The 57,671-nt window shown below is 70.3% G+C and carries 34 protein-coding genes (2 of these 34 running past the window's edge); 26 read left to right on the forward strand and 8 right to left on the reverse strand.

Features of this window, described 5'->3' with window-relative positions; all coding sequences use genetic code 11:
- A protein-coding gene (locus AB0M35_RS14845) for a hypothetical protein (RefSeq protein WP_363745473.1) crosses the window boundary here: on the reverse strand, nucleotides 1-60 show its beginning. It extends 108 nt beyond the left edge of the window; 60 of the gene's 168 nt are visible here — the first part of the coding sequence; its start codon is at nucleotides 58-60; the stop codon falls past the left edge of the window.
- 155 nt (nucleotides 61-215) lie between these two features.
- Nucleotides 216-539: a hypothetical protein gene (locus AB0M35_RS14850; RefSeq protein WP_363745474.1), complete on the reverse strand. Its 324-nt coding sequence runs from the start codon at nucleotides 537-539 to the stop codon at nucleotides 216-218.
- Between the two features lie 146 nt (nucleotides 540-685).
- Here AB0M35_RS14850 and AB0M35_RS14855 point away from each other — a divergent pair, with 146 nt between their 5' ends.
- On the forward strand, nucleotides 686-2,143 hold the full coding sequence (locus tag AB0M35_RS14855) for an SDR family NAD(P)-dependent oxidoreductase (protein ID WP_363745476.1): 1,458 nt from the start codon (nucleotides 686-688) through the stop codon (nucleotides 2,141-2,143).
- A gap of 26 nt (nucleotides 2,144-2,169) precedes the next feature.
- Here AB0M35_RS14855 and AB0M35_RS14860 read toward each other — a convergent pair whose 3' ends face one another.
- On the reverse strand, nucleotides 2,170-3,537 hold the full coding sequence (locus AB0M35_RS14860) for a serine hydrolase domain-containing protein (protein ID WP_363745478.1): 1,368 nt from the start codon (nucleotides 3,535-3,537) through the stop codon (nucleotides 2,170-2,172).
- A gap of 194 nt (nucleotides 3,538-3,731) precedes the next feature.
- On the opposite strand from AB0M35_RS14860, the gene AB0M35_RS14865 reads away from it, so the two are divergent.
- The gene (locus AB0M35_RS14865) at nucleotides 3,732-4,847 is read left to right on the forward strand and encodes a MerR family transcriptional regulator (RefSeq protein ID WP_363745480.1); all 1,116 of its coding nucleotides are present in this window, start codon (nucleotides 3,732-3,734) and stop codon (nucleotides 4,845-4,847) included.
- 104 nt (nucleotides 4,848-4,951) lie between these two features.
- The gene (locus AB0M35_RS14870; RefSeq protein WP_363745482.1) at nucleotides 4,952-5,539 is read left to right on the forward strand and encodes a GIY-YIG nuclease family protein; all 588 of its coding nucleotides are present in this window, start codon (nucleotides 4,952-4,954) and stop codon (nucleotides 5,537-5,539) included.
- Between the two features lie 133 nt (nucleotides 5,540-5,672).
- Here the strand turns inward: AB0M35_RS14870 and AB0M35_RS14875 are convergent, their stop codons facing one another.
- Nucleotides 5,673-6,275, reverse strand: a complete 603-nt coding sequence (locus tag AB0M35_RS14875) for a disulfide bond formation protein DsbA (protein WP_363745484.1) — start codon at nucleotides 6,273-6,275, stop codon at nucleotides 5,673-5,675.
- 67 nt (nucleotides 6,276-6,342) lie between these two features.
- On the opposite strand from AB0M35_RS14875, the gene AB0M35_RS14880 reads away from it, so the two are divergent.
- The 4 genes from AB0M35_RS14880 (at nucleotide 6,343) to AB0M35_RS14895 (ending at nucleotide 12,113) form a co-directional block, all read left to right on the forward strand.
- The gene (locus AB0M35_RS14880; protein ID WP_363745486.1) at nucleotides 6,343-7,173 is read left to right on the forward strand and encodes a hypothetical protein; all 831 of its coding nucleotides are present in this window, start codon (nucleotides 6,343-6,345) and stop codon (nucleotides 7,171-7,173) included.
- A gap of 179 nt (nucleotides 7,174-7,352) precedes the next feature.
- Entirely contained in the window at nucleotides 7,353-8,681 is a 1,329-nt protein-coding gene (locus AB0M35_RS14885) for a toll/interleukin-1 receptor domain-containing protein (RefSeq protein ID WP_363745488.1), read from the forward strand.
- Complete coding sequence (locus tag AB0M35_RS14890) at nucleotides 8,678-9,739, forward strand: hypothetical protein (protein ID WP_363745490.1); 1,062 nt, start codon at nucleotides 8,678-8,680, stop codon at nucleotides 9,737-9,739. Before AB0M35_RS14885 ends, AB0M35_RS14890 begins: the two co-directional genes overlap by 4 nt.
- 376 nt (nucleotides 9,740-10,115) lie before the next feature.
- A complete protein-coding gene (locus AB0M35_RS14895) occupies nucleotides 10,116-12,113 on the forward strand; it encodes a hypothetical protein (RefSeq protein ID WP_363745491.1) in 1,998 nt (665 codons plus the stop codon).
- Between the two features lie 311 nt (nucleotides 12,114-12,424).
- On the opposite strand, the gene AB0M35_RS14900 is transcribed toward AB0M35_RS14895, so the two are convergent.
- Nucleotides 12,425-13,297, reverse strand: coding sequence for a hypothetical protein (locus AB0M35_RS14900; RefSeq protein WP_363745493.1), 873 nt, complete (start codon nucleotides 13,295-13,297; stop codon nucleotides 12,425-12,427).
- A gap of 138 nt (nucleotides 13,298-13,435) precedes the next feature.
- Between AB0M35_RS14900 and AB0M35_RS14905 the strand changes: the two genes are divergently transcribed.
- Entirely contained in the window at nucleotides 13,436-15,181 is a 1,746-nt protein-coding gene (locus AB0M35_RS14905; protein ID WP_363745495.1) for a sigma-70 family RNA polymerase sigma factor, read from the forward strand.
- 32 nt (nucleotides 15,182-15,213) lie between these two features.
- Here AB0M35_RS14905 and AB0M35_RS14910 read toward each other — a convergent pair whose 3' ends face one another.
- The 3 genes from AB0M35_RS14910 to AB0M35_RS14920 all read right to left on the reverse strand — a co-directional run bounded on the left by AB0M35_RS14910 (nucleotide 15,214) and on the right by AB0M35_RS14920 (nucleotide 17,722).
- Complete coding sequence (locus AB0M35_RS14910) at nucleotides 15,214-16,566, reverse strand: aldehyde dehydrogenase family protein (protein ID WP_363745497.1); 1,353 nt, start codon at nucleotides 16,564-16,566, stop codon at nucleotides 15,214-15,216.
- A gap of 53 nt (nucleotides 16,567-16,619) precedes the next feature.
- Nucleotides 16,620-17,477, reverse strand: a complete 858-nt coding sequence (locus AB0M35_RS14915) for a hypothetical protein (protein WP_363745499.1) — start codon at nucleotides 17,475-17,477, stop codon at nucleotides 16,620-16,622.
- A gap of 71 nt (nucleotides 17,478-17,548) precedes the next feature.
- A complete protein-coding gene (locus AB0M35_RS14920) occupies nucleotides 17,549-17,722 on the reverse strand; it encodes a hypothetical protein (RefSeq protein ID WP_363745501.1) in 174 nt (57 codons plus the stop codon).
- A gap of 333 nt (nucleotides 17,723-18,055) precedes the next feature.
- Between AB0M35_RS14920 and AB0M35_RS14925 the strand changes: the two genes are divergently transcribed.
- The 18 genes from AB0M35_RS14925 to AB0M35_RS15010 form a co-directional block, all read left to right on the forward strand.
- Nucleotides 18,056-19,108, forward strand: coding sequence for a beta-ketoacyl-ACP synthase III (locus AB0M35_RS14925; protein WP_363745503.1), 1,053 nt, complete (start codon nucleotides 18,056-18,058; stop codon nucleotides 19,106-19,108).
- 101 nt (nucleotides 19,109-19,209) lie between these two features.
- Nucleotides 19,210-19,446 carry a phosphopantetheine-binding protein gene (locus AB0M35_RS14930; RefSeq protein WP_363745505.1) on the forward strand — a complete coding sequence of 79 codons (237 nt, stop codon included), beginning with the start codon at nucleotides 19,210-19,212 and terminating at the stop codon, nucleotides 19,444-19,446.
- Nucleotides 19,447-19,597: 151 nt separating this feature from the next.
- Nucleotides 19,598-25,927 (forward strand): amino acid adenylation domain-containing protein, encoded by a 6,330-nt coding sequence (locus AB0M35_RS14935; RefSeq protein ID WP_363745507.1) that lies wholly within the window; start codon nucleotides 19,598-19,600, stop codon nucleotides 25,925-25,927.
- A gap of 26 nt (nucleotides 25,928-25,953) precedes the next feature.
- Nucleotides 25,954-26,766, forward strand: coding sequence for an alpha/beta fold hydrolase (locus AB0M35_RS14940; protein WP_363745509.1), 813 nt, complete (start codon nucleotides 25,954-25,956; stop codon nucleotides 26,764-26,766).
- Nucleotides 26,767-26,795: 29 nt separating this feature from the next.
- A complete protein-coding gene (locus AB0M35_RS14945; RefSeq protein ID WP_363745511.1) occupies nucleotides 26,796-27,830 on the forward strand; it encodes a TauD/TfdA family dioxygenase in 1,035 nt (344 codons plus the stop codon).
- A gap of 7 nt (nucleotides 27,831-27,837) precedes the next feature.
- Nucleotides 27,838-29,661: a non-ribosomal peptide synthetase gene (locus AB0M35_RS14950; protein ID WP_363745513.1), complete on the forward strand. Its 1,824-nt coding sequence runs from the start codon at nucleotides 27,838-27,840 to the stop codon at nucleotides 29,659-29,661.
- A gap of 149 nt (nucleotides 29,662-29,810) precedes the next feature.
- On the forward strand, nucleotides 29,811-34,625 hold the full coding sequence (locus tag AB0M35_RS14955) for a condensation domain-containing protein (protein WP_363745713.1): 4,815 nt from the start codon (nucleotides 29,811-29,813) through the stop codon (nucleotides 34,623-34,625).
- Nucleotides 34,626-34,844: 219 nt separating this feature from the next.
- Complete coding sequence (locus AB0M35_RS14960; RefSeq protein ID WP_363745515.1) at nucleotides 34,845-48,398, forward strand: amino acid adenylation domain-containing protein; 13,554 nt, start codon at nucleotides 34,845-34,847, stop codon at nucleotides 48,396-48,398.
- 35 nt (nucleotides 48,399-48,433) lie between these two features.
- Entirely contained in the window at nucleotides 48,434-48,640 is a 207-nt protein-coding gene (locus tag AB0M35_RS14965; RefSeq protein WP_363745517.1) for an MbtH family protein, read from the forward strand.
- Between the two features lie 310 nt (nucleotides 48,641-48,950).
- Nucleotides 48,951-49,967 (forward strand): asparagine synthetase A, encoded by a 1,017-nt coding sequence (locus AB0M35_RS14970; RefSeq protein WP_363745519.1) that lies wholly within the window; start codon nucleotides 48,951-48,953, stop codon nucleotides 49,965-49,967.
- Between the two features lie 53 nt (nucleotides 49,968-50,020).
- On the forward strand, nucleotides 50,021-51,325 hold the full coding sequence (locus AB0M35_RS14975) for a glutamate synthase-related protein (protein ID WP_363745521.1): 1,305 nt from the start codon (nucleotides 50,021-50,023) through the stop codon (nucleotides 51,323-51,325).
- Complete coding sequence (locus tag AB0M35_RS14980; protein WP_363745523.1) at nucleotides 51,322-52,245, forward strand: 3-oxoacyl-[acyl-carrier-protein] synthase III C-terminal domain-containing protein; 924 nt, start codon at nucleotides 51,322-51,324, stop codon at nucleotides 52,243-52,245. Before AB0M35_RS14975 ends, AB0M35_RS14980 begins: the two co-directional genes overlap by 4 nt.
- 37 nt (nucleotides 52,246-52,282) lie before the next feature.
- Entirely contained in the window at nucleotides 52,283-53,665 is a 1,383-nt protein-coding gene (locus AB0M35_RS14985) for an ATP-grasp domain-containing protein (protein WP_363745525.1), read from the forward strand.
- The gene (locus tag AB0M35_RS14990) at nucleotides 53,658-54,926 is read left to right on the forward strand and encodes an alanine racemase (protein WP_363745527.1); all 1,269 of its coding nucleotides are present in this window, start codon (nucleotides 53,658-53,660) and stop codon (nucleotides 54,924-54,926) included. The genes AB0M35_RS14985 and AB0M35_RS14990 overlap by 8 nt, the downstream gene beginning before the upstream one ends.
- Before the next feature lie 89 nt (nucleotides 54,927-55,015).
- Entirely contained in the window at nucleotides 55,016-55,282 is a 267-nt protein-coding gene (locus AB0M35_RS14995) for an acyl carrier protein (RefSeq protein WP_363745529.1), read from the forward strand.
- Between the two features lie 2 nt (nucleotides 55,283-55,284).
- The gene (locus AB0M35_RS15000; RefSeq protein WP_363745531.1) at nucleotides 55,285-56,190 is read left to right on the forward strand and encodes a hypothetical protein; all 906 of its coding nucleotides are present in this window, start codon (nucleotides 55,285-55,287) and stop codon (nucleotides 56,188-56,190) included.
- Nucleotides 56,187-56,867: a hypothetical protein gene (locus tag AB0M35_RS15005; RefSeq protein WP_363745533.1), complete on the forward strand. Its 681-nt coding sequence runs from the start codon at nucleotides 56,187-56,189 to the stop codon at nucleotides 56,865-56,867. The genes AB0M35_RS15000 and AB0M35_RS15005 overlap by 4 nt, the downstream gene beginning before the upstream one ends.
- Nucleotides 56,864-57,671 carry the 5' portion of an acyl-CoA dehydrogenase gene (locus AB0M35_RS15010; RefSeq protein WP_363745535.1) on the forward strand. Its footprint extends 347 nt past the window's final position, so the window shows 808 of its 1,155 coding nt (coding positions 1-808); it begins with the start codon at nucleotides 56,864-56,866; its stop codon lies off the right edge, out of view. Before AB0M35_RS15005 ends, AB0M35_RS15010 begins: the two co-directional genes overlap by 4 nt.

Consider the following 57,671-nt stretch of genomic DNA (forward strand, 5'->3'; position numbering starts at 1 on the left):
GCCGCTGCCGGCCAGCCTCAGCAGCGCCACAACCACGGCACGTCGAGCTTCCACGTCCATACCCGTCATCATCGAGGACGTCCGTTCGCGTTCCCGCCCCGACTCCGACCTACCAACCGCACGGAACCGACTATCGATGTCCGATGGCGAGCACCAGCGGCAGATCAGGATGCCCGGCTCCGCGCTGCCCTGTCGTTCCCCCTTTGAAAGAGGGCTCAGGCGACCGGAAGGTCGATCCGTCGTCCGGTTCCGGCCGGAGCCCCGTCATCGGTGACCATGGCGAACGCGCCGGTCGGCACGCCGTCGAGAGTTGCCACCCGTGATGCGGCGGTCAGCAGGCTGGCCTCGGTCGCTCCGGTGATGAAGAAGACGTACGCGTCGTCAAGTTGCTCGCCGTCGTCGTACACCTCGATCGTGCCTTCGTCCTCCACCTCGACCAGGAAGTCCTCGACCTGGTCGATCCAGGGGAACGCATAGGCGCCCGGGTCAAGACCCGGAGTTGGTACCAACGGAACGTGGATCTCGACGATGCTGGCCATGCCAACATGATCTCCCAGGCGGAGGTGGGCGGCTCGAAGCGTGGCTGCCGGCATGCGTCGAAGGCCAAACGTTGCGTACAGTTCCTGGTCGGACTTGGGGTGGGTCGGCTAGTTCCGGCGCAGGAACGGGATGAGACAGCGGCAGCATGACGGCAGACAACATGACAGAAAACGGTCACCACGGTATCGACCGCAGCCAGTTGGAGACCTGTCTCAGCGTCTTTGAGGCGTTGGAGGATCTGCCTCCCGATCACCCCCACGTGGTGCGGGTGCAACGAGCCACCGCGAAGCTCTACAAAATGATCAAGCAACGGCGCCGTTCGGAACGGCGGGACGCCATCCTCGCGGCCGACCAGGCGGTGACGGCCGCCACTGCCACCGGCGCTCCGGGCCGGATCGACGACGAGACGCAGGGCATCCCGCTCGCCTCCCCCACCAACGGCGCCACAGCCGGTGTGCTGCACAATCCGCGTGGCTGCTACATCTGCAAGCAGCGCTACCGCGAGGTGGACGCCTTCTATCACCAACTCTGCCCGCCCTGCGCCGCGTTCAACCGGGAGCGCCGCGACGCGCGTACCGATCTGACCGGCCGGCGTGCGCTGCTGACCGGCGGCCGGGCGAAGATCGGCATGTACATCGCATTGCGGCTGCTCCGCGACGGCGCGCACACCACGGTGACCACGCGGTTTCCGCACGACGCGGTCCGCCGCTTCGCCGCCATGCCCGACAGCGCCGATTGGCTGCACCGCCTCCGGGTCGTCGGGATCGACCTGCGCGACCCGGCGCAGGTGATCGCCCTCGCTGACTCGGTCAGTGACCAGGGGCCACTCGACATTCTGATCAACAACGCGGCGCAGACCGTCCGCCGCACTCCAGAGGCGTACGCGCACCTCGTCGCCGCGGAGGCGGCCGCCCTACCGGACGGCCCGCTGCCGGAGATGATCACGTTCGCCAAACCGGCCGGTCACAGCGGACCGACAGGCGGTCTGACCGCCGGTCCGCAGGCGGCGATCACCCCGCAGGCGCTCACCGCGCTCGCGCTGACCAGCGGCTCCGCGTCACCGGAACGGATCGCGGCAGCCACCGCCATCGACGCCGGCGGTCTGGTGCCGGACCTCGGGGCCGTCAACAGTTGGGTGCAGCGGGTACACGAGGTGGACCCGGTCGAACTGCTCGAAGTGCAGCTGTGCAACGTGACCGCGCCATTCGTGCTGGTCAGCCGGCTGCGACCGGCAATGGCGGCGGCGACCGCGCGCCGCAAGTACGTGGTGAACGTGTCGGCGATGGAGGGCCAGTTCGCCCGCGGCTACAAGGGGCCGGGACACCCACACACCAACATGGCCAAGGCTGCGTTGAACATGCTGACCCGCACCAGCGCCCAGGAGATGCTGACCGACGGCATCCTCATGACCAGCGTCGATACCGGCTGGATCACCGACGAACGGCCCCACCCGACGAAGATGCGGCTCGCGGACGCCGGCTTCCACGCCCCGCTGGACCTGGTCGACGGTGCGGCCCGCGTCTACGACCCGATCGTCCGGGGCGAACAGGGCGAAGACCTGTACGGCTGTTTCCTCAAGGACTACGCACCAAGCCCTTGGTGATCGGCCCGGGGCCTGTGCTTCGTGGGTCAGCCGGCCTGCCAGCCTGCCGGGTCGACGCCGCCCGGCACTGGCGTCGCGGGATCGTAGGGCTGTCGGGTGAAGACGAAGGTGCCCAGGTCGAGGTGACTGACGGTGCCGCTCGCATCGCGTTGCACCCGCAGCCGTTCGCCAGCGAAGTAGCCGTTGATCCCCTCCCAGCCGCCGTCGCCGGTGGGGCGCAGCCGGGTGCCGTTCCCGCCGGACAACGGGGTCAACTCCATGAAGCCGTCAGCCTGTGGGCGTAGCAGGTAAGGGGCTGGTCCCCAGTACCACGGCCCGGCGAGATCCAGTAGCTGTGGGTCGATCGAGGGCAGCGGACGCCACGGGGCCGGGATCCGCGGCTCCCGCTCGGCAACCGTCTGCAGCAGGTCAGCGGCGAGACTACCGGCGGACAGGCCGGCGGTCACGTTACCCATCACGACCGCGCCCAGAGCGTCATCGGGGCTGACCCACACAGCCGCGACGAAGCCCGGCATCGAGCCGGTGTGCCCGGCCAGCAGCCGGCCGTCGCGGCGCAGCAGCTGCATGCCGAGCCCGTAGCCGATGTGCCAGTCCGTCGCCTCCGGTGGGCTCGTCAGGTTACGCATCTGCGCGACGGTGTCCGGATGCAGCACTCGGTCGTCGCCGTCGATGAGGAACGCGGCGAACCTGGCCAGATCCGTTGCGGTCGACCACAGCTGCCCGGCAGGTGCCATCAGGCCGGTGTCCACGGCGGGCTCCGCCAGGAGCACATCGGCCCAGGGGTGCACCGCCCAGCCCGTGGCGTGTGGCGCGGCCGGCAGCAGAGTGGTACGGGTCATCGCGAGCGGCTCCAGCACCTCACGCCGCAGCACCTCGTCCCACGCCTGGCCACGAACCCGCTGCACCAGCGCGCCGAGCAGCGCGTAGCCGGGATTGGAGTAGTGGTGGCGCTGTCCGGCCGGATGGACCAGCGGATCGCTGCCCAGGACGTCGGCCAGGTCGGGTCGCAGCGCGCCCGGGGTTCGTTCCCACCATGGGCCGGGCGCATCAGCGATCAGCCCGGCGGTGTGCGCCAGCAGGGCACCGATCGTGGCCTCACCCGCCGACGTGCCGGGCAGATGCTCATCCAGCGGATCGGTAAGCGCGAGTCGCCCCTCGTCGCGCAGGCGAAGCACCAGCACCGCCAGGAACGTCTTGGTGATCGAGCCGATCCGGTACTGGATACCGCCGTCGGGCACCCTGCCGTCCACCGCACCCCACCCGTCCTCCCAGACAGGACGGCCATCACGCACCACGGCAGCGACGACCGACGGTGCCCGACCCGCTACCTGCCCAACGGCCAACCGATGGACCAGCGCACGTCGAGTCTCAGGCAGCAACGGCATCGATGACATGCGGGCAAACCTACCGGCCGGCCCGTAACAATTTCGGCGTGCACGGCCTGCGCCGACCGGCCGAGTGGCCCATCGGGAGTCGTGAGGACACGCACCGTGCAGTTGATTGAGGAGCGAGCCGTCGGGGACAGTCGTCCGACCACCGAGTCGTAATGCTTGCCCCTCACGTGACGTGATGGCAGATAGTCGGTGGCGTGGAGGAGCACCTGACCGTGGGACGTGTGGCCGGGCTGACCGGCGTGAGCGTCCGTACGTTGCATCACTATGACGAGATTGGCCTCCTGCAGCCATCCGCGCGAACGGCCGCAGGTTACCGGGCCTACTCCGCGAGCGACGTGGAGCGACTGCGGGAAGTACTCGCATACCGGCGGCTGGGTTTCGGATTGCGCGAGATCACGGATCTGGTGGACGACCCGACCACCGACACGGTCGCCCATCTGCACCGGCTGCGCGGCCTGCTGCTGGAGCAGCGCGACCGCGCTGCTGCCATGGTGACGGCCATAGACAGGGAACTGGAGACGCGGGCAATGGGAATCAGGCCGACGCCAGAGGAACAACTGAAAGTATTCGGCGCCCAGTTGTACGAATCCATCGGCTCCGCCTACCCAGCGACGCGGCGCACCGAGCCGCGAATCGCAGCGAGGATCTGGGATGCCCTCGGCGAGGCTCGTACGGTTCTGAACGTCGGGGCAGGCACCGGCTCCTACGAACCTTCCGACCGCGAAGTCACGGCGGTGGAACCGTCGGCGGTCATGCGTGCACAACGTCCGGCGGGCGCGGCGCCTTGCGTAGCCGCCGCTGCGGAGAGCCTGCCGTTCGAAGACCAGTCATTCGACGCCGCAATGGCCTTCAGCACGATTCATCACTGGCACGACCCGATCGCCGGGCTGCGCGAGATGCGGCGCGTGGCCCGCCGCGTGGTGGTGTTCACACACGACGCCAGCGACACCGGCTGGCGTCACCGGTTCTGGCTCACCCGCGATTACCTGCCCGAGGTCGGCGGCCTGGTAGCCGGCCGCCCCTCGGTGGACCAACTTGCCCACGCGATCGGGGCTCGCATGGAGCCGGTGCTCATCCCGTGGGACTGCACTGACGGCTTCTTCGAGGCATACTGGCGCCGGCCCGAGGCGTACCTGGAGGAACATGTGCGCCGCGCGGTGTCGGTCTGGACCAGAGTCGGGCCAAAGGCGGAGCAGCGGGCAGTAAGCACACTCCACGAAGACCTTTCCTCAGGCCGGTGGGCCGAGCGTAACCGCGAACTCGCTGCCCTCGACGCGGCAGAACTCGGCCTCCGTCTCCTCGTAGCCTGAAGGCGCGAAGACGACGCCAACGCTTCGTGCTCCGGAGCTCCCAGTCGTCGAGCATCCCGTCTCCGCAGCCCGGCCGCGATCCGCCCGCCCCTAGGATGGTCTCGATGACCATCCCCGAAACACCACCCGACGACATCCCAACCTACGGCGACCGGGTCGAGGAGGCCCTGCGACTGCTCTCCGGCATGCCGGTCGGTCTCGATGTCGCCGTCAAGCGGCTCAGCCGTGGCAGCGGGGTCTACGCCTGGTGGGCTGCCCCCTCGGTTCTTCCCGACCTTCCCGGGCCGCCGAATGCCAGCGATCCGTCGCTACGGCTGCTGTATCTCGGGCGAGCGACCAGCCTGCGAGGCCGGATCCTGCGCAACCATCTGAGGCGTTCGGGCAGTTCGACTCTGCGCCGTACATTGGCCGGGCTTCTTGTGTCCGAGGGGTACCGGACGACCTGGACCGATCGTGTTGTCCTGGTCTCTGAGGATGAGGCGCGGCTGACCGTGTGGATGTACGAGCATCTGCGCTTGACCTGGGCACAGGACGCGGAGCCGGCAACCGTCGAGGCCGAACTTGTCCGGCGCACACACCCGCCGCTCAACGTCCACGGCGTCGCCCCCGAGCACCTCCAGGCCGCCGTGGTCGCCGCCAAGAACTCATACAACGCCAGCAGCCGCCCGCCCGAGCCCTCACGAACGCCGTAACCGGTTGTCCGGCATCCGTGCGGTCACCGATGTGCGCTCCTGCTGCGGACAGTGACTACGACCGAGGTGGTCGCCCGGCTTCGCGGCGTCATCTGACCGTTCCGCCCGGTGTCGTCCGGCGGTGGTCAGCAGATCACTCGACGGGTGGCTCGTGAGGGCGACCTTTGAGTTCGTGGAATCCGTCGGCCTCGGCGACCAGCAGCGTGCCGTCCCACAGCCGGCCGGCCGGCTCACCACGCGGCACTCGGGACATCACCGGCCCGAACCAGACGATCGACCGCCCGGACTCGGGTTCCACCACGGTGATCGGGGTGCCGACATGATCCCCGATCTGGCTGATCCCGGCCGTGTGTGACGCCCGCAGCACCGCGTCGTGGTCAGCGGAATCCCAGGCGGCCGCCAAATCGGCGGGCAGTCCGGCTGCGGCCAGCACCGTGTCGATCGGACCCCAGTCGCCGCTGTGGGCCATCGCACCGTACCGGTCATAGAGGCGACCAACAGCCTCTGCGCCGTACCGGTGCTGGACGGCGGCGAAGAGACGAACCGGTCCCCACAGGAATCCGTCCGGATCGTTCTCCGGATCGTCGTCGCGGCCCTCGTTCAGCACGGACAAGCTCATGATCTGCCACACGACGCGTACCGGACGGACTTTCTCCACCTCGCGCAACCAACGGGAGACAAGCCAGGTGTACGGGCAGCTCGGATCGAACCAGAACCTCGCGGTCAAGTGAGGCATGGCACCAAAGTACCTCGATCGTCACGGCCCAGAACTGCGGTGGGGTCATTGCGAGCATCGGCGCGCGATGCTTGAGGTGACCCTTCGTGTCACGGCTATCGGTCGTCGTCGCACCGTGCAGCCGCTGGTGGTGACGCCTGGCGCGCAACTCGTCCCGGACCAGGGGCCGCAGCTACGAAAGGCAGTTCGCGCCGCATCCTGCCGTTGCCCACACTCGATATCATTCATTTTCGTGGATAGGCTTACGCTTGAACAGCGGGCAACAATGCTTCTTCATGGCGGCGATGTCGACAAAGATGATCTACGTTTCTTCTTGTCGCGCCTCTTGCAGATCCAAGAAGACCAGGGACGAGACGCCAGTCGAGCGGTGACACGTGGAGTCGGCCTCGGAGCTGCATTCATCATCCTCACCTACAGCAATCTGCTGGAGGCCGAACTGCTGGGAATGAAGATCCAGGACATCTCGCCCTTGAGGCTTGTCATCCCAGTCGCCATGATGCTCATGGCTCTCCGCGCCGTCACCGTCCTGCAACTCTCCGTCTTCTATCGCCGCATCTTCCGCGAGGTGATCGGCAAGCACCTACCGAACTGGGAGGCGTCCGGGCTGGTACCTCTGCTCAGCCCATGGAACGGCCCGATGTCGACTCATGCCAGCCCCACACGCCTCGACACCCATGAGCACCCTGGAGTTGACCGCTTGCACCAGGCGATGAGAATGGTTGACGCTTGGGCAGGTATCGCCGCTCTCGCGGGTTTTCAATTATACGCATTCGTCGTCCTGTTCCAGGATCCGAGAGTCCCGACCATCGCGACCGTGACATCTCTTGCCATATCGCTGACTCTGATGTTGTATGTTGCCGCTTACCTGCTGTTCGTCAAATTGAGCACGCAGCCTTGATGGTCGCTTCGCTCTGGCTGATGATGTCCCAAGGCCAAGCTCCTTCCGACCCTCTATCGGCAACAACCTTGAGGGACCACCCACCGGCGGCCCGGACCGGACGAGGACAAGCGGCTGGGGCATCCGAGTCAGTACCTGTGGTTCTTGACGGCCACGCAGGTGCTTGCAATCGTCACCAGGTGACCGCTCCCAGCGACCGGCTTAACGTCAAGGTCTTCCTCAGCCACCGCTACCGGTCGCCTGCGGTGAACCTGCAGTTCTTCGACCTGATCGACCAGGTCGCCGATGTTCAGTTCGAGGTCGACCGAGGGCTGAAGGCCACGAGCACGACCCGCTTGGAACGCATGATCCGCGACGTCGAGGTCTTCGCCGGCATCTACTCGCTGAGCGACGATCCGTTTGAGCATCTGCCGGCCGCAGATCTGATGCGGGCCACCCGGTACTTCAAGCTCGAGCTCGACATGGCGATGCGCTACCGCAAGCCGTCGATCCTATTCATCGACCGCCGGTTCGGCAACAGACTGCAGGGGCCGCCGGGCGTTGTCAGCCTCCGCTACTCGGCACAGGAGATCCTCAGCCAAGGCATGGAGACGGCACGGCGACATCTTCGCGACGAGTTCGCCACGTTCTGCCGATCGATCGGCAACCACACCCAGAAGCTCCCAGCGCGCGACGCCGCCGCGATCGGATTGCTTGTACCGCCCACGGGCGGCGCGCGCGACGCTGCCGCAGCCGCCGTCGAGGCGTTCAACTATGCGGTCGAAGTCCTGCCCTGGCCGATTGCCATCGACGGTGGCTTCATCGCGCAGCTCCAGAGGTGCGACTGGGTGCTAGCCGACATGAGCCAACCGTCGGCCGTGGCCGCAGTGGCGTTCCTGCGGGGCCATGGGATACCTGTCCTGCGGATCGGACCGATGGATGGACCACCGGACGTCGCAACCGAAGAACTGGTCTACGGCGAACTCGCCTCACACTACACAAAGGACCTTATTCGGTGGAGCGAGCCGGAACTTCTCCGAGTTGCCTTGGAGGAACGGATCGGGCAGATCACAGGTGAACCAAGTCTGATCGACAATCGGGTCGACGCCCAGGACTATTTCCGCTCGGCCGCCAAGCTGAACCACCTCGTGTTCCTCAGCTACGCGAAGGAAGATCACGCGTACGCCGATCGAATCGGCGCCGAGCTCAGTAACGCTTTCCAGGAAGTCTTCGACTACCGGAAGCCGGCCGCGATACCGCACGGCGCACGATGGCTCGACCACATGCTGGCCAGCTTGGCGACAGCCGCGATCGGAGTGCCCCTGCTGTCGCCGAACTATGTCGCGAGCTCTTACTGCATGGAGGAAGGGCGACGGATGATGGATGCCGCTCTCAGCGGTCGGATGCGGGTCTTTCCGGTGCTGCTCGCCGACTCGGGCGTGGATCTGTTCAGCCAGCTGGAGTACCGTCGCGCTACTCGGATGTCTCCGACCGAGATCGTTGCCGGCATCGCGCGGGAGGTGGCATGAGCGCGCCGACGGTGGCTGTAGCGGGCAGCCTGGCGATCGGGCGCTCCTACGATCCACCGCTGCGTGACGTGGCGGTCGCCGCCCGCGCCGCCGAAGAAATCGGGCGGGAGCTGGCACAGCATGGATGCCGGCTGGTGGTCTTCAGCAGCGACGACGGCTTCGTCGAGTCCGCCGTGGTGCGCGGCTACGCCGAGTCCGGCCAGGCGAGGCCGGGGGCCATCGAGGTACGCGGTCCGTATCGGGCTAATCCCATAGATTTCCCCGAAGCGCGGTCCAACCCCGAACTCTTCGACGCGCGACCCGAGCCCACACCCGACTGGGAGGTCTCGTTCTACCGGACACTGCTGCACGTCGACGCAGTTCTGCTCATCGGCGGGGGACGGTCGACGTTCATCGCCGGGCTCATTGCGCTGTCTCGCCGAGTCGCAGTCGCGCCGATCGGCACGTTCGGCGGTGCTGCCGAAAAGGCGTGGCAACGTATGCACGGTGAGCCGGACGCCGCGTCTGAGCAAGACTTGTCGGCGATGGTGTCCAGGTGGCGTTCCGGCTCAGCAGAGGCCGTCGTCGCGTCACTACTACGGCAGCACGAACGGCGCTTGAGCGAGCAGAAACAGATGCAGCGTCAGACAACCGCCGAGACGCGCCGTCGCGCACGGAGCCTATTGTCCGCGTTGATCTTCCTGGCGGTGGGTCTCGCCACGCTGCCTGCGGCCACGGCATGGCAGCCCGGCACCTGGGTGGCGGTGAGTCTGCTCGTCTTCGGACCACTGTGTGCGGCGGTGTCCGGGGCGCTGCTCCGCAACGTCTTCGACGAGGTCGGCGAGTGGCTGCGCGCTGCGGTGTCCGGCGCTGCCGCTGGTGGGCTGTCCGCTGTCCTCTTTCTCGCGGCGCAGCTCACCACCAACCCGAATCTGCTTCAGGGAGACAGCGCCGCTCGTCTCGGATTCTTCGTCGTGCCAGTCGGGTTCGTTGCCGGGCTCGCTTTCGACGCTGTGCTGACGAAGCTCCGCGGCACCGACGTGGTGAAGACTCACCCGGTCAATGCCGCAACGCCGTGACAGCGCAGCGCAGCACCCGGTAACCGGGCCCCCGACGGGCCGTACCCGTAGATGGTCGTCGGGGCCGGATCGGGCAGGAGTGAAGGGGCAGTCCTGCACCACGGAAGTGCCGTGCACCTCCGACGTTGTCTGAGTTGGACGAACTCGTACTCCTGCTTCGATCTCGGTGTTTGCATCGGACGTCGCGGATGGTGCAGAATCTTGCCGGGCCGGACGGCGGCCTTATCCAGGCATCGGGCTGCCCCGTTGACGCGATGCCGCATGGAAGAACTTACCGATCGCTGGGCACGTGTCGCATCCGCGCGTCCGTCAGGGCGCTTGATCGGTTGTCGAATGGTCTTTGGGGGCAGCAGGCGATTCGGGAACGGATCGAGCGATGACCCAGGATTGGGCTTCGAGGGAAGCCGGCCGCCGGATTCACTACACCGGGGAGCCCTTCCAGCACGCGTTGAACGACCTACGCCGCCGCAGGTTCGGCGAAGCGATCATCCCGGCTGCGGCTGGAGAGCAGGCTGTCGTCGAGTCGATGGCGATGGAACTGCTGTGCCGCGGCGGCGAATGGTGGCCTCAACCGCTGAGCGTCACCGCCGCCTATATCAGCGACACCTCGCTGTTGCTGAAACTCGGTTCACACACCCTGATCGACAAGAGGCAGCAATTACTGGTCAGCGACCACGCCATGCAGGTCCTCCTACCGGTCATGCAGCCGGATACGCGGGAGGTCGAGGGCATCCCAGGGTTGCGAGTGGAAGCCATCCGTGATGAAAAGGCCGAGGTGTGTTTGGCCAGTGAGAGCGGCGATGCCCGCCTGATCCTTCGCGGAGTGCTCGGCACGCGGTGGGCCGATGCGATACGCACGGCGGCCGACGCGGCCTTGCTCGCCGGAACAGTGCCCCTCTGGGAGCAGAGCTCACTGGACGAGGCCGAACGAGATGGCCGGCGATCCCACCGGAGGCGCCATGAGGGCGACGCGGGTCTGGCATGGCTTGGCTCCGGCCTCCTGCGGCGTATCGCCCTGTTCGGCAACTCCAGCGCGTACTCGATCAGAATGTGGATCAGTGCTGGTCGCTGGCATGTGCACCTGTACACCAGCAGGAGCGTTGCCGACCATCGCGTCCGTCACGACGAGTTCCTCGCCCGGCTCGCCGACGACGACTGCGGCCTGCCCCTCATGGTGACCCAGCAGCGCTGTTCATGTGACCGAACCGCTTCGGAGCTTCACGGTGAGCGCGACTGTGTCTTTGAGTTGCAGCATCGCGACCGCCAGAAGCCCGGAACTCTGCACCTCACGTGTCGGTGGGACGACACCAGCCACGTTGACATGGCCGAGACGCTGCGTCGAGCCGGAGCCAACTCCCGTTGGATCGAGCGGGTGCTGCCCACGCCCGGTCGCCCGGCGGCTCCTGACCGCCACGAGCTTGCCCGCGGTCGCGCCCTGTTCACCGGAGAGACCGCACCTCAAGCTCTTCGGGCAATGTCCACGCCGGTGGGCAGGCATGTCATTCTTCCAGCCGGTTCCGCGCAGGCACAGCTTGAGTCGCTGCTTCTGAATGAGATCGGTAGCGGAGGCGTTGACCATGCCGGCTGGCGGCCAGGCGAACCGGCGTTGATGATCAGCAAAGTCGTGGGCGATCATGATTCGCTGACCCTGCACGTGCCGTCCCGCCACCTGCCCAAGTTCATCAACCGCAGCCTGCCGTGGCACATCGACGATGCCGCCGAGATCTTCGGCATCACCGGCCTGCGCTGCAAGATCAGCGGTAGTGGCGTGACTCTCTACCGAATCGGTCTTCCCGGACGGATCGACCTACGAGGCATCAGCAAGAAGCAGTGGCAGGCTGCTGTCGCGATTGCCAGCAGCAAGGTACGTGAGACCAGCAGCACCGCCATCCCCTGCTGGATCCACGACCCTTATGACCTCACACCACAGGAGAGAGCTGCGCTGCAGGAGGCACGTTACGACTATGCGCATGACGGACCCGTACGCCCCGACGGCCTACACGAGCTGATGTCGGCGGTCCTGCGACGATTGCGGATCCTCGACTCCGACCCTCGTCACACCGGCGTGAGCCTATGGCAGACCCCGTACACGACCGTGCCGACAGTCAACATCGAATGGGGCACCGCACCCAGCCTCGACACCGTCGCGGCAGCGTTCCAAGACCGCATCTTCGGGATCCCTGGCCTCACCGTGGCCTACAGCCCGTACTCCAAGCACGTCAATCTTCGGCATGACCAAGGGGCGATGCTGTGCCTTCGATTCAGCGCCGCCGGCTTCTGGAACAGTGAACGTGCGGACCTGTCCAACCGGCGCCGAGCAGCCCGCGATCAACAGGTACATTCCTTCAACGATGACGCGGAGGGCGGCTGGTGAGCGTCACTCTCGCGACAGTGATAGCCGTGTCCGTGCCGTTCTTCGCCAGTGTCACATGCATAGCCTTGTATGCACTTCGAGGTGCAACTCCGAGCGAGCGCGTCGCGATCCTGCGAGCCCTGGCGCAGTTGGCCCAGGCGATGCTGGCGCGGTCACCGCGTCACACCAGGCGAACTTCAGCTCAGAGCAATGGCCAAGACTCGTGAATTGGCGGCACGGCGACCCGTTCCGGTTGTTCGTTCACCGAGCAGCCCGGCGACCTGACGGTCCCGCGCCGGGCAAGCCGGCGCGGGACCACGGGCACCGGAGGGTCAGTTCGCGCAGACGGCGTACGCGCGAACCTTCCAGGTGCTGCTGAAGCCGTCCTCGTCCTCCATGGCGCGGACGGTGACGACGGTCGAGGTCGTGGCCCGCATCTCGGTCAGGCGCACCTGGCCGTCGCCGCCGAGGATCTCGCCGCCCACCCCGTGCACGCGCGTGCCCGCCGGGCAGGTGGCGGTGACCGACCGGACGGATTCGGAACTGTAGATGCTGTCGTTGATCACACGCTGCTCGCCGGGCAGCGGGTCGGCGCAGATCGCGGTGGCGTCCAGCCACCAGGTGTCGGTGAAGCCGGTGCCGTCCTCGGCACCCGCCACCACGACGCTCTTCTGGTGGATGCGCAGATCCTCGAGGACGACTTCGCTGTTCGACGCCCCGACGACCGCGCCACCGACGCCGATGGCGTGCTTGCCCTCCGGGCAGGACTTCTCGAACCAGTTCGAGGTGCCGAAGCTGGGCGTCGAGCTGCCGGAGACCGTCACCAGGCCTGCGGGCGGCGTGGCGCACACCGCGCTCGCCGTGACCGCCCAGTTGCCGGCGACGCCGTTCTCGTCCTCGCGGCCGGTCACCGAGTACGCGTCCCCGCCGATCAGCGGCCGCATGATGTCCATGCCGACCTGACCGAGGCCGGAACCGGTGATCGCGCCGCCACCGCCGATGACCTTGGTGCCGGCCGGGCAGGTCGCGCTCTGCGACTTCGCGACGCTGTTGCTGGGGCCGGTCGTCGTCTTGATGCTCAAACCGGGGATCGCCGCCACCGGTCCGGTGAGAGCCAGTTGGCCGAGCACGAGCGCGCTCAGCGCGGCTGCGCCGACGGCGGCCGTCCGACGCGACCACGGGTTCCGGTTCGATCCTTTTCGCATGGTGTCTTCCTTACGTGAGGCTGTTCGGCTGCGATTGACATCGGTAGGAGCGCCGTCGGGTCGGGATGCCAACAGAAAGTTCGAAGAAAAAAACTCTGCGGTTCTAATTGACCCGTCGACGAGCAGCGGGAGACACGGATGGACACGGCGGCGCGGGACGACACCGCACTGGTCGAGGCGATGCGCCGCGGTGAGCGGGCCGGGCTGGAGGGCATGTACCGGCGGTACGCCGACCGCCTGTACACGTACGCCCGGACGATGGTGCGCGACCCGGAGGCCGCCGCAGACGCCGTCCACGACGCGTTCCTCACCGCCGGCCAACGCATCGGCCAGCTCCGGGAGCCCGATCGGCTACGCTCCTGGCTCTACGCGATCGTGCGCAACGAATGTCTCCGGCAACTCCGGGAGCGGTCCCGCTCCCTGCCGCTGGACGAAGCCGGCGAGCCGGTGGCCGACGCCGCCGACCCGGCCACGGGCGTGAACGCCGAGCAGGTACGCGCACTGGTGCACACCGCGGTCGCCGCACTGAGCCCGGGCGACCGGGAAGTGGTCCACCTGGCCATCCGCCACAACCTGTCGACCGTCGACATCGGCGCGGCTCTCGGGGTGCCCGCCAACCATGCGCACGCCCGCTTGTCGCGGGCCCGCTCGCAACTCGAACGAGCGCTGGGGGCGCTGCTGGTGGCTCGCACCGGAGCCCGGGACTGCCCGACCCTCGCCGGCCTGATCGACGGCTGGCAGGGCCGGCTCACCCCGACCCTGCGCAAACGGGTCTCGCGGCACATCGAAAGCTGCGCGGTGTGTGGCCTGCTCCGGCGGGAACACCTCAGCCCGGCCGCCCTGCTGTCGGCGTACACGGCACCGGCCTTCCTGGTTGTCACCGACACGGTGTGGCCGAGACTGGCAGAGGTCTACGGGACCGCGGTCCCGGCCGATCCGGCGGGTGCGGTCACGGCTGGCCCGACGGCCGATCCGGCGCTGGTGGTCGACGAGCCATCCGGGTCGGAAGACGGTGGCCCGGCAATCGAGCGGGCGTCGGTAGCCGACGAACCATCCGGGTCGGGAGTCGCCGGGTCGGCGGCTGGTGAGGGCGGGGGGCCCACGCCGGCAGGCGGCGGTGCCGTAGCGTCGGACGGGGCGGCGGTGCCGCGTGGTGCGGCGCACGCGGTGTGGCCGACCTCGTCGGCGAAGCGCGACCGGCGCCGTCGGCGGCTGGCCGGGGCGACCGCCCTGCTGGCCCTTCTCACCGCGTTCGGCACCTGGGCGGTGCTGTCGGAACGCCCGACCACCGTACGGGACGGAGCCGGCGAACCGGCGTCCCGGACGCTCGGATCACCGACCGGCAAGGTGGCCTCCGCCTCCGCGCCGCCGTCCGCTGCGGCCACGGAAGCCGAAACGTCGGCTGCCGAGCCGCCACCGACCGCTGCCGCCGATCCGACGTCCGGGACCCGGATCGTGCCGGCGGACGGCGCCGAGGCCACCCGGACCGATGCGCCCGAGACCGCGCCCGGTGGCGTCGCACCGGCGCCGACCGTGGCACCGACCAGACCTCCGACCGCGCCCCGGCCGACGGCCGCAACGCAGATCGCCGCGCCGTTCACGGTCTCCGCCACCGCTCACGTGCGGTGCGGCTCGGACACGTACAGCCTCGTGGTGCAGGCCACCGGCAGTGCCGCACTCGACGGCGCCGAGGTCAGCTGGACACCCACCGGGGGCAGGACGTCGGTTCGATCCCTGACCGTGGACGGATCGGTCGCGCGGGCGACCATCGGGCAGTTGCGCGCGCCGGCGCTGACCTGGTCGGTGCGGGCGACGGCGGTGGACGGTCGCACGGCGCAGAGCCCGAGCTACCCGGTCACCCGCCCGTGCGTCCGGCCGGGATGACCGGGACGGCTTTGGGTGGTCTGCGGCGCTGGTCATGAAGGCTGCTGGATCACCTTGAGCCGGCCGAACGCGGCCAGTCCTTCCAGCCCGCCCTCGTACCCGTACCCGCTCAGCCCCCGACCGGACAGCGGTGACATCGGGTCGGCGCCGGTGGCGCAGTTGACCGACACCCGGCCGGCGTTGAGTCGTTCCGCCAGGGCGGTCGCCCGCGCCTGACTGCCGAAGACGAATGCGCCGAGGCCGAACGGTGTCGCGTTGGCCGTCGCCACCGCCTGATCCTCGTCGGTGAAGGCGAGGACCGGTGCGATCGGGCCGAACGGTTCCTCGTGGAGTACCCGCGACTCGGCCGGTACGTCGGTCAGGACGGTGGCCGGGTAGTACCAGCCCGGTCCGGATGGGAGCTGACCACCGGTGATCACGGTGGCGCCCTTTTCCACGGCGTCGAGGACCAGCGCGTGTACCTCGTCCCGGCGGGCCTCGGTGTGCAGGGGTCCCATCGTGCCGCCGGGTTGGCGGTCCAGGTCCGGTACCGCCGCGCTGAACCGGTGGACGAACTCCGCGTGGATCCGCTCGTGGACGAGGAACCTGCTCGGTGCCGCGCAGCTCTGCCCGGCCGAGCTGAACTTCGACGCGACCAGGGCGGGCACTGCGGTGTCCAGGTCGGCGTCGTCGAGAAGGATGGCGGGGGCGTGTCCACCCAGTTCCAGGACGCAGCCGGCCAGGTGCCCAGCCGCTCCGGCGGCGACCAGCTGCCCGGTGCGGTGCGAGCCGGTGAAGGTGATGAGCGGAAACTCGGATCGGGCCACCAGGGCCGCCGAGCCGACCGCGTCGGTGTAGACCACCTGCAGCACGTCCGCCGGCAGGCCGGCCTTGGTGGCCAGGTCGGCGATGTCCCGTACCACCGACGGGGTTGTCTCCGGTGCCTTGACCACGACGGTGCAACCCATCACCAGGGCGGGCGCCAGCTTGCGGGCGAGTACGACGGCGGGGAAGTTGCTCGCCACGATGGCGAGGACGGGGCCGACCGGGTCGACGAGGACCTGCCGGTGCAGTCCGTCGCCGCTCTCGATCGTCCGCCCGGCCGTCGCCTGGGTGGCCGCGGTGGCGGTCCATCGGAGGGTGTCCGCCGCGCGGTCCAGCTCGGCTTCGGCCTGCGCGACGGTCTTGCCGGTTTCCAGGGCGAACCGCGCTGCCAGGTGGGCGGCCCGTTGCGTGATCAGTCGGGCCAGTTCCCTCAGGATGGTGCACCGGGTGGCCACCGGAACGGCGGACCACCCGGGCAACGCCACTTTCGCACGGTTCGCGATCTCGGGTACGTCGTCCGAGGTGAGGAGCGTGATGTGACCGACCACGTCACCGGTTCTGGGGTCGCGGACAGCTGACATCGTCTTCCTCATCTCGCGGACGGCCACTGCGTACGGACGGAACGGTTGTCGACTCAGCTCCAGGTCACGACGTTCTGCGGGTCCGCGTACGCCATCATCGCGGCGAGCGTGGTGCGGGTCTGCCGCTCGGTGGTGTTCGGCTCGACCGCGTGCACGTGCGCGCCGTTGAAGACGTACACGTCACCGGCGTGCACGTCGATCCACTTGGATTCGACGTCGACCAGGCACTCGTGCGGGTACGGCGAGCCGGTGTACTCCACGCCGAGCCGGCGCTTGCTCTCCAGGTCCGGCTGGATGTTCCAGTACACGAGCCGGCCACCGCCGCCCTCGTTCTCCAGGCAGATGTTCAGCGCGGCGATCGGGTTGCCGAACACCCGGTTGCGCTCGAAGTCCGCCATCTGCGGGTCGGAGCACTGCGAGTCGTCGTCGTGCGGCTCCAGGGCGAAGGCGCCCCGGCCGTGCCACGAGCGGAACAGGGCGATCGCCGCGCTGCGGCCCTCGTGCTCGGCGGGCCGGACGACGGCACCGCGCTTGGCCAGGGCAGCGCCGAGCCCGGCGTAGAACTCCTTCATCGGGTCGTTGGGCACGTCCAGCAGGTCGCGCAGGATCGGGTTGGCCTCCTCGGCCTCGTCCAGGTACTGCTTCGTGGGCTTGCTCCAGGTGTACGCGCCGATGTAGTAGCCGGGCGCCTCGACGCCGCGGACCTTGCGGTGCGGGCTGTTCCAGAAGCGCTGGGAGATGTTCTCGGCGACCTCCGGCGCGACCATGCCGCGGAACATCACACCGGCGACTTTGCCGTCAAGGACGTCGAGCACGGCCTCCGGGTCGTACTTGTCGTATTCCCGGAAGGTGAAGTAGTCCTTGCTTCCGGACCAGCCGGTAATGGGGCGGAGGCTCAGCGAGCTCGTCATTTCTGTACTCCTCGACTGTGGGGGGAAGACGGGGTGGTCGGGGCTGGGGTGAACCGGTCCGGGTGCTGGGATCAGTCCCAGGGGTTGTTGCCGGCGGTGGTGGTGGTCGGCGACGGCGACGAGGTGGCTACCGGGGAGGGAGCCGGGGTCGTGGTGTCGGCCTGCGCCACCGAGGCACCGAAGAAGACGAGGGCTGCGGTCGTGGCGGCGAGAGCGAAGATCTTGACAGCGTTCGTGCGGCCCATTGTCGGCTCCTTTTCGGTGTTTCCCTGTGGCGTTGAAAAGAAGCTAACAACGGACGGAATCTTGGCCTTATCCCCGCAATTATCTCGGCGCTATCACCCCTTTCACGGCTACCGGGCGGCCCGCGTCCGGCGAGGGCCGCCTGCGTGAGCGCCGACGAGGGCCGCGCCGGCACAGGTGCGTGGCGGTCGCGAGGGGGCGGCTGACGTAGCTGCTGCGAGGGTGCCGGGACAACTGCCGCTCGCAAGCACCGACCGCGGGTTCACTGGCAACACGACCCAGCAGGGCGTGGCCGCCGGGAGCCGGCCGGCTCACCGGACGACAGTAGAGGAGGGGTGACCTTGTCGGCGCATGTCGAGTACGAGAGCACCACCAGGACGGCCGTCATCGCCGGGCTCGGTGCGTACGTGCCGGAGCAGGTGGTCAAGAACGAGGAGATCGCCGAGAGACTCGGCGTCACCACGGACTGGATCCGCGACCGCACGGGCATCGAGCAACGGTTCGTCCTGGATCCGGCGCGAGCCACCTCAGATCTCGCCGTGGAGGCGGCCCAACGGGCCCTCGACTCCTGCGGCAACCCCGACATCGACTTCCTGATCCTGGCGACCTGCACCCCTGATCACCTGTTCCCGGCGACCGCACCGTCGGTCGCCACCCGGTTGGGATTCAAGGGGATCGCCGCCTTCGACCTCAACGCCGCCTGCTCCGGGTTCGTCTACGCGCTCTCGGTCAGCACCGGGATGCTCGCCACCGGGGCGTACCGCACGGGTCTGGTGGTCGGCGCCGACGCGGTCTCGACGATTCTCAACCACCACGATCAGATCACCGGGCCGATCTTCGGTGACGGTGGTGGCGCCGTGGTCGTGCGCGCCGGGCACATCGGCGAGACGGGCAGTGTCTCCGTGCAGCAGCTCGGCAGCGACGGTGACCTGCTGGACATCATGAAGACGCCGGCCGGTGGTTCTCGGCAACGCGCCGCCGGGGTCCCTGTCGACCTCGACAACAGCTACTTCACGATGTCCGGTCGGGCCGTCTACAAGCATGCGATCAACCGGATGAGCACGGTCTCCCGTTCCGTGCTGCAGCGGATGGGCTGGACCCCCGACGACGTCGACTGGCTCATCGCCCACCAGGCCAACCGGCGCATCCTCACCGCCACCGCCGAAGAGATCGGGATCGCACCCGAACGAGCGGTGATCAATGTGGACCGGGTCGCGAACACGTCCGCCGCCTCCATCCCGCTGGCCATGGTTGACGCCGTGGAGTCCGGCGCGCTGACGGCCGGCGACAAGGTGCTGCTCGCGGCGTTCGGCGGCGGCGCCACCTGGGCCGCGGCCGGTCTCACCTGGCCGGAGCTGACTCTGGCCCCTACGCAGACGGTCCGCTGAGCCGACCGTCGGAGGGCCGTCGTACCAACGGCGGCCGTACCACCACACCACCGCACCCGTGACTAGGTATTTCACCGAGTGGCCCGAGAAAGGAACAGATCATGCTCAACACCCTGGAGAAGGTCAGCGAGATCGTCCTGGAGCAGGCGCCGGAGGTCGACGTCGCCATCGGCCCGAACCTGCGGATCAGCCAGGACCTCGGCATCGATTCCCTGACCTTCGTCGACATCCTCGTCAAGATCGAGAAGGTGTTCGACGTCGAGTTCAGCGACAGCGAACTGGCCGCCGTGCAGAGCGTCCAGGACATCCTCGATCTCGTGGAGCAGAAGACGCTGTGACCGGTTTCCCCGGCGCCGTCCACCGCAGGCCGCAATTCCTTCGGTGACACACCGCGCGCTCCGCACGCACCAGGGGCGGTCGCGGTGGACGGTAGCCGGTCGTCGTTCGTCCGTCCGTTTCCGCATCGCGTGTCCAGATGGGGGTTCCACCATGTCCGATCCGTCCACCGGCTCGCGTCCGCTCAACGCGGCGCAGCGGGGCGTCTGGTACGCCCAACGGATCGATCCGGGCAATCCGGTCCACAACATGGCCGGCTACCTGGAAATCCAGGGTCAGCTCGACCCGCACGCGCTGATCGCCGCGGTGTGCGCGCTGGTCCGCGAGGACGAGACGTTGCGGCTGCGCTTCACCGAGGTCGACGGTACGCCGACGCAGCGGGTCGGGCCGGTACCGGATTTCACTCCCCGGTTGGTGGACGTGAGCGCCGAGGCCGATCCACGGGCCGTGGCGCTGCGGCACATGCACGACGACCTGAACCGGCCTCTCGACCTGGAGCACGACCGCCTGTTCCAGCACGAGATCTACCGGCTCGGCCCGCAACACTTCCTGTGGTACCTGCGGGCACACCACCTCATTCAGGACGGCTACAGCGCGACGGTCATCCGCCGGCGGGCCGCCGAGTTGTACACCGGGCTGGTGACGGACCGTGACGGAACCGGAGCACCGCTGGGTTCGTTCACCGCCGTACTCGACGACCAGGCCCGGTATGTCGGCTCCCGGGCACAGCAACGGGACGCCGCCTACTGGCGCAAGCTGATGGCCGACGTGGCGTACACGCCGCCCGCCCCGGCAGGTAGACCCGCCAACCGGGTCACCCGGCAGGTTACCCGGTTGGACGGGCCGGGATTCGACCGTCTGCGCGGGTTCGCGCAGCGGGCCGGCACCACCTGGCAGCAGGCCCTCATCACCGCCGCGGTGCTGCACCGGCGGATGTGGACCGGCGACGACAACGTCCTGCTCGGCCTGCCGCTGCCGGGACGGTTGGACCCCCGGTCGACCGCCACGCCCGGGATGATGGCGAACATCCTGCCGCTCTACTGCCGGGTCGATCCGGCGCAGTCCGCGGAGCAACTGGCGGCCCGGGTCGCTCAGCAGGCCCTGCGGGCCCAGTGGCACCAGCGGTACAACGCCGATGACCTGCGGCGCGACCTGGGTTGGGCCGCTGATCAGGGGCGCCACTTCGGGCCGGTGATCAACTTTGTGGCCGGGGACGAACATGACGACTTCGCGGGTCTGCCGGCCCGGTACCACCTCCTGTCCACCGGCGGAACCATCGAGGACGTGGGGTTGACCGTCACCCACCACCCCGAGGGCGGTCTGCGCATCGACGTCAGTACCGACACCGCGTACACCCAGGTGCTGGACCTCGACGCGTACCAGCGCACCTTCCACCGGATCCTGGCGAACATGACCGGTCGCCCCGGCGTCACGGTCGCCGAGATCGAGGCCCTGGACGCGGCGGAACGCGACCTGGTGCTGCGGGAGTGGAACACGACCGCCGTAGCGGTGGCGGACCGGTCGTTGGCGGATCTGTTCACCGAGCAGGCGGCGGCAAGCCCGCAGGCGCCGGCCCTGGTCTACGGCGGGGTTGTCCTGTCGTACGGGGAACTGGCGGAGCAGTCCGGGCGGCTGGCCAACCACCTGCTGTCGATGGGGGTCGGCCGGGGTGACGTGGTCGGGGTGCTGCTGGAGCGGGGCATCGACTTCGCGGTCGCGGTGATCGCGGTGACGCGCACCGGTGCCGCCTACTCGATTCTGGATCCTGACTTTCCCGACGAGCGGTTGGACGTCGTCGTACGGGAGACGGCCGCCGCGGCGCTGGTGACCTGCGAGGCGTTGGCGTCCCGGGTCGACGCGGCCTGCCCGACGGTGCAAGTGGACACCGATGCCACGACCATCGCCGGTTGCGCCGACCTCTACCCGCAGCCGCAGGTCGACCCGGGCGACGTGGCGTGCGTGATGTTCACGTCCGGATCGACCGGGGCACCGAAGGGGGTGTTGTCGCCGCATCGGGCCCTGGTGGGGACGGTGCGTGGTCAGCGTTACGCGACGTTCGGCCCCGGCGAGGTGTTCCTCCAGTGCTCACCGGTGTCGTGGGACGCGTTCTCGTTGGAGTTCTGGGGCGCGCTGCTGTTCGGCGGCGTGTGCGTCCTGCATCCGGGGCAGCGTCCCGACCCCGCCGTGATCGCCGCGCTGGTGCCGGCGCACGGGGTGTCGATGCTTCAGTTGTCCTCCGGTCTGTTCAACGTCCTGGTCGACGAGTACCCCGAGGTCTTCGCCGGGGTCCGGGTGGCGTTCACGGGAGGTGAGCCCTCGTCCGGTCCGCACGTCGAACGGGTGTCGGCCCGCCATCCGCACCTGCGGGTGGCCAACGCCTACGGGCCGGCGGAGTCGATGGGGTTCACCACGACGTTCGACGTGCCGGCGGGTTTCACCGGTGTGGGTGTCCCGGTGGGCCGGGCGGTGGCGAACAAGCGGGCGTACGTGCTGGACCGGCACCTGCGACCGGTGCCGGTCGGTGTCGCGGGCGAGGTCTACCTGGCCGGCGTGGGTCTGGCCGACGGTTACCTGAATCAGGCGGGTCTGACCGCGCAGCGGTTCGTGGCGGACCCGTTCGGCGGCGACGGGCAGCGCCTGTACCGCACCGGCGACGTGGCCCGCTGGTCGGCCGCCGGACAGTTGGAGTTCGTCGGTCGGATCGACGGCCAGGTGAAGGTGCGCGGCTTCCGGGTGGAACCGGGCGAGGTCGAGGCGGCCCTGCTGGGCCACGCCGACGTCGCGCAGGCCGTGGTGCTGGCGTCGCCGGACGGCAACGGCACGCTACGCCTGGTCGCGTACGTGGTGGCGAGGAACGCCGGGACCGACGGGGCCACGCTGACGGGGTGGCTGCGGCAGCGGCTGCCGGAGCACATGGTGCCCAGTGTCGTGGTGTTGCTGGACCGGATCCCGTTGACCGCCAACGGCAAGGTCGACCGGCGGGCCCTGCCGGAGCCGCAGTTCGGTGCCGGTCCGGCGACCCGCCGGGCCCCCCGCGATGCCCGGGAGGAGATCCTGTGCGGCCTCTACGCCGAGGTCCTCGGGGTCACCGGGGTCGGGGTGGACGACAGCTTCTTCGACCTGGGCGGGCACTCGCTGCTCGCCGCCCGGCTCGCCGCGCGGACGCGGGCCGTACTCGGCGTCGAGTTGAGCATCCGCGACATCTTCCAGTCCCCCACCATCGCCGCCCTCACGGCGAGCCTGCCCGCCACCGGTACGGCCCGGGCCCGACCCGCTCTCGTCGCCGCAGCGCACGGTGATCAGCCGCCGCTGTCGTACGCGCAGCGCCGCCTCTGGCTCATCGACTCGATGGAGGGACCGGGCACCACCTACAACGTGCCGATGGCCTTCCACCTGCACGGGGACCTGGACGTCGCCGCCCTCACCGCAGCGCTCACCGACCTGGTCGACCGGCACCAGGTGCTGCGGACCGTCATCACCGCCGTCGACGGCCAGCCGTACCAGCGAATCCTGGCACCGAAGCCGGTCCATGTGACGCAACGTGCGGTGGCCTCCGACGACCTCGACCGGCAGCTCACCGCAGCCGCCGGGCACGTCTTCGACCTCGCCGCCGAACCGCCGCTGCGGGTCACTCTCTTCGAGCTCGGCGACGAGAAGTACGTGCTGCTGATCCTGCTGCACCACATCGCCACCGACGGGCAGTCGCTGCGCCCACTTCTCGACGACCTGGCCACCGCGTACGCCGCCCGGCGTGCCGGCCGGGCCCCCGACCGGGCGCCGCTGGCCGTGCAGTACGCCGACTACGCGCTCTGGCAACGGGCCGTGCTCGGCGACCGCGACGACCCGGACAGCACGCACCACACCGATCTGCGGTTCTGGCGTCAGGCACTCGCCGGGCTGCCCGAGGAGACCGTCCTGCCACTGGACCGGCCCCGGCCGGCGGTCGCCGACCACTCCGGTGGCGCCGTGCCGGTCCGGATCGACGCCCAGCTGGCCCGCCGGATCCGCGAGGTGGCACGGGAGCAGCGGTGCACCGCCTTCATGGTGCTACAGGCCGCGCTGGCCCTGACGCTGCGCCGCTACGGCTCCGGCACCGACATCGCCATCGGCACCCCGGTCGCCGGTCGCTCCGACGAGGCCCTGGCCCCACTCGTCGGCTTCTTCGTCAACACCGTCGTGTTGCGCACCGACACCTCCGGCAACCCGTCCTTCGCCGACCTGCTGGTGCGGGTACGGGGTGCGGACCTGGACGCCTTCGCCCACCAGGAGCTCCCGTTCGACCTGCTGCTGGAGGACCTCAATCCGGTACGCTCGCTCGCCCGGCACCCGCTGTTCCAGATCTGCCTGGGCTTCGACGACGCCACCGACGCCGAGTTGAGCCTGCCCGGTCTGCGCTGCGAACGCGGCAGCGTCGTCGTCACCGGCGCGGCAAAGTTCGACCTGGAGTTCCTGCTACGCGACGAGGGTGCCGACGGCATCGGCGGCGGCCTGGTCTACCGCACGGCGATCTTCGACGAGGCCACCGTCGAGCGGTTGGTCGCCGCCCTGGAGCGCACGCTGCGGCAGGTGCTCGCCGACCCGTCCCGTCCCGTCGACGAGGTCGACGCCCTCGACCCGGTGGAGCGGTCGGCGGTCGTCCACGACTGGAACACCACCGCAGTCGAGGTCCCCGACGAGTCGCTGGCGGCCCGGTTCACCGCTCAGGTGGCGGCCGACCCGCACGCGGTGGCGCTGCGCTGCGAAGCCGCCGCGCTGACCTACGGCGAACTGGACGCTGCGGCGAACCGGTTGGCGCGGCACCTGAGCGCGGCCGGCGTGCGCCGCGGCGACGTGGTCGGCGTGCTGCTGGAACGGGGCCTGGACTTCGCGGTCGCGGTCGTCGCGGTCGTGAAGACCGGTGCGGCGTACGCGGTGCTGGACCCGGAGTTCCCCGACGAGCGGCTGCACCGGATATTCGCCGAGACCGGCGCCGCCGCCCTGGTCAGCCGCGGGGCGCTGGCCGAGCGGATCACCACCGACGCCGCAGTGGTACGGGTGGACACCGACGCCACGATGATCGCCGCCCAGCCGGCCACCGACCCGGGTGCGCCCGTCGGCCCGGCCGACGCGGCGTGCGTGATGTTCACCTCCGGATCCACCGGTACGCCGAAGGGCATCCTGGCCTCGCATCGCGCCCTGGTCGGCACCCTCGCCGGCCAGAGCTACGCCGGCTTCGGCCCGGACGAGGTGTTCCTCCAATGCTCACCGGTGTCCTGGGACGCGTTCTCGCTGGAGTTCTGGGGAGCCCTGCTCTTCGGCGGTACGTGTGTGCTGCAACCCGGACAGCGCCCCGAACCGGCCCTGATAGCCACGCTCGTCCGCGAGCACCGCATCACGATGCTTCAGCTCTCCTCGGGCCTGTTCAACCTGCTCGTGGACGAGTACCCGCAGGCGTTCGAGGGGGTCCGGTACGCGTTCACCGGCGGCGAGACGTCGTCGGTGGGACACGTGGCCCGGATCCTGGCCCGCTACCCGGACCTGCGGGTCGGCAACGCCTACGGGCCGGCCGAGTCGATGGGCTTCACCACCGTCTACGACGTGCCCGCCGAGATCGGCGACGCGAGCAGCGTGCCGGTGGGCCGGGCGGTGGCGAACAAGCGGGCGTACGTCCTGGACGACCGGCTGCGACCGGCGCCGGTCGGTGTCGTCGGTGAGGTGTACCTGGCGGGGGTCGGCCTCGCGCACGGCTACCTGAACCAGCCCGGCCTGACCGCGCAGCGTTTCGTCCCCGACCCGTTCGGTGGCCCGGGTGACCGCCTCTACCGCACCGGTGACCTGGCCAGGTGGACGGCGCACGGGCAGCTGGAGTTCGCCGGCCGCATCGACGGCCAGGTGAAGGTACGGGGCTTCCGGGTCGAGCCCGGCGAGATCGAGTCGGTGCTGCGCGGCCACGACCGGGTCGCACAGGCCGCCGTGGTCGCCGCAGCCGACCCGACCGGAACCATGCGCCTGATCGCCTACGTCGTCGGCGACGCCGACCCGGCGAGCCTGCGACCGTGGTTGCGGGAGCGGCTGCCCGAGCACATGGTGCCCGCCGCCGTGGTCGCGCTGGACCGGATGCCGTTGACCCCCAACGGCAAACTCGACCGGCGGGCCCTGCCCGAGCCGGAGTTCACCCCCACCGCCGGCACCGGCCGGGCACCGCGCGACGCCCGCGAGGAGATCCTCTGCGGGGTGTACGCGGAGATCCTCGGCGTGCCGGCCGTCAGCATCGACGACAACTTCTTCGACCTCGGCGGCCATTCCCTGCTCGCCGCGAAACTCGCCGCCCGCGTCTGCGGGATCCTCGGCGCCCAACTCACCATCCGCGACATCTTCCAGGCCCCCACCATCGCCGCGCTCGCCGCGCAGCTGCCCTCGGCCGCACCGGCCCGCAGCCGCCCGACGCTGCGCCGACGCACCGAAGCGGGCAGGCCGCTGCCGACCGGCCAGCAGAGCACCTGACCCCTCGACCAGGAATGGAGCGCACCGTGGACCATGCCCCCTTCGACCCGGCCGGCGCGATGCCGGCGCCCGCCCCCGACGACGTCGTCTGGGTACTGCCCGGCGGTGACGGGGACGCCCCGCACCACACGTCGCTGCTGGTGCTGCCGCACTCCGGCGGCAACGCACACGCCTACGCACCCTGGCGGGACCTGCTACCCGACGGTGTACGCCTGCTCGTCGGGCAGTACCCCGGCCGGGGTGCCCGGTTCAGCGAGCCGCTGCCGGAGACGATGGCCGACCTGGTCGGCCCGGTCCTGGCCAGCATACCCGCCGACACCGACGACCTCGTCGTGCTCGGACACAGCATGGGTTCCCTCGTCGCGTACGAGGTCGCCCGCGCCCTGACCGACGCCGGTCGCCCGCCGCGCGCCCTGATCGTCTCCGCCTGCCGGGCCCCGTTCCTGGTCAACCCGAGCCCGGTGCACCCGGAGAAGCTCGACGACGACGCCCTGGTCGCCGCGATCAAGGAGCGGGGCGGCACGGAGAACGGCATCCTCGACGAGCCGGAGTTGCGGGAGCTGGTGCTGCCGTCGATCCGCGCCGACTTCGCCATCGACGACGCCTACCACAGCCCGCCAGCGGCACCGTTGACCTGCCCGGTGGTCGTGTTCGGCGGCAGCACCGACCCGGTGGTGCCGGCCGACGCCCTCGGCCGCTGGGCCGAGATCACCGGAGGGCCCGTCACCACCCACGTGCTGCCCGGCGGCCACTTCTACTTCAACGACCAGCTCGAAGCCTTTCTCACGCTGGTCACCGGTGTCCTCGACGGCCCTGCCGTCCGGCCCGAATTCGCCTGACCCACTCCACCTCGTTCAGGAGGATCTCGATGTCCCTCACCGTCCAAGCGCCCGTAGTCCCCCTCGACGTGCGCCACGAATCGGGCAAGCCGGCCGTCCTCGTCACCCCGTCGTTCGACCGTCTCGACGACGCCGTCGAGTGGCTCACCGCGCAGCGCGCGGCGATCCGCGCCGAACTGCTCCGCAGCGGCAGCCTGATGATCCGTGGCCTGCCCGTCGGGGACACCACCGACTTCGCCCGGGTCCGCGACGTCCTGATGCCGCAACGTACCGGCTACCGGGAGAAGGCCACCCCACGGACCGACTTCGGCCAGGGCGTCTTCTCCTCCACCGACCTGCCCGCCGCCCAGCCGATCCGGCTGCACAACGAGAACAGCTACACCCTCGACTTTCCCGGCACCCTGCTGTTCGGGTGCGTCACCGCGCCCGAGGAGGGCGGCGCGACGACCGTCGGCGACATGCGCGAGGCGCTGCGCCTCATGCCCGCCGAGCTGCGGGACCGCTTCGCCGCGCACGGCTGGCTGCTGGTGCGCAACTACTCCGAGCTGGCCGGCCTGCCCTGGCAGACCAGTTTCGCCAGCGACGACCCGGCCGACGTGCAGGCGTACTGCGACGAGAACGTGATCGGCTACGAGTGGCTCGACGACGGGGAGCTGCGCACCCGGCAGCGCCGCTCGGCGATCATCACGCACCCGGTCACCGGCGAGCGGACCTGGTTCAACCACTACGCCTTCTGGAACCGGTGGACCCTCGACCCCGACGTACGCGACGTGCTGCTGGACACCTACGGCGACGACGGGCTGCCGTTCGACACGTACGTCGGTGACGGCTCGGCACTGACCAGGGAGGAGGTCGAGACCATCGCCGCCGTGTACGAGCAGGTGACCGTCCGTGAGACGTGGCACGTGGGCGACCTGCTGATGGTCGACAACATTCTCAACGCACACGGGCGGGAGGCGTTCTCCGGCGCCCGCAAGATCCTGGTGGCGATGGGCGACCCCGTCTCGCTGGCCGACTGCGCCCCGCAGACCGTCCCGTCCACGACCGTGTCGGACGGGAAGTGAGACGACGATGACCAGTGCACTGATCGATTCCGGTACCCACGTCTGCGACGCCACCTGCGCGGCGGTGACGGCGCGGGACCTGCTCGACCGGCTGGCCGGTGTGCCGGCCGACCGGGTCGCCGTCGTCTGCGGCGACACCAGCCTCACCTTCGGGCAGCTGCGGGAGCGGGCCGGCCTCGTCGCCCGCCGGCTCGCCGCACGCGGCGTCGGTCCCGAAAGCGTCGTCGCCCTCTGCCTACCCCGTGGTGTCGACCTGGTGGCCGCGCTGCTCGGCACACTGACCGCGGGCGCGGCATACCTGCCGGTCGACCCGCAACTGCCCGTCGACCGGCGCCGGTACCTCGTCGACGACGCCCGCGCCGACCTGCTGATCGTCGACGGGGACGTCGAGACACTGAGCGCATCGGCCCCGCAGGTGTCCCTGGCGGCACTGACCACGCCCGACGGCGGCCCGGACACCGGGTACGCGCCCGTGCCGGTCGGCCCGGACACCCTCGCGTACGTCATCTACACCTCCGGCTCCACCGGCCGCCCCAAGGGTGTCGAGATCAGCCGGGGCGCGCTCGCGTCGCTGCTGGCCGAACTGGAGTCCACCGGGGTCGTACGCCCCGGCCCCGGTACGGTCGGCTGGAACGCCTCGCCCTCCTTCGACGCGTCGGTGCAGCAGTGGATACGCATCTGCCGGGGCGACACCGTGGTGGTGCTCGACGAGCAGACCCGTACCGACCCGGCGCTGCTCGGCGCGCTCGTCGAACGGCATCCCCTCACCGACCTGGACATCACCCCATCGCACCTGGAGATGCTGCTGGAGCACCTGGCCGCCTCCCCGCGCGGCGCCGAGGGCCGACCGCTGACCCTGATCGTCGGTGGCGAACCGATCAGCCCGACCCTGTGGGGCCGGCTCGCCGAGTTGGTCGACGCCGGGATCCTGCGCGCGGTCAACGCGTACGGGCCGACCGAGTGCACCGTCGACGCCACCGTCGGCCAGATCACCTCGGACCGGGCCCCGCACATCGGCACCGTCCTGCCCGGCCTGCGGCTGCGGGTCCTCGACGACGCCCTGACCCCGGTCGCCTCCGGCGAGGTCGGTGAGCTCTACCTGGCCGGGTCGCGGGTCGGTCGCGGCTACCGCCGCCGTCCCGGTCTGACCGCCGAGCGGTTCGTCGCCGACCTCGACTCCGATGACGGCACCCGGATGTACCGCACCGGGGACCGCTGCCGGCAGCTGCCCGACGGCCGGCTGGAGTTCCTCGGCCGGGTCGACAGCCAGGTGAAGGTACGCGGTCACCGGATGGAGCTGGGCGAGATCGAGTCGGTGCTCGGCGCCCACCCGGCGGTGGCCGAGACGGCCGTGCTGGTCCGCGAGGAGGACGGGCAGCTGCTCGTCGCCTACTACCGGCAGTCCGCGCCGGTGGACGCGGCGGCGCTGCGGGAGTGGACGGCGCGCAGCCTGCCCGGGTACATGGTGCCGGGCGCATTCGTCGGCGTCGAGCGCTTCCCGAGGACCAACAGCGGCAAGCTCGATCGGGCGGCCCTGCCCGCACCCACGCTCGCCCCCGCACCGCAGGTGCCGTCCGGTGTCTCCCCGACCGGCCCGGTCGAGGAGCTCATCGCCCGGGTCTGGTCCCAGGTGCTGCGACAGCCGTCGATCAGCGCCGAGGACAACTTCTTCAAGCTCGGCGGCCACTCGCTGCTGGCGATCAAGCTGGTCTCCCGGGTCCGCGCGGAACTCGGCCTGAGTCTGCCCATCCGCGCCGTCTACGAGAACCCGCGACTGCGGGACCTGGCTCGGGCCATCGAAGCCCGGCTGGAGCCGTCGGCCTCGGCCTGACCGGCACGTACCACCGGCGTGCGAGCTGTACCGGCCTGCTCGGACAGCTCGCACGCCGATCCCTATCCGGACACTGACTTTCGTGAGTACCACGGCTGCGCGGCGGTAGTCGGGTCGTGGCCGAGCAGGAGGAGTTCCCCGTGATTCCGATGTCGTACGCGCAACGCCGGTTGTGGTTCCTCAACCGGTTGGAAGGCCCGTCGTCGACCTACAACGCGCCGGTGGTGCTGGCCCTGACCGGGGTGCCCGACCCCGAGGTGCTGGCGGCGGCGCTCACCGATGTGGTCGACCGGCACGAGGTTCTGCGTACCGTGTTCGCGATGGTCGGCGGCGAGCCGGTGCAGCGGGTCGTCACCGGGACCGCCGTCACGGTTCCGGTCCGGCATTGTGCGCCGGACGAGGTCGAGGCCCAGGTGCGGCGCTTCTGCGCCGGCACCTTCGACCTGGCCGAGGAGCCCCCGCTGCGGGCCCGGCTGTTCGTCGGCGGACCCGACGAGTCGGTGCTGGTGCTGCTGCTGCACCACATCGCCACGGACGGGGCGTCCATCGCCCCGTTGCTGCGCGACCTGTCCGAGGCGTACCAGGCCCGTCTGGCCGGCACCGCGCCGGGCTGGGAGCCGCTGCCCGTACAGTACGCCGACTACACGCTCTGGCAGCGGGAACTGCTCGGGCAGGCGGACGACCCGGACAGCGAACTGGCCACGTCACTGGCCTGGTGGCGGGAGAACCTGGCCGGTTCGCCGCCGGTGCTGCCGCTACCGTTCGACCGGTCCCGCACGGGGGACGCCTCCGGGCGCGGCGGCACCGTCACCGGCCTGCTCGACGCGGACACCCACCGCCGCCTGGTCGAGCTCTCCCGCGCCCAGCGAGCCAGCACGTTCATGACCCTGCAAGCCGCCCTGGCCGCCGCCCTTTCCCGCATAGGCGCCGGTACCGACGTGCCGATCGGCGCTCCGGTCGCCGGCCGCTCCGACGAGGCTCTGCACGATCTCGTCGGCTTCTTCGCCAACACGGTGGTGCTGCGTACCGACGTCTCCGGCGACCCGGGCTTCGTCGATCTCCTGGCCCGCGTACGCGACGCGGACCTGGCCGTGTACGCCCACGAGGAGGTGCCGTTCGACCTGGTGGTGGAGCACCTCAACCCGGCCCGGACACCGGGAGCCCACCCGTTGTTCCAGGTGATGCTGACCGTCGGTTCGCACACCCCGACCGAACTGCGCCTCGGCGACCTGCCCGCCGAGACCCGTCCGGTCGACCTCGACGTGGCCAAGTTCGACCTGACCGTCTACTGCACCGAGATGCGCGACACCGACGGCACGCCGACCGGCGTGCAGGTGGAGTTCCAGTACCCGGTGGACCTGTTCGACCGGGCCACGGTGGAGTCGATGCTCGGCGTGTACCTGCGGCTGTTGCGGGCCGTCGCGGTCGCCCCGACCACCACGGTCGGTGCCCTCGACGTGGTCACCGACACCGAGAGCGCCGGGTTCGCCGAGCGGATCTCCCGCGTCAGCGCACCACACGTACGCAGGCCGGAGCTACCGGACGACGGGCCGGTGAGCCTGCGGGAGGAGATCCTCTGCGGCCTGTTCGCCGCCGCACTGGGCGTGGACCGCATCGGCCGAAACGACAGCTTCTTCCGCCGTGGCGGACACTCGCTGCTCGCCATCAAACTGGTCAACCGGGTCCGGGCGGTGCTGGGTGTGGAGGTCGGGCTGCGGGACTTCTTCCTGGACCCCACCGTGGCCGGCCTGGACCGCCGGATCGGGGCGCTGGCCGGAAGCGGAGCACGCCCGCCGCTGACCCCTACGGTACGGCCGGACCTGCTGCCGCTGTCGTACGCACAACGCCGGCTGTGGTTCCTCGACGAGATGGGCGGGGCAAGCCGGATGTACAACATCCCGGTGGTGCTGCGCCTGCACCGGCCGCTGCAACCGTCGGCACTGACCGAGGCGGTCCGTGACGTGACGGACCGACACGAGGTGCTGCGCACCGTCTACGCGGTCATCGACGGTGAGCCGTGCCAGGTCGTGCTGGACCGGGCCCAGCCCGAGGTGACCGTGCTGGACGTGCCGGTCGCCGACCTGCCCGGGGTGATCGACGCGGTGACCGGGCACGTCTTCGACCTCGGCACCCAGATCCCGTTCCGGGTCTGGTTGCTGCGCCTTTCCGACGGCGGTCAGCTGCTGGTGGTACTGGTGCACCACATCGCCGGTGACGGCTGGTCGACCGGGCCGTTGCTGCGGGATCTCGCCGTCGCCTACGAGGCACGGCTGGCCGGTACCGCACCGGACTTCGAGCCGCTGCCCGTGCAGTACGCCGACTACACGCTCTGGCAACGCGACCTGCTCGGCGGCGCCGGGGACCCGGACAGCGCGCTGGCCCGGCAGCTCGACTTCTGGCGGACCACGCTCGCCGGTGCACCGCAGGTCCTCGACCTGCCCACCGACCGGCCCCGACCCGCCCAGGCCAGCCACCGCGGTGACGTGGTGCCCTTCGGAATGGACGCGGAACTGCACCGGGCGGTGCTGCGAACGGCGCGCGAGAGCGGTACGACGGTGTTCATGGTGTTGCAGGCCGCGCTGGCCGCGCTGCTGTCCCGGATGGGCTCCGGCACCGACATCCCCATCGGTACGGTCGTCGCCGGACGCAACGACGAAGCCCTCGACAACCTCGTCGGCTTCTTCGTCAACACCCTCGTCCTCCGCACCGACCTCACCGGCAACCCCACCTTCACCGAACTACTCACCCGCGTCCGCGACACCGACCTCGCCGCCTACGACAACCAAGACCTCCCCTTCGAACGCCTCGTCGAAGAACTCAACCCCACCCGCAGCACCGCACACCACCCCCTGTTCCAGGTCACCCTGGTCCTGCAGAACACCGGTACCGCACAGAACGGCACGGCCGGCCCGAGCGCCCTGGCCGGCACCGAGGTCCCGTTCGCCACCGGCACCGCGAAGTTCGACCTGACCCTGGCGGTACGGGAGGACCTCGACGGGGGTGTGCCCAACGGCCTCAAGGGTGTGCTGGAGTATGCCGCCGACCTGTTCGACCCGGCCACGGCCGCGCTGCTGGCCGAGCGGTTCGCCCAACTGCTGCGCGCGGTGACCGCCGACCCCGGCACCCGGATCGATGACCTCGACATCCTCACCCCCGCCGAGCACCGGCGCTACGACTTCACGGCCGACCACGGCTGCCGATCCGAGCCGGCCGGGCTCGCCGAACTGGTCGCGGCGCACGCCGCAGCCACTCCCCAGGCCGTCGCGGTGGTGTCCGGGGCCGACCGGATCCGGTACGCCGAACTGGACGCCGACGCCGACCGGCTGGCCGCGCACCTGGCCGCGCTCGGCGTTCGTCGGGGTGACACCGTCGGTGTGCTCCTGGAGGCCGGTCCGACGCTGGCGGTGGCCGTCCTCGCCGCGCTGCGGGCCGGGGCGGCGTACCTGCCGCTCGACCCGGCAGCAACCGACGACCGGCTGGCCGCCCACGCCGGTACCGTCGGGCTCGCCGCCGTGCTCACCACGTCGCAGCGGGCCACCCGGTTGGCCGGGCTGCGCGTCGCCCGTACGGTGCTGACCGACGTGGACGGTTGGCGCGAGCGACCGGCCGTCGCCGCGCCCGGACCGCGTGATCCCGGCGACGGTGCCGTCGTGCTGGTCACCGACGGGCCGGACGGGCCGCGTGCGGTGCGGTACCCGCATCGGGCGCTGGTCGGCGCGGCGCAGCGGGCCGACCTCGACACCGATCCCGCTCAGGTGTGGCTGGGGTGGGCCGCTCCCGCCGGTGGCGAGTTCCTGATGCCGCTGTGGTCGGCGTTGAGCACCGGCGCGACCTGTGTGCTGCCGGCACCGGCCCTGCCGTCGGCCGCCCGGCTGGCGGAACTGGTCGCCGGGCAGGGCGTCACCAGCCTCGCGGTGACCGCGGAGCTGTTCGCGCTGCTCGTCGAGGAACACCCGCAGGTGCTGACCCGGCTGCGGCAACTCCTGGTCACCTCCGGCCGTGCGACGGCAGCCCACCTGGCCCTGGTCCGCGATCGTTTCCCGGCGCTGCGGCTGGTGCACGGATTCGGCGGCGTCGAGGCCGGATGGTGGGCGCTGGGCCGGCTGGTCGACGCGCCGCCGACCGGGCCGGACGTGCCGGTGGCCCAGGACGGGCTGCGCTGCCATGTCCTCGACGATCGGCTGCGGCCGGTGCCCGCCGGTGTCCGGGGCGAGCTGTACCTGTGCGGTCCCGGACTCGCCGACGGCTACCCGGGCAGGGTTGGTGCCACCGCCGCACGGTTCGTCGCCGATGCCGGTGGTGGTCGGATGTTCGCCACCGGCACCTCGGCGAGTTGGTCCGCCGACGGTGGTCTGCGGGTGCACGGACCGGTCGTCGCGCCGACCTGCAACGGGGTACCGGTCGACCCGCAGCGGGTGAGCGCAGCGCTGATCAGCCATCCGTCGGTGCGTTGGGCCGCGGTGTCCGTCCTGGCCGACCCCGTGGCCGGGGAGCAGTTGGCGGCCTACGTGGTGCCGAGGACGCCGGCGTCGTCGGTCGACGTCGCCCAGGTGCGGCGGCACGTCGCGCAGCTCCTGCCGGATCAGCTGGTGCCGGCACGGGTCGTGGTGCTGGCGGCGGTACCGCTGACCCCGGACGGCCGGCTCGACCATTCGGCGCTGCCCGGACCGCAGGACACCGGTGCCGGGCGGGCCGACCGGGATCCGCGTGAGCAGGTGCTGCGGGACATCTTCTCGGAGCTGCTCGGCGGGCGCCCGGTCGGTCCCGACGACAACTTCTTCCGCATCGGCGGGCACTCGCTGCTGGCGGTACGCCTGGTCAACCGGATCCGATCGACGTTGTCGGTCGAGGTGACGATCCGGGACGTGTTCCAGGCACCGACCGTGTCGGCGCTGGTGGAGCGGCTGACGGCCACCGTGACGCCGGCCCGGCCTACCCTGCGCCGTCGGGCCGGCGTGCGCTGACACCTGCCCGCAGGCGGGAGCATCCTGCCGCGCCGACTGCCGCTACCCCGGTGGTGTGCTGACTAGCCTGATGTCAGCGCACCGCCGGGGTTCTCTGCTTCCGGCGGCCCGTTTCCACCGGCAGTCGACGGCCGGGCCCGGCACCGCTCTGTCCACACTGGAGTCATGCACACCACCGTCCGGGGCCCACCCCGTCCACATACCGCAGGAGGAAGTGCAATGCCATCGATCGACTACGCGCAAGCGGTTGTCGGAGCCGGTCCAGCCCGTGACGACCGCCGGGCGAGCACGGTCCTCGACGGCGGGCCGCTCACCGGGCCGGTCGTCGGCGTGTCGCAGGCGTTCGCGCAGCGGGTCGCCGCCGACCCGGACCGCCCGGCCCTGGTCGCCGGGGTGACCCGCCTCAGCTACGCGGAGTTGGACGCGGCCGTCGCGCTGCGCGCCGACCTGCTGCGCGCCGAGGGCGCCGGACCCGGACGGTTGGTGACCGTCTGCCGGACCCGCAGCGTGGAGGCGATCGTCTCGGTGCTGGCCGTGCTGCGTACCGGAGCGGCGTACCTGCCCCTGGACCCGGCCGCACCGGCCGCCCGCAACGAGGCGATCCTCGCCGACGCCTGCGCCGGGGCACCCCCCGCCCTCGCCCAGGTGATCGCCCAGGGCGAGATGGTGCTCAACGGCGCGGCCGTGCCGGCCGGTACGGCGTACGTCATCTACACCTCCGGTTCGACCGGCACCCCCAACGGTGTCCTCGTCGGACAGGCCGCCCTGGCACACTTCGTCGCCGGAGCGACCCGCCGGTACGACATCACCGCCGACGACCGGGTACTTCAGTTCGCCCCGCTGCACTTCGACGCCAGCGTCGAGGAGATCTTCCTGACCCTCACCGCCGGCGGCACCCTCGTGCTGCGCGACGACGACATGCTCGACGTGCCGGCGCTGCTGTCCGGCTGTGTCCGCCACGGGATCACCGTGCTGGACCTGCCGACGGCGTACTGGCACGAGCTGGCGTACGCGCTCGCCACCGGGGTCGCCGAACTGCCGCCGACCCTGCGGACCGTGATCATCGGTGGTGAGGCGGCGCTGCCCGAGCGGGTGGCCCGCTGGCGGCAGGCCGTCGGCGACCGGGTACGACTGCTCAACACGTACGGGCCGACCGAGGCGACCGTGGTCGCGACGGTGGCCGACCTGTCCGGGCACGACGACGCCGACGAGGTACCGATCGGGCTGCCCCTGCCAGGGGTACGCGCTGCCGTCGTCGACGGGGAACTGTGGCTGCTCGGCGGCGCGCTCGGCGACGGCTACCTGGGCCGCCCGGAGCTGACCGCCCGCCGGTTCACCACCCTCGGCGGGCAGCCCGCCTACCGCACCGGTGACCGGGTCCGGGTCCGGGACGACGGTCAACTGGACTACCTGGGCCGGCTGGACGACGAAGTCAAGATCAACGGGCACCGGATCGATCCTGCGGCCGTCGAGTCGGTCCTGCTCGGCCTCGACGGGGTACGCGAATGCGCCGTCGTCGCCCAGGACCTCGGCAACGGCATGAAGCGCCTGGTGGCGTACGTGGCCGGCACGGTCAGCGCGGACGAGGTCCGCAGCTATCTCGCGCAGCGGCTGCCCGCCGCGGCGGTGCCCGGCGTGGTCCGGCTCGTGGGCGCCCTGCCCCGCAGCAGCACCGGCAAGATCGACCGGGGCACGCTGCGGGCCACCCCGGCGTCCGGGCCGGGTGGCCCCACCGCCGCCGAGCCGTACGCCGGATCGGGATCGGCCGAGTACCGGCCCGAGCCCGGCGAGGAACTCATCCCGGTGTCCTACTCCCAACACCGGCTGTGGTTCCTCCACGCCATGGAGGGCCCGTCGGCGACGTACAACATGCCGCTGGTGATCGAACTGGACGGGGTACCGGACCAGCAGGCGCTGGCCGCTGCGCTGACCGACCTGGCGACCCGGCACGAGGTGCTGCGCACCGTGTACCCCTCGGTCGACGGCAAACCCGTCCAGCGGATCCTCGACGACCCCGGCCCTCCGCTGGTCGTGCAGGACTGCCATGGCGAGGACGTCGACACCCGGGTGGCCGAGTTCATCGACGGTACCTTCGACATCTCGACGCAGCCGCCGCTGCGTTCCCTGCTGCTCGTCGACACGCCGCAGCGCTCGGTGCTGGTGGTGCTGGTGCACCACATCGCCACCGACGGCTGGTCACTGGCCCCGATGCTGCGCGACCTGGAGATCGCCTACCGGGCCCGCCTGGCCGGAACGGAACCAGACTTCGAGCCGCTGCCCGTCCAGTACGCCGACTACGCCCTCTGGCAGCGGGAACTGCTCGGCGACGCCGACCAGCCGGAGAGCCTGATGGCCCGGCACCTGGCCTGGTGGCGGGAAACCCTCGCCGATCTGCCGGCCGTGCTCGACCTGCCACTGGACCGGCCCCGCCCGGTCGAATTCGGCCACCGGGGCGCCTCGCTGTGCACGGTCCTCGACGCCGACACCCACCAGCGACTGCGCAGCCTCGGCGACGCCCACCAGGCCAGCGCGTTCATGCTGTTCCACGCCGCGCTCGCGGCCACCCTCACCCGGCTCGGCGTCGGCCCCGACGTGCCGGTCGGTACCCCCGTCGCCGGACGTGGCGACGAGGCGCTGCACGACCTCATCGGTTTCTTCGTCAACACCGCCGTGCTGCGCACCGACCTCTCCGACGACCCCAGCTTCGCCGACCTGGTCCTCCAGGTACGCGACAACAATCTCGCCGCGTACGCGCACGCCGAGGTCCCGTTCGACCTGCTGGTGGAGCGGCTCAACCCGGCCCGGTCGCTGGCGTACCATCCGTTCTTCCAGGTGATGCTGAGCGTCAGCACGTCCACCCCGGACCAGCTGCGGGTCTTCGACCTCGACGGCCGGATCGCCCCGGCCGGCCTCGACACCGCCAAGTTCGACCTCAGCTTCTCCTGCATCGCCACCGCCGACGACGCCGAGGTCGAAATCTGGCTCCAGTACGACGTGGACCTGTTCGACGCCGACACCGCCGCCCTGATGCTGGAGACGTACCTGCGGCTGCTGCGGGCCGCCGCCACCGACCCGAGCACCCCGGTCAGCGCCCTCGACGTGCTCACCGCCGCCGAGCAGGCGGGCCTGGATGAGCGGCGCCGCGCCGCCCGTACCCGCCCGGTCGCGGTCCCCGCATTCGTCGGCGGGCACGACGGCTCTCCCCGTACCGCGGTGCTGTGTGACCTGTTCGCCGAGGTGCTGAGCCTGCCCACGGTGGCCCCGGGCGACGACTTCTTCGCCCTCGGTGGACACTCCATGCTCGCGATCCGGCTGGTCAACCGGATCCGGTCGGTACTCGATGTCGAGGTCGGTATCCGCGACATCTTCCTCGCCCCCTCCCCCGCCACGCTGGGTCACCGGATCGGGGAGCTGACCGTTCGGGACCGGCCCGTGCTGGTGGCTGCGGCACCGACGGAGCGGGTGCCGTTGTCGTACGCGCAGCACCGGCTGTGGTTCATCAACGAGCTCAACGGCCCCAGCGCCATCTACAACATCCCCATCGCGATCCAACTCGACAACGACCTCGACGCGGAGGTCCTGGCTGCCGCCCTGGCCGACGTCATCCACCGCCAGGAGGCGCTGCGTACCGTCTTCCGCAGCATCGACGGCGAGCCTTACCAGGTCGTCCTCGACAACCCCGCTTCAGGGCTGACCGTCCTCGACCTCACCGCCGATGAGGTACCCGCAGCCGTCGGAGCCGCCGTCGGACATGTCTTCGACCTCAGTGCCGACCCGATGCTGAAAACCTGGCTGCTGCGCCCCGCCGACGCCGCCCAGGTGATGGTCGTGGTCCTGCATCACATCGCCGGGGACGGCTCCTCCATGGCCCCGCTGCTGCGTGACATCACCACCGCCTACCAGGCCCGCCTAGCAGGCCACGCACCCGACTGGACCCCACTACCGGTCACCTACACCGACTACACCCTCTGGCAACGCGACCTCCTCGGCGACGCCGACGACCCCGACAGCCTGCTGAACCGGCAGTTGACCTTCTGGCGGGACACGTTGACCGGGGCCCCCCAGGTCATCGACCTGCCCGCCGACCGGCCCCGACCGGCCCAGGCGAGCCACCGTGGGGGTGCGGTGCCGTTCCGGCTCGACGCGGACGTGCACCGGGCGGTGCTGCGACTCGTCCATGACAGTGGAACGACCATCTTCATGGTGTTGCAGGCCGCGTTCGCCGCCCTGCTGTCCCGGATGGGTTCCGGCACCGACATCCCCATCGGCACGGTCGTCGCCGGCCGCACCGACGAAGCCCTCGACAACCTCGTCGGCTTCTTCGTCAACACCCTCGTCCTCCGCACCAACGTCGCCGGCAACCCCACCTTCACCGAGTTGCTCACCCGCGTCCGCGACACCGACCTCGCCGCCTACGACAACCAGGACCTCCCCTTCGAACGCCTCGTCGAAGAACTCAACCCCACCCGCACCACCGCACACCACCCGCTGTTCCAGATCATGCTGATGGTCGGCAACACCGCCCAGCCCGATCCCGAAGGTTCGCCCTTCGCCGGTGCGGAGATCCCCTTCGACATCGGCACCGTCAAGTTCGACCTGACCCTGTCCCTCCGCGAACGGGTGGACACCAGCGGTGCCCCCGCCGGACTGAACGGCGCCCTCGAATACGCCACCGACCTGTTCGACGAGCACACCGCCGCGATGCTGGCCGACCGGTTCGCCCGGCTACTGACCGCCGCCGTGGCCGACCCGCGCCGGCGCGTCAGCGAGTTCGACCTGCTCAGCGCCGAGGAGCGTCACCAGATCCTCGTCGCCTACAACGACACCACCGTCGCGCCCACCCGGGGCTGTGTCCACGAAGCCTTCCAGGAACAGGCCCGAACCACCCCCGACCACACCGCCATCACCTTCGGCGAACAACAACTCACCTACGCCGAAGTGAACCGACGCGCCAACAGGCTGGCCCACCGACTCGTCGCGGCCGGCGTCACGCCCCAGTCCACCGTCGGCGTTCTCATGCACCGCGGCGCCGACCTCATCATCGCCAGCCTCGCCGTACTCAAATGCGGAGCCGCATACGTACCGGTCGGCACCACCCTGCCACCGGCCCGGGTCCGCACCATCATGACCGACGCGAACGCCCCCGTACTCCTGGTCGACACCCACGCCACCACCAACCCCGCACTAGCCGAAGAACACACACACGGCACCATCATCGTCTCCTTCGACGACCCGACCGATGACCAGGCCGGCAGTCGCGATGACGACCTGAACCTGCCGTTGGACGACCGGTCCCTGATGTACGTCATGTTCACCTCCGGCTCCACCGGCCGCCCCAAGGGCGTCGGCGTCACCCACCACAACGTCCGCGAACTCGTCAACGACCGCTGCTGGAACACCGACCACCACCGGCGCATGCTGGTCCACTCCAACTACGGCTTCGACTCCTCCACCTACGAGATCTGGGTGCCGCTGCTGCTCGGCGGCGAACTCGTCATCGCACCCGGGGAAGGCGCCGACCTGGCGGAGATCGCCCGCACCATCACCCGGTACGACGTCACCGCCGCCTACTTCACCATGGGCCTGTTCCACATCATGGCCGACGAGGGGCTGGACACCCTGGCCCGGCTGAAGGAGGTCTGGACCGGCGGTGACGTGGCCTCCCCCGCCGCCGTCGCGCGGGTGCTGGAGCACTGCCCGGACACGGTGCTGGTACACAGCTACGGCCCGACCGAGGTCACCTTCGCCTCCCACCAGCAGCGGTTCGACACCGACCGGGGCGAGTTCGGCGGGGTGCACCTGGGCCGGCCGCTGGACAACAACCGCACGTACGTGCTCGACGAGCGGCTGCGCCCGGTGCCCCTGGGTGGCACCGGCGAGCTGTACCTGGCCGGCGAGCAGGTGGCCCGCGGCTACCTCGGCCGACCGGGGCTGACCGCCGAACGTTTCGTCGCCGACCCGTTCGACCCCGACGGCGGCCGGATGTACCGCACCGGTGACCTCGTCGCCTGGAACGGCCGGGGCGAGCTGCGCTTCATCGGCCGCGCCGACGGGCAGGTCAAACTCCGCGGCTTCCGCATCGAACTCGCCGAGATCGAGGCCACCATCACCGCGGACCCGGCCATCGGTCAGGTCGCCGTGGTCGTCCGCGAGGACCGGCCCGGCGACAAACGGCTGGTCGCGTACGTCGTGCCGGCCCACGGGGCAGCTCCACGTCAGAACGTCGACTGGGAGGCGGACGTACGGCAACGCACCGCGCGTACCCTGCCCGACTACATGGTGCCCTCGGCGGTGGTGGTACTCGATCAGCTACCGGTCACCGTCAACGGCAAGCTCGACCGCCGCGCCCTGCCCGCCCCCCAGCAGCAGCAGCGCGTCGGACGCGCCCCCCGCACCCCGAACGAACAGCTCATGTGCGACCTGTTCGCCGAGGTCCTCGGAGTTCCCACGGTCGGCATCGACGACGGCTTCTTCGAACTCGGCGGACACTCCCTGCTCGCCACCAAGCTGGTCAACCGGATCCGGGCGGTCTTCACAGCGGAGATCGGGGTCCGTGACGTCTTCCAGACGCCGACCCCGCTGGGACTTCTCGACCGGATCCGTGAGCTGGCCGGTACGCCCGTGCGGCCTGCGCTGGTGGCGACCGTACCGGATGGCCCGGTGCCGTTGTCCTACGCGCAGCGCCGACTCTGGTTCCTCGGTGAACTCGACGGCCCGAGCGCGATCTACAACATCCCGGTCGCCATCCGGCTGGACCAGGCGATCGACCCGGACGTCCTGGCGGCGGCCCTCGCCGACGTCGTCGCGCGGCAGGAGGTGCTGCGCACCGTCTACCAGGTCACCGACGGCGAGCCCCACCAGGTCGTCCTCGACGGGGTGCGCCCCGAGGTGACCGTGCGGGACCTGACCCCCGACGAGCTGCCGGCGGCGGTGGATGCGGCGGCCGGGCACGTCTTCGACCTGGCCACGCAGATCCCCGTACGGGTCTGGCTGCTGCGCCCGGCCGGTGCGCCCCAGGTGTTGGTGGTGGTCCTGCACCACATCGCCGGCGACGGCATGTCGATGACGCCGCTGCTGCGGGACCTGTCGACGGCGTACGCGGCGCGGGCCGTGGGACAGCAACCGCAGTGGGCACCGCTGCCGGTGCGGTACGTCGACTACACCCTCTGGCAGCGGGAGTTGCTCGGCTCGGCCGACGACCCGGACAGCCTGCTGGCCCGGCAGCTCGACTTCTGGCGGCACACCCTGGCCGGCGCACCGCAGGTGCTGGAGTTGCCCGCCGACCGGCCCCGCCCGGCGCAGGCCAGTCACCAGGGCGACGGCGTGCCCTTCACCCTGGACGCGGCCACCCACACCACGCTGCGGCAGGTGGCCCGGGCCGCCGGCACGTCGATGTTCATGGTGCTCCAGGCCGCCTTCGCGGTGCTGCTGTCCCGGATGGGCTCCGGCACCGACATCCCGATCGGGACGGTGGTCGCCGGTCGTGACGACGAAGCCCTCGACGACCTCGTCGGCTTCTTCGTCAACACGCTGGTGCTGCGCACCGACGTCTCCGGTGATCCCACCTTCACCGAGCTGTTGGCCCGGGTCCGGGAGACCGACCTGGCCGCATACGAGCACCAGGACGTCCCCTTCGAGCGTCTCGTCGAGGAACTCAACCCCGCCCGCACCACCGCACACCACCCGCTGTTCCAGGTGATGCTGCTGGTCCGGGACGCCGTCGGGGCCGATGCCAGCGGATCCCCGTTCGCCGGCACCGAGGTCGGCTTCGAGGTGGGCACGGTCAAGTTCGACCTGACCCTCTCCGTCGGCGAACGGCAGGATCCCACCGGCGTTCCCGAGGGGATGGACGGCATCCTGGAGTACGCCTCGGACCTCTTCGACGAGGCTACGGTCCGCAACCTCTGCGCGACCTTCACCCGGCTGCTCGGCGCACTCGCCACCGAACCCGACACCCCGGTCGGTCGGCACGAACTGCTCACCGCCGAACAGCGCCACGAACTGCTGAGCGCCTTCAACGACACCGGCGCACCCGGACCGGACCTACGGGTCGACGAGGTGTTCGCCCGCCAGGTCACCGCCGGCCCGGACCGGGTCGCGCTGGTCGACGGCGACATCCGGATGACGTACGCCGAACTCGACACGGCCGCCGACCGGCTCGCCCGACACCTGGTGGCGCTCGGCGTACGGCGCGGGGACATCGTGGGTGTGCTGCTGGAGCGTGGCCTGCCGATGGCCGTCGCCATCCTCGCCGCGCTGCGCGCCGGGGCCGCGTACGCCCTGCTCGACCCGGAGTTTCCGGACGCCCGGCTGACCACCCTGGCCGATGACGCCGCGCCGGCCGCGCTGGTCACCGCGAACGACCTGGTCGGTCGGCTCGGCACCACGCGTCCCGGAGTCACCGTGCTGGTCGACGAGGTGGGCGCCGTCCCCGGTGGGCCACCGGCGGATGTGCCCGCCCTGCCCGCCGGCGACCCCGGCGACCCGGCCTGCATCATGTTCACCTCCGGCTCCACCGGAGCGCCCAAGGGGGCGCTCGCGTCCCACCGGGCCATCGTCGGGACCCTCACCGGGCAGGACTTCGTCGACTTCGGACCGGATCAGGTGTGGTTGCAGAGCGCGCCGGTTTCCTGGGACGCGTTCGTGCTGGACTTCTGGGGCCCGCTGCTTAACGGCGCCAGCTGCGTGCTGCACCCCGGCCAGCGGCCGGAGCCGGCCCGGATCGCCGAACTGGTCGCCCGCCACGGGATCACCACCATGTGGCTGTCTGCCGGGCTCTTCAACGTCATGCTCGACGAGTACCCCGACACGCTCGCCGCCGTCGGGCAGGTGATGACCGGTGGTGAAGCACCCTCGGTGGAGCACCTGGCCCGGGCCCGCCGCCTGCTGCCCCGGCAGCGCCTGGTCCACGGTTACGGGCCGGTGGAGAGCATGATCTTCACCAACTGCCACCAGATCGAGACGCCGCCTGACCATGCGCCGGTCCCGGTCGGTGCGCCACTGGTCAACCGCCGCTGCTACATCCTCGACGACGAGCTACGGCCGGTCCCGGTCGGCGTCACCGGCGAGCTCTATGTCGCCGGTACCGGGCTCGCCGACGGGTACCTGCGCCGGACCGCGCTGACCGCCGAACGCTTCGTCGCCGACCCGTTCGACCCGGCCGGTGCCCGCATGTACCGCACCGGCGACCTGGCCCGCTGGACCCGCGACGGTGCGGTGGAGATCGTCGGACGGGCCGACGACCAGGTCAAGATCCGGGGATTCCGGATCGAGCCCGGTGAGATCGCGGCGGTGCTCGCCCGGCAGCCCGGCGTCGGCGGGGTGGCCGTGGTCGTCCGTGAGGACCGGCCCGGCGACAAGCGACTCGTGGCATACCTGACGCCCGCTGCGGAGGAGTCGGAGCTGAACGTGGCCGAGCTGCGCCGCGCCGCGGCCGAGACACTCCCCGCCCATCTGGTGCCGGCCGCCTTCGTGGTGCTGGAGCGGCTGCCACTGACCGCCAACGGCAAACTCGACCGCCGCGCCCTGCCCGCTCCCGAGCAGGACCGGGGTACCGGACGAGCTCCCCGTACCCCGAACGAGCACCTCATGTGCGACCTGTTCGCCGAGGCCCTGGGCGTCCCGGCGGTCGGCGTCGACAACGACTTCTTCGAACTCGGCGGACACTCACTACTCGCCACCAAACTGGTGAACCGGATCCGGGTGGTCTTCCGCACCGAGATCGGGGTCCGGGACGTGTTCCAGGCCCCGACCCCGGCCGGACTGCTGCACCGCATTCGGGAGTTGGCCGGCACGCCCGTACGACCCGCGTTGGTGGCGACCGAGTCGACCGGTCCGGTGCCGTTGTCGTACGCCCAGCACCGACTCTGGTTCATCAACGAACTCAACGGCCCCAGCGCCATCTACAACATCCCCGTCGCACTCCAACTGGACCACGACCTCGACCCGGACGCCCTAGCCGCCGCCCTCACCGACGTCATCCACCGCCAGGACACACTCCGCACCGTCTTCCGCACCATCGACGGCGAACCCCACCAGATCATCCTCGACAACCCCGGACCCGCACTCACCGTCCAGGACCTCACCCCCGACGAACTACCCGCAGCCATCGAAACCGCCACCGGACACATCTTCGACCTCAGCACCGACCCGATGCTGAAAACCTGGCTCCTCCGACCCACCAACACCCCCCAGGTACTCGTCGTCGTCCTACACCACATCGCCGGCGACGGCTCCTCCATGGCACCCCTACTCCGCGACCTCACCACCGCCTACCAAGCCCGAACCACCGGCCACACACCCAACTGGACCCCACTACCAGTCACCTACACCGACTACACCCTCTGGCAACGCGACCTCCTCGGCGACACCAACGACCCCGACAGCCTGCTCGCCAGACAACTCGACTACTGGCGCACTACCCTCGCCGACGCGCCGCAGGTGCTGGACCTCCCGGCCGACCGGCCGCGACCGGCCCGTGCCACCCACCGTGGCGACGCCGTCCGGTTCACCCTGGACGCGGCTGGCCATGCCGCGCTGCTGCGGATGGCCCGCACCACCGGCACGTCGATGTTCATGGTGTTGCAGGCCGCGTTCGCCGCGCTGCTGTCCCGCATGGGCTCCGGCACCGACATCCCCATCGGCACCGTCGTCGCCGGACGCAACGACGAAGCCCTCGACAACCTCGTCGGCTTCTTCGTCAACACCCTCGTCCTACGCACCGACCTCACCGGCAACCCCACCTTCACCGAACTACTCACCCGCGTCCGCGACACCGACCTCGCCGCCTACGACAACCAGGACCTCCCCTTCGAACGCCTCGTCGAAGAACTCAACCCCACCCGCACCACCGCACACCACCCGCTGTTCCAGATCATGCTGATGGTCAACAACACCACCCCGGCCGACACCGAGGGCTCACCCTTCGCCGGCGGCGACGTCCCGTTGGCCATCGGCACGGTCAAGTTCGATCTGACCCTGTCCGTGGGTGAGCTGACCGACCCCACCGGCGCGCCCGCCGGACTCGACGGCACCCTCGAATACGCCACCGACCTGTTCGACGAGCACACCGCCGCGCTCCTCGCCGAACGGCTCACCCGGCTACTGCGCTCGGCCGTGGCCAACCCACAACAGCGCGTCGGCGAGTTGGACCTGCTCAGCGCCGAGGAACACCACCAGCTCCTCACCGCCTACAACGACACCGCCGTCCCAGCCACCCGAGGCTGCGTCCACGAAGCCTTCCAGGAACAGGCCCGACGCACCCCCGACCACATCGCCATCACCCACGGCGAACGCCAGCTCACCTACGCCGAGGTCAACCGACGCGCCAACACACTGGCCCACCGACTCATCAACGCCGGCGTCACGCCCCAGTCCACCGTCGGCGTCCTGATGCACCGCGGCGCCGACCTCATCATCGCCAGCCTCGCCGTACTCAAATGCGGAGCCGCATACGTACCGGTCGGCACCACCCTGCCACCAGCCCGCGTCCGCACCATCATGACCGACGCAGATGCCCCGATCCTGCTGGTCGACACCCACGCCACCACCAATCCGGCACTAGCCGAAGAACACACACACGGCACCGTCATCGTCCCCTTCGACAACCCGACCGACGATCAGGCCGGCAGTCGCGATGACGACCCGGATCTGCCGTTGGATGACCGGTCCCTCATGTACGTCATGTTCACCTCCGGCTCCACCGGCCGCCCCAAAGGCGTCGGCGTCACCCACCACAACGTCCGCGAACTCGCCGCCGACCGATGCTGGAACACCGACCACCACCGCCGCATGCTGGTCCACTCGAACTACGGCTTCGACTCCTCGACCTACGAAATCTGGGTACCACTACTCCTCGGCGGCGAACTCGTCATCGCCCAAGGAGAAGGCGCCGACCTGGCCGAACTGGCCCGCACCATCACCCGACACCACATCACCGCCGCCTACTTCACCATGGGCCTGTTCCACATCATGGCCGACGAGGGACTCGACACCCTCGCCCAACTCAAGGAAGTCTGGACCGGCGGCGACACGGCCTCACCGGCCGCCATGCAACGAGTCCTCGACCACTGCCCCGACACCGTCGTGGTCCACAGCTACGGCCCCACCGAAGTCACCTTCGCCTCACACCACCAACGCTTCGACACCGACCGCACCGAATTCCCCGGCATCCACCTCGGTCTGCCCCTCGACAACAACCGCACCTACGTCCTCGACCAACACCTCAACCCCGTACCCCCCGGCGCCACCGGCGAGCTCTACCTCGCCGGCGACCAGGTCGCCCGCGGCTACCTCAACCGACCAGCACTCACCGCCGAACGCTTCATCGCCGACCCACACGACCCCGACGGCGGACGCATGTACCGCACCGGCGACCTCGTCGCCTGGACCAGCCAGGGACAACTCCGCTTCATCGGCCGAGCCGACGACCAGGTCAAAATCCGAGGCTTCCGCATCGAACCGGCCGAGATCGAAGCCACCATCGGCGCGGACCCCACCATCGGACAAGTCACCGTCATCGTCCGCGAGGACCGACCCGGCGACAAACGACTCGTCGCCTACGTCGTCCCCACCCGGGAGGCATCCCCACGCGACTGGGAGACGGCCGTACGCCAGCTCGCCGCCCGCACACTGCCCGACTACATGGTCCCGAACGCCGTCGTCGTACTCGACCAACTCCCCGTCACCCCCAACGGCAAACTCGACCGCCGCGCCCTACCCGCCCCCCAACAGGGGCAACGCACCGGACGAGCCCCCCGCACCCCGAACGAGCACCTCATGTGCAACCTGTTCGCCGAGGCCCTCGACGTCCCGGCGGTCGGCGTCGACGACAACTTCTTCGAACTCGGCGGACACTCACTACTGGCCACCAAACTGGTCAGCCGGATCCGCGACACCATGGGCCTCGACATCCGGGTCCGTGACCTGTTCGACAATCCGACCGTCGCCGGGCTGCTCGACGGGACGCGGGGCGCGGAAACCTCCGACGTCCTGGTACCGCTGCAACCCTCCGGAGGACGCCGCCCGCTGTTCTGTGTCCACCCCGGTGCCGGCCTGAGCTGGTCGTACGCCGGCCTCGCCCGGCACCTCGGCCCGGACCAGCCGATCTACGGCCTGCAGACCCGGGCGCTGAGCCTGCCCGGCTACCGGGCCACCGGAGTACCCGAGTTGGCCGCCGAGTACCTGGAGGAGATCCGGCGGGTGCAACCGCACGGCCCGTACCGGCTGCTCGGCTGGTCCTTCGGCGGGGTCGTCGCACACGCGATGGCCACCCTGCTGCAACAGGCCGGCGAGCAGGTCGAACTGCTGGCCATGATGGACGCCTACCCGGTGTCCGTCGAGGAAGCGGCCCAGCCGCGCGACGAACGCGAGACCATGCTGATGCTGGTCGGCGACGACGGCGGACCCGGCGACCTGCCGGACGGGTTCTTCGACCGGTACGACCCGGCGGCGGTGGTCGAGGTGCTGCGCCGCCGCGACCCGGTACTCGCCAGCTTCACCACCGACGAGGTCCACGCACTGGTCCTCGCCGCCGTCAACCACTCCGAGATCATGGCCGCGCACCGGCCCGGGGTCTTCGCCGGCGACCTCCTGTTCTTCTCCGCCAGCCGCGCCGGTGTCGACGGTGGCCTGTCGCCGAAGCTATGGGAGGGGCATCTGCACGGCACCATTGAATGGCACGACATAGCCACCACCCACCTCCGTATGACCGAGTCGAAGCCACTCGCGGAAATTGGTGGGAAACTCGCTGCGAAACTCGCCGAAATGGCATGAGGCAAGTCCGGAAACCTTCGAGAAGGGAAAATGACATGGCGAATCCGTTTGACGACGAGAACGGCACGTTCCTGGTTCTGGTGAACGCGGAGGGCCAGCACAGCCTCTGGCCCGTCTTCGCCGCCGTGCCGGGCGGCTGGCAGACCGCCTTCGGGCCGGCCGGCCGGGCGGAGTGCCTGGCGTACGTCGAGACCTCCTGGACCGACATCCGGCCGCGGAGCCTGGTCGAACAGTACGCGTAAGGAAGCATCACCCAGATCATCTGCCAGCGGCCCCTCCTCGCGATGCGACGGAGGGGCCGCTGCTGTGTGCCCGGCATTCGGTCACTGCCGGTCTGACTGCCCACCGTTCTGCCCGTCCAACTACCGTCCGGCACCGCCGGCCGCTCCTATATTCGACGTGTACGAAATAGAACCACCGAATACGTCGACCGCGAGCCGAGACGACGTTCCGCGCTGCAGTACCGGGTCGGATTCACACAACACCGGCACGTGTGCTGTCGGCGCTGCCGACCGTCGTAACCAGGTACGACCAATGACCCCGGGAGGCGAGATGCACCAGGCAGAGCAAACGGTGGCGGTGAGGAAAGCCGCTCCCTATCCCGGTCTCCTCGGCGAGCATCTGACCGCCGAGAGGACCAAGGCCGCCATGGCGGTACAGCAGGAGGCGTTGTACGCGGCGCGGGAGTTCCTGCGTGGCCAGGGCTTCACCGAGCTGCTGCCCCCGCTGATCGGGCCGGTCACCGACCCGGGTGCCCGGGGCGCCAAGGCCCTCGACGTCGACTTCTACGGTCACACGTACAAGATCATGACGAGCGCGATCCTCTACAAGCAGGCGTCGCTGCGCGGTTTTCCGAAGCTGTTCTACATCGCTCCGAACATCCGGGTCGAACCGCCGGAGACGGTGGACACCGGCCGGCACCTGGTGGAGTTCCACCAGATCGACGTGGAGATCGCCGGGGGGACCCGTCAGGACGCGATGGACACCGCGGCCGGGCTGCTGACCCACGTCGTCGCGCACGTGCTCGACACGGTGCCGGACGTCCTGCGGGAGCTGGGCCGCGACCCCCTCGACTTCGCCGAACTGTTGACCGGGAAGTTCGACAGCTGCACCCACACCGAGGCCGTCCAGCGGCTGCGCGACCAGGGCCACCCGCAGAGCCCGGATGCCGAGATCAACTGGGCGGGTGAGGAGATCCTGTCCCGGGAGGCCGACCGGCCGTTCTTCATCACCGACTACCCCAAGGGGTCGCGGGGCTTCTACGACCGGGAGAACCCTCAGGACCCGGGAGTGCTGCGCAACTTCGACCTGATCGCCCACGGCGGTTACGGGGAACTGGTCAGCGGCAGCGAGCGCGAGGCGGACTACGCCACCCTGGTGACCCGGATGCGGGAGAGCGGCGAGAACCCGGCCAAGTACGACTGGTACCTGCGGTTGATGCGCGAGGGCCTGCCGGCCAGCGCCGGGTTCGGCATGGGGTTGCAGCGACTGGTCCGGTTCCTCACCGGCCTGGACGCACTCTGGCAGGTCAGCGCCTACCCGAAGCTGCCCGGGGTGGTGTCCCCGTGAGCGCGAGGAGTGCAGCGCAGCGGAGCCCCGCAGTCGCGAACGAAAGATCGGCCGTGAGCGCCGTGAGCGGGGTGAGTGCGCCAGGGCTGCCCGAGGCGCTGATCCGCCAGCGGGCCCGCGATGGTGTCGCCACGGTGTTCCCGCCCGTCGACACGTACGGCCGGCAGCTGCACGGCGCCGGCGACGTGGAACTGCCCGGCCCCGCCGAGGTCGCCGACGACCTGGACCTGGCCCGCCTGGTGCCGCCGGTGTTCATGCCGCGGCGGCTGGAGAAGCTGATCGATCTGGGCCGGGAGCCGCTGCACGACGACGTGGACCTGGCTACCGTCATCGGCGGCTTCCACTCGCCGCTACCGGTGTACGTATCCGCGTTCGGCTCGACCCGGGTCGCCTCGGGTGACGCGGGGATCGCCGCCAGTCGGCAGGCCGGCCGGCTCGGCATCCCGATGGTGATCGGCGAGAACATGGTGCCGGTCGGCGGGTACCGGCGGGCCGAGGCGTCGCAGTCGCCGATCCTGGCCCGGCTGCGCGCCTACGCGCAGGAGTGTCCGCCCGGCGTCGGTGGTGTGGTCGTGCAGCAGAGCACGGAGGACGCCGACTCCGAGGTGTGGAACCTCGTGTACAGCGACACGTCCGTACGTGAGCTGCGGGACTCGGGTCGGTTGGGCTTCGAGCTGAAGACCGGCCAGGGCGCGAAGCCGGGACTGGGCGGGATGACTGCGGTGGACGCCGACGAGGCCGCCCGCCTGGCCGGTCAGTTCGCCGTCCGGGATGTCCTCGGCTCGGACCGGTGGTTGCGCTGCGCCACCCCCGGAACCTTCACCGAGGAGATCCTGCGCCAACAGGTGCGGTTCATGCGCAACAACTTCCCCCGGGCCCGGGTGTGGGTGAAGTTCCACCCCGGGCGTGACGTCGCGCTGGCCGCGACCACCGCCTGGCAGGCCGGTAGTGACGCGGTGACCGTCGACGGCGCGCAGGGCGGCACGGGGTGGGCGCCCCGGGTGTTCCTCGACCAGGTCGGACTGCCGCTGGGCGAGTGCCTGCGCCGCATCGGCCGCCCCGAGGGCTGTCTGCTGGCCACCGGCCGGATTTGGGAGGGCGGCCGGGCGGTACGCGCGCTGGCGATGGGCGCCACCGCCGTCGGTCTGGGTCGGGCTGCGCTGCTCGCGGTCGACGAGGACCCCGAGCACGGCCTCACCCGCCTGGTCGAGGCCCTGGCGTTGGAGGCCCGGCTGTTGGTCAGTGCGGTCGGCAAGTACCGCGCCGACGCGCTGACACACGAAGATCTGTGGTGGCCGCAGGCCACCCCGACGACCGCGTCGCCGGCGCGTACCGCACCGATCGGCAGCCCCGCATGACCGCGCTGCTGGACGTCGGATGCCACCTGCCGGCACGCAGCGTGGACATCGGTGACATCTGCGTCGACGCCGATCCGAAGCGGATGTGGACCTACCGGCGCCTGTTCGGGCTGAAGAAGGTGCTCCGCGATCCCGGGCAGGACCTGCGACCGCTGCTGGTCGCGGCGGCCGATTCGCTGACGGAGTTGCGCGGCAACGAGCACCGGGTCCGCTACGTGGTGCTGGGCCGGACCATCGTGCCGGCGGTCCGGGCCGGGGAAACGCTGCTGGAGGATGTCTGCGTCACGTTGGGCCTGCCGAACGCGGTCGCGTTCACCCTCACCCAGCACGCCTGTGCCGCGGGTCTGCTCGCCGTGGATCTCGCCGGACGGCTGCTCGCCGCAGACGGCGATCCGGACGCCCTGGCCCTGGTGCTCACCGGCGAGAAGGCCTTCGCCCCGATCCTGGAGACCATCCCGGAGAGCACCGTGATGGGGGAAGCCACCGCCGCCTGCCTGGTCACCGCGAACGGTGAACGGGACCGGCTGCTCGGCGTGGCCACCCGCACCCTGGGCCAGTTCGCCGAGTCGGTCCCACCGCAGCCCCTGCACCCGGACTTCGTCAAGGACCACAACGAGGTGCTGGCCGAGGTGATCCGCCAGGCGTGCCGCAACGCCGGGGTTGACGTCGACGACCTGGCACTGCTGCTGCCCCACAACGTCAACATGTTGTCCTGGTCGTGGACCTGCCGCCTGCTGGACGTGCCGCTGGAGCGGGTCTACCTGGACAACATCGCGGTCACCGGGCACTGCTTCGGTGCCGATCCGTTCATCAACTACGTCCATGCCCGCGCGGCCGACCGGCTGCGCCCGGGCGATCTGTACCTGATGGCCGCCGTCGGGCTCGGCGCGACGTTCACCGCCGCCGTACTGCGGCACTGACCCGACGAATCCGCCGGCAGAAAGGGAAGAACAGCCGATGTCACCTCCGGATCCGACATTCCTAGAGGGTGTCAAGAGTGCCTGTACCGGAGCCACCAGCACCCCGTTCGTCCTGCTGGGCAACTTCGAGGTCGAGGACGAGTGGGCCCGCGACGAGGTGGGGCTGCCGGTCTTCGGCGGTCGGGCGTCCACGGCGATCGTCAACCGGATGGACGAGTTCGCCGTGCTGCTGGCCGGTCCCGGCGACCACGTCGTGTTGAAGTCCGCCCCCGACCCCGACTACCTGGACTACCTGAAAGGGCTGGGCGTCGACCTTCCCGGGATCCTGCTCACCGACGAGCACGACCCGGCGGCCACGGTCAGTGAGGACGCGCTGCGCTCGCCCCGTTTGCTGGCGGCGCTGCGGTCGTTGGCCGCGCAAGGGGCCTATCTGCTGCCGCACGGCATGTCGCTGCTGGAGCAGCAGCTGTGCGAGCTGACCGGGCTCGCCCCGGCGCTGCCGGCGGTGTCGGTGGTCAAGGCGGTCAACAGCAAGATCTACAGCCGCCGGGTCGCGACCGAACTCGGACTGCCCCAGGCCGTGGGCTGGGAGTGCGAGACCGTGGACGAGTTCGTCGCCGCGGCCGGCGAGGCTGCTCGCGCCGTCGCCGCCGGGCGCCGGGTCGGCGTCAAGGACGCCTACGGGGTCTCCGGCAAGGGCATCATGGTCGTCGACGACACCCGCCGGATGGACCAGCTCGTACGGATGGTCACCCGACGCGCCGAACGCACCGGCGACCAGCGCGTCGCCCTGGTCATCGAGGAGTGGGCGGACAAGGCGCTGGACCTGAACTACCACTTCACCGTCGCCCGCGACGGCTCGGTCCGGTTCGACTTCGTCAAAGAGGCGCTGACCGAAAATGGCGTCCACAAAGGACATCGGTTCCCCGCCCGGCTCTCCGCCGAGCACGCCGCGCAGCTCGTCATCACCAGTGAACGGCTCGGCGCGCGGCTGGCCACCGACGGCTTCCACGGCGTGGTGGGGGTCGACGCCATCACCACCACCGACGGCGGCCTGCTGCCGGTGCTGGAAATCAACGCCCGGAACAACATGTCGACGTACCAGACCGGGCTGCAGGAGCGCTTCATGGGCCCGGACAGCGTCGCCCTGGCCCGCCAGTACGACCTGCGGCTGACCGGGCCGGTCACCTTCGCGGACCTCCGCGACTCCCTCGGTGACCTGCTGTTCGACCGTGACCGGGGAACCGGTCTCGTGGTGAACAACTTCGCCACGGTCAACGCCGCGACACCGGAACCCGGCGACCTGCGCCCGTATGTGGGACGCCTGTACGGGCTGCTGCTGGCCCGTACCCAACAGGAGCTGACCGACCTCGACAACGGTGTTGTCGCGGCTGTACAGAAGGAGACCGTCCATGTCTGAGCCGGCCGCCCTGGGCGGTGTGCCCGTCACCGAACTGGTGGAACGGTTCGGCACACCCCTGTACGTCTACGACGGCGCGACGATCACCGACCGGTACCGGGAGCTGCGCGAGCGGCTGCACCCGGCGGTGCGGATGTTCTACTCGCTGAAGGCCAACCCCAACATCAGCGTCTGCGCGCTGCTGCACTCGCTGGGCGCCAGCGCCGAGGTCTCGTCCCTGACCGAACTGGTCACCGCGGAGCGGGCCGGCGTCCCCGCCGAGGACATCATGTTCCTCGGCCCCGGCAAGAGCCGCAACGAGATCACCGCGTGCCTGAAGGGTGAGGTCACCCTCATCTGCGAGTCGCTCGGCGAACTCGCCCTCATCGACGAGCTGGCCGAGGAGCTGGGCACCACCGCCCGGGTGGTGCTGCGGGTCAACCCGAGCTTCGCGGTCAAGGGCAGCGGCCTGACCATGGGCGGCAAGCCCCGCCAGTTCGGCATCGACGAGGCGGCTCTGCTGGCGGAGTCGGACCTCGCCGGCCGGCATCCTTCGGTGCGGCTGTGCGGCTTCCAGGCGTACATGGGCACCCGGTTCCTCGCCGAGGAGATGATCGTCGAGAACACCGGGCGGATCCTCGATCTGGCCGAACGACTCGGGCAGCAGCTCAAGGTGGACCTGGGGGTCGTCGACGTCGGCGGCGGGCTGGGCGTGGCGTACTTCGCCGGCGAGCGGGACCTTGACGTCGCCGCGCTGACCGACCAGCTCAACCCCGTCTTCGCCGCGTTCCACGAACGCCACCCGCAGACCGTGCTGGTGATGGAGCTCGGCCGTTACCTCGTCGGGCACAGCGGCACCTACGCCGTGCAGGTGCGGTACGTCAAGGAGTCGATGGGCGAACGGTTCGCGGTCGCCGACGGCGGCACGAACCACCACATGGCCGCGGTCGGTATCGGCTCGTTCGTCAAGCGCAACTTCCCGATGCGGCTGCTCAACCGGGACAGCACCGCCGAACCGGTGAAGTGGAACGTCACCGGCCCGCTGTGCACCCCCAACGACACCATCGGCAAGGCCGTCGACCTGCCCGGCGACGTCCGCCCCGGTGACGTGATCGGGGTCGAGCGCTCCGGTGCGTACGGCCCGACCGCCTCGCCGGTGCACTTCCTCAGCCACGGCTACCCGGCCGAGGTGCTGATCCACCAGGGCGAGCCTCGGCTCATCCGCACCCGCGACGACGTGGAGAGCATGCTCGCCGCGCAGATCCTGCACGACTTCCGCTGACCGCACCTGCTCGACTCCGCACCACCAGCACCTATCCCGCACCAGCCGCGTCAACTCCCCAATCTCACGCCCGAAAGGCAGGCCCTGCGATGAACGCCACCACCGTCGAGACCGACAACGAGCAGATCGTCACCGTCATCGTCACCGCTCTCGAGGAAGTGCTGCGCCAGGAACTCACCGACGTCACCGTCGAGACCCGACTCTTCGACGATCTGAACCTGGACTCCACCAGCGTCCTCGCCCTGCTGATGACCCTGGAGGACGCCCTGGACACGCAGGTCGACCCGGAGAGCCTGGAACAGGCTCACCTGGAGTCGGTGGGATCGCTGGCCGCCTTCCTCGCCGAAAGCCGCTGATCATGTCGGCCCTGCGGCAGCCCGACGAACGGGCCGGTCCGGCGCTGGAACGCCTCGTCACCCGCACCTTCACCCACCCGGTGATCCCGTGCGACCCGGACGACCGGACCAACCTGCTGGAACGCATGGAGGCGCTCTACGGCGACTTCACCGACGTGTCCTGGCTGACCGACGCGCCGATGGTCAGCTACCACGACATGGTCCGTACGGTCGTCCAGGAGCTCGGCCCGGAACTCGTCGGCGTCGACCTGGTGATCACCGTCGACGCCAGCCCCGACTGCCGGCACCAGAGTTTCCCCGGGCCGGTCCTGTCACACGTCCTCACCGGCGACCCGATCATGCTCGGGGTGTCGGAGCAGGGGGTGGCGGGCCCGTTCACCGCGCTGCGGATCGCCCATCGGTACCTGCGTACCGGCGCGGCCACCCGGGCGCTGATCCTGATCATGGAACAGTCGACGCTGCCGCCCGACGACGCGGCGGTCCGGCCCGTCCGGGATGTCGCGGTGGCCCTGCTGCTCGGCCCGGAAGGCACCATCGGGCTCGACGTGCCGACGGTGGCGGTCACCCGTACCGGGGTGGCGGCGGCGCTGGAAACCGACGTCGACCTGGTCGTCGCCGGCACCAACCAGGCCGACCTGCCGACCGGGGTACCCGTCCGGCGGGCCGAACCGGGACACCCCTGCGCCGGGGTGTGGCTGGCCCTCGCCGAACTGCTCGACACCCGTCCGGACGGCGGCCGGGTGCTGGTCGCCGACCGCGATCCGGTGCTGCCGTACCGGTGCGCCGTCACCGTCACCCTGCCGGCATCGCACCCCGAACCGCTGCGGCACCCGGCCGGCACCATCGCACCGCCCGCCATGCGACACCTGGCCACCCATCCCCAGAAGGCGAGGGAGCTGGTCCGATGACCATCACCGTCAGCACGCCGGCCACCGCCGCCGACCTGCGGCGGTACCGCACACTCGCGTACACCGCAGGGGCGGTCACGGCACTTTGCGCGCTCCACGCGGACACCAGCCCCGGGGTCGTACCGGTCGGCCCGGGCGGCCACACTCTCCTACCGGACGCCGTCTACGCAGCCAGCGACCGGTGCGCCACACCGGACGGTCCACGGCCGCAGCCGTACGGGCAGACGGTGCTGGACCGGGTCGTCACCGGCGACGGGGCGCTGATCGCCTGGCGGGTACCGGGCGGCGGCCCCGACCCGGACACCGGGCCGGCCTGGACGGCCGGGATCGCCTGGATCCGGCTCGGCCTGACCACCCGGCTGCTCGACCTGGCCGCCGCGCACCTGCGCGGCCGGACCGTCGCCGGTGTCGTCACGCTGAACCTGCCGATGGTCCGGGGAATCCTCGCCGACGCGGCCGCCGGAATCGCCGAAGCGCGGGCCCTGCTCGACACCGGCGCCGGCCCGTACGGGGCCGAGCTGCACCGGGTGCACCGCGCCCTCGATGAGAGCGGTCGCAGCTGCCTGCACCTGTTCGGTGCCGCCGGCTTCCTGACCGACGGGCCCGGCGGTGACCTGCGCGTGTCGGAGCTGCTCGCCGAAACCTACCCGCCCCCGACCGACGTGGAGGCGTCATGAGCACCGACTTCCTCACCGACCTGCGTGCGCATGCTCGCGCGTACGCGGATCTGCTGCGCGCCAACGCGCTGGATCTCGACCGGAACCCGGACCTCGCTGTCACGTCACCCGGCTGCGGACTGCCGTGGCGCCGCTTCGCCGGCCTGCCCGCCGAGTACAACCCGGACCCGCTGCGGGTCGGCGACCGGCCCGTCCTGCTGGACACGTGCGTCGAACGGGTCGTCGTACTGGAGGAACTGGCCCGAGCCGACGCCGCCGCGGTGCTGGCCCTTCCCGGCCCGTCGATGTCCGCGTCCGTCATCGCGGACCTCGCCGACGACGACCAGCGGCAGCGGTTCTGGGAAACCGTCGCCGCCGAACCCACCTGGACGTTCTTCGCGATGACCGAACCGGCGCACGGCTCCGACCCGGGCAGCATGCGCACCACGTTGCGCCGCGAGGGCGACGGCTTCCTGCTCCAGGGCGCGAAGCGGTACGTCGGCAACGGCCTGCGGTCCCGCATCGGCGTCGTCTTCGCCCGCCGCAACCCAGGTCCGTTGGGTGTGGTGGCGGTACTCGTCGGCACCGACCTGCCCGGGTTCACCGCCGCGCCGCTGTCCACGCTGGGCCTGCGCGGGTTGCAGCTGAGCCAGTTGCGGATGGACGACGTACCGGTCGACGGGGCCGACATTCTCGGCCGGCACCGTTCCGCCACCCGGCAGGGCATGTGGGCGGCCACCCGCACCTTCAACCGGTACCGCCCGGTGGTGTCCTGCCTCGCGCTCGGCGTCGCCCAGGCCGCGTACGACCTGGTCGTTGCGGAAC

Origin of the sequence: Micromonospora sp. NPDC051196, assembly GCF_040682415.1 — a bacterium.
Taxonomy (GTDB): domain Bacteria; phylum Actinomycetota; class Actinomycetes; order Mycobacteriales; family Micromonosporaceae; genus Micromonospora.

Excerpts from the sequence above, each read along its gene's own strand:
- AB0M35_RS14850 (WP_363745474.1), bottom strand. The coding sequence starts at position 539 with ATGGCCAGCATCGTCGAGATCCACGTTCCGTTGGTACCAACTCCGGGT.
- AB0M35_RS14855 (WP_363745476.1), top strand. The coding sequence starts at position 686 with ATGACGGCAGACAACATGACAGAAAACGGTCACCACGGTATCGACCGC.
- AB0M35_RS14860 (WP_363745478.1), bottom strand. The coding sequence starts at position 3,537 with ATGTCATCGATGCCGTTGCTGCCTGAGACTCGACGTGCGCTGGTCCAT.
- AB0M35_RS14870 (WP_363745482.1), top strand. The coding sequence starts at position 4,952 with ATGACCATCCCCGAAACACCACCCGACGACATCCCAACCTACGGCGAC.
- AB0M35_RS14875 (WP_363745484.1), bottom strand. The coding sequence starts at position 6,275 with ATGCCTCACTTGACCGCGAGGTTCTGGTTCGATCCGAGCTGCCCGTAC.
- AB0M35_RS14880 (WP_363745486.1), top strand. The coding sequence starts at position 6,343 with ATGCTTGAGGTGACCCTTCGTGTCACGGCTATCGGTCGTCGTCGCACC.
- AB0M35_RS14890 (WP_363745490.1), top strand. The coding sequence starts at position 8,678 with ATGAGCGCGCCGACGGTGGCTGTAGCGGGCAGCCTGGCGATCGGGCGC.
- AB0M35_RS14895 (WP_363745491.1), top strand. The coding sequence starts at position 10,116 with ATGACCCAGGATTGGGCTTCGAGGGAAGCCGGCCGCCGGATTCACTAC.
- AB0M35_RS14900 (WP_363745493.1), bottom strand. The coding sequence starts at position 13,297 with ATGCGAAAAGGATCGAACCGGAACCCGTGGTCGCGTCGGACGGCCGCC.
- AB0M35_RS14905 (WP_363745495.1), top strand. The coding sequence starts at position 13,436 with ATGGACACGGCGGCGCGGGACGACACCGCACTGGTCGAGGCGATGCGC.
- AB0M35_RS14910 (WP_363745497.1), bottom strand. The coding sequence starts at position 16,566 with ATGTCAGCTGTCCGCGACCCCAGAACCGGTGACGTGGTCGGTCACATC.
- AB0M35_RS14915 (WP_363745499.1), bottom strand. The coding sequence starts at position 17,477 with ATGACGAGCTCGCTGAGCCTCCGCCCCATTACCGGCTGGTCCGGAAGC.
- AB0M35_RS14920 (WP_363745501.1), bottom strand. The coding sequence starts at position 17,722 with ATGGGCCGCACGAACGCTGTCAAGATCTTCGCTCTCGCCGCCACGACC.
- AB0M35_RS14930 (WP_363745505.1), top strand. The coding sequence starts at position 19,210 with ATGCTCAACACCCTGGAGAAGGTCAGCGAGATCGTCCTGGAGCAGGCG.
- AB0M35_RS14935 (WP_363745507.1), top strand. The coding sequence starts at position 19,598 with ATGTCCGATCCGTCCACCGGCTCGCGTCCGCTCAACGCGGCGCAGCGG.
- AB0M35_RS14945 (WP_363745511.1), top strand. The coding sequence starts at position 26,796 with ATGTCCCTCACCGTCCAAGCGCCCGTAGTCCCCCTCGACGTGCGCCAC.
- AB0M35_RS14950 (WP_363745513.1), top strand. The coding sequence starts at position 27,838 with ATGACCAGTGCACTGATCGATTCCGGTACCCACGTCTGCGACGCCACC.
- AB0M35_RS14955 (WP_363745713.1), top strand. The coding sequence starts at position 29,811 with ATGTCGTACGCGCAACGCCGGTTGTGGTTCCTCAACCGGTTGGAAGGC.
- AB0M35_RS14960 (WP_363745515.1), top strand. The coding sequence starts at position 34,845 with ATGCCATCGATCGACTACGCGCAAGCGGTTGTCGGAGCCGGTCCAGCC.
- AB0M35_RS14965 (WP_363745517.1), top strand. The coding sequence starts at position 48,434 with ATGGCGAATCCGTTTGACGACGAGAACGGCACGTTCCTGGTTCTGGTG.
- AB0M35_RS14970 (WP_363745519.1), top strand. The coding sequence starts at position 48,951 with ATGCACCAGGCAGAGCAAACGGTGGCGGTGAGGAAAGCCGCTCCCTAT.
- AB0M35_RS14980 (WP_363745523.1), top strand. The coding sequence starts at position 51,322 with ATGACCGCGCTGCTGGACGTCGGATGCCACCTGCCGGCACGCAGCGTG.
- AB0M35_RS14985 (WP_363745525.1), top strand. The coding sequence starts at position 52,283 with ATGTCACCTCCGGATCCGACATTCCTAGAGGGTGTCAAGAGTGCCTGT.
- AB0M35_RS14990 (WP_363745527.1), top strand. The coding sequence starts at position 53,658 with ATGTCTGAGCCGGCCGCCCTGGGCGGTGTGCCCGTCACCGAACTGGTG.
- AB0M35_RS14995 (WP_363745529.1), top strand. The coding sequence starts at position 55,016 with ATGAACGCCACCACCGTCGAGACCGACAACGAGCAGATCGTCACCGTC.
- AB0M35_RS15000 (WP_363745531.1), top strand. The coding sequence starts at position 55,285 with ATGTCGGCCCTGCGGCAGCCCGACGAACGGGCCGGTCCGGCGCTGGAA.
- AB0M35_RS15005 (WP_363745533.1), top strand. The coding sequence starts at position 56,187 with ATGACCATCACCGTCAGCACGCCGGCCACCGCCGCCGACCTGCGGCGG.